The sequence below is a fragment of the Pseudomonas frederiksbergensis genome (assembly GCF_017114915.1).
Lineage (GTDB): Bacteria > Pseudomonadota > Gammaproteobacteria > Pseudomonadales > Pseudomonadaceae > Aquipseudomonas > Aquipseudomonas frederiksbergensis_I.
In genome coordinates, this window is the sequence record NZ_JAAUOE010000038.1 from 1 (window position 1) to 52311 (window position 52311).

Below are 52311 nucleotides of genomic sequence, written 5' to 3' on the forward strand. Positions count from 1 at the left end.
GTGCCGGTCAGGATTCACATTGATGAAGTGCCGGAGGGGGTGCTGTTGGCGGCGGGGATTACGTGTACGGTGGTGGTTAACTGACTGCAAGACCGAGTCGCACCCATAGCGACTCGGTATCACTCCTTGCAAAACGTCTCATGCAAATGCCGCCAGACCACCTTGCCGTCGAGCTGCTCAAATACAACCGTCGACCGCCGATCAGAATGCAGCCCCGTCGCATCGGTCTGCTGCTCGCGGTAACTCACCACTGCGCCACCGTCATACAGTGCGATACCTCGCAACTCGCTGAGCTCAATCCTGAATCCGAGTTTCTTGCCGCCCGCCAGCAGAAACAATTCATTCAACGCCTCGAAATCCAGCACCCGGCCCAACGGTGAGACCATGGAAAACTGCGGTGAAAAACGCGTCAGCAATTGTTCAAGCTCAGACAGGTCTCGCTCCTCGGCCAGCCATTGCTCGATGGCGACGTGGGCCTGGATCACTTCGTCAAAGTATTGGGTGTAGTCGGTCATGTTTGATTCCTGAAATTCTGAAGCGTCAACCCGGTCTCAAAGCTGCCCACGCAACCCGAACCGCTTCATCAACCCCGACTCCAACAATCCTTTTGGCAGCAACCCCGCCATCAACGGCAACGCCCGGCTGCCGTTACCCAAACGCACCAGGCGCGGCGGTTTGCTTTGCTGTACAGCCTTGAGCAAACCGGCGGCAAATTCACTGGCCGGCGTCGGTTTGTCCTGAGAGGCCTTGGCCCGTGCACGAATACCTTCACGCAACGGCCACCACGGCGATTGTTCGGTGATCAGTTGCTCGGCTTCGTGGCCGGCATTCTTGGCGAAGCTGGATTCGATCGCGCCGGGCTGGACTTCCATCACCCGCACACCGAACGGCGCCAGTTCCATGCGCAGCGCATCGCTCAAGGCATGCACCGCGGCTTTCGAGGCGCAGTAGGCGCCGGCAAACGGCGTGACCAAAACCCCGGACACGCTGCCGATGTTCACCACCAGCCCCCTGGCGCGACGCAGTACCGGGAACATCGCGCGGGTGACGCCGACGATGGCGAACACGTTGGTTTCGAACTGACGCTGCATGGCCGGCACGCCGCCGTCCAGCAGCGGACCCATGGCGCCATAACCGGCGTTGTTGATCAGCACATCGAGGCCGCCGTGTTGCTGGTTGATCCGCTCGCTCAGCTGTTCGAGCGCCGGGCTGTCGTTGACGTCCAGTTGCACGGCGGTGAACCCGGCGGCGGTCAGGGTTGCCACATCTTCAGCTTTGCGGGCGCTGGCCCAGACGTCATAACCGGCACGTTTGAAGGTGTCGGCGAGGGCGCGGCCAATGCCGCTGGAACAACCGGTAATCAACGCAACGGGCATGGCGCGGTCCTTGTGCAAAAGAAAAGGGGGATCAGTCGGAGAAACTACCCTGCAAACGCTCGGCGCGAAACTCCAGGGTTTGCGGGCGATAGCCGGGGCGCAGCGGCGGCAACGGCAAGCAGTCTTCCCAATTGCCGCCGGCCTGCAGTTCGCCGGGGCCGCGATAGCGTGGCGCGGTGTATTGATTGTCGGCCAGGTTCACCGTATCGCCCGGCGCATATGCGGCGACGCGCCAGCGCAGTTCGGTCAATGGCACGTCGTTACCGTTCTTCATCGTCAGCTTCAACGGGCGATCCGCCGGGCAGTGCTCCGGGGCATAGACGATACGCAGTTCAAGGCGCGCCAGTTGCTTGACCTCGCGGTTGTCCAGCCAGACTACCCACGTCGCCACCAGGCCCAACCCGACGGCGGCCGCCATGGACACCGGCACGGCCTTGGCCGGATAGCGCAGCAGCAGGATCAGCCAGGTAATGACCAGCAGGACGCCGATGAACATGTTTGAACGCTCCTTGAACTCATGAACACCATCCTACCGAAGGGGCGCAAGAATGGACATTCATGGCCCAAGGTCGATGACCGTTGGTCGCTACTGTAATTTCTGACAGTAGCCAGGCAGGTGATCGAAACGTTAGAAGACATTGACTGACAGGGTTGTCATTGGGTGGGCGATGACAATGGGATTGCATTCAAAAACGCCGAGGCTGAGCGTTGTCGATCCGCGCGGCTTGTCGATCCGTTCGGTGGATTATTGGCGTGCCATCGAAAACCAGCCCGCCGAGGCCCGCATCAACCGCACTGTTCACGATGGCGCAGGACGTGCGGTCAAGCAGTGGGATCCGCGATTATGGGCGCTGCAAGTGGGCGATCCCCTGGCGCCGGCCAATCTGACCACGGTGTATTCGCTGCCCGGGAACGTGTTGCGCACGGACAGCGTCGATGCCGGAACGCAGATCAACCTGCATGGTTTGGCTGACGAAGTGGTATTGGGGTGGGACAGTCGCGAAACCCGTCGCGAGGTCGAGTATGACGATTCGCTGCGCGCGGTCGCGGTGTTCGAACAAGGGGCGAGCGAGCCTCGGCACTGTGTCGAGCGTTTTACCTATGGTCGTCCCGGTCTGGGCGATCCGACGCGTAATCAGTACGGCCAGCTGATTCGTCATGATGACCCGGCGGGAACGATGCTGTTCCCGTCGTTTGCAATTACCGACAACTCTCTCGAACAAATCCGTCATTTCACTCTGGACCCGGTAACCCCCGACTGGCCGGAATCGATTGATGATCGCCAACGGCTGCTCGAGCCGGGTACGGGGGCGATATCCAGATGGCGTTTCGGTCCTTTGGGTGATGTGCTGGAGCAGATCGATGCCAAGGGCAATCGTCAGGCCTTCGGTCTGACCATCGATGGCCGATTGCGCGAAAGTCGACTGCAATTGAAGGATCAACCCACTGGGCAAACGTTGGTCAGCGAGATCCGCTACAACGCCCAAGGGCAAGTCGAAGGGGAGGTCGCGGGGAACGGGGTGCGGACGACGTTGGCCTATCGACCCGAAGATGGTCGCCTGATATGTCGCCGGGCCGAGGACGCCAGTGGCGGGGTGTTGCAGCATCTGATCTACGGCTATGACCGGATGGGCAATGTCCTGAGTATCGAGGATCAGGCCTTGCCGATCCGCTACTTCGCCAACCGGCGCATCGACCCGATCAGCCGCTTCCGCTACGACAGCCTTTACCAGTTGATCGAGGCCTTTGGTTGGGAGGCGGGCGGGGCCAATCAAGGGCCGGACTCGATCGGTCGCATTGATCCGTCAGCGGTCAGCAACTACCGGCAGGCCTATACCTATGACAAGGGCGGAAATTTGTTGAAGCTGACCCACGTCGGCGCGCAAAACCATGGACGCGATCTGACCGCCGCCCGCTACAGCAACCGCTGTCTGCCCTGGCGCAATGGCGTGCCGCCTGCCGAAGAGGACATCGGCGCTGCGTTCGACGCCAAAGGTAATTTGCTGGAGCTGGATCAGGGGCGTTTTCTGACGTGGGATCTGCGCAACCAGCTGCAATCGGTCAGCCCGGTGGAGCGAGTTTCCGGACTTAATGACCGGGAATCGTATGCCTATGATGGCGGTGGTCAGCGAGTGCGTAAAATTCGCTCGCTAAATACTAATGCCCGCACCGTGGTGGCCGAAACGCGTTACTTGCCTGGGCTGGAGCTGCGCACTCACAGTGGCACCGGGGAAAATCTGCAAGTCATCACCGCCCAGGGCGGACTCAACAACGTACGGTTACTGCGTTGGGAGAGCCCACCACCGGGAGGCATCAACGACCGATACCGGTACAACCACACCGATCATCTGGGTTCGATTGGGCTGGAGCTTACGGCTGACGCGCAGATCATCAGCCGGGAAGCCTTTTACCCGTTCGGCGAATCGGCCTGGCTGGACGGCGACCCCGTCGCGGTCAGCTATAAGACCGTTGGTTATTCGGGCAAGGAGCGGGACGTGACCGGGCTTTATTACTACGGGTTGCGCTACTACATCCCGTGGTTTCAACGTTGGTGCAGTGCGGATCCGTCCGGTTATGCAGATGGATCGAACCTCTATCGGATGGTTCATAACAACCCGGTCAACTTCATGGATGACGAAGGCGCGGTCACCCGTAAAAAACTGGCCAATGGTTTATGGGCTCCGGTTCTCGCGGTGGGCAAGGAACGCGATGTGCAGGGCGCCGTTCCCATCGACGCGGGAAAAGCTCACCAAATGGTGCCGTTCACGGCCAAACCGACCGACCTTCGCAAGGCATTGTCGGTGCCCCAATTCAGTCGCGAGATGGTCAATACCGATTTGTTCATGTCGACGAAGGTCCGTTACTCATCAAGCGTTGCCTCTCAAATGAATAACAGCGGCGGAGCCAGTTTTATATTTTCGATGCAGCACATAAGTTATTCCGGTTCCGCGAAAGGTGAATTCAATGCCCTCAAGATCGTCGATATCGCGGCGGGCGAAATACCCGATCAATCAAGTGCTGTGTCCGGTTACTGGGCGCCTCAGGGGGGGTACGTTGACATACCGCTGCATCCCAAGGGTACGGATCCCGAGTATGTTTTCACCCCGGGATTCAGTGGCTGTTCTTTGACGGTGGATCAGCTCAACGACAATGTATTGCGGGTAAGACACGTCGAGGGATCAAAGGAAGAGGCCCAGTACAACCAACTACCGGCGGCCGAGCACGGTATGGGAATGAGTGCGGCCATGGAGTTCATGGATTACGGCTTCGATAACGAAGGCACGCAAGTGGTGACGGAGCTGACCGGTTTCGCTTTCATGAAGTACGACCGCAAAACCAGGGTCTGGAATATTCACTACCAGAGCCTTCAAGGAGCGCCGACTATCGGTAAGTTTTCCACGGAGCGGAAACTGTTTGGAGGATCAAAATCCTTTACCAATGTGATGGAGAAGCCGAAGGTCAGAAAGACCATGAGCAAGCAAGTCGGCACTGCCGTCAAACCTTCAGTCAGATAAAAAAAGCCCCCGCCCAACCCACTGCGGATAGGGGACGCAGCGGGCTGGACGGGGGCTTTTTGTTTTACCGGTCAATCACTGGGCGATGGTTTTCACCGCTACGCCGCGTTCGATCGGAGTTGAACGACCGTAGATATCTTCAAACCGCTCGATATCGTCTTCGCCCAGGTAGCTGCCCGATTGCACTTCGATGATCTCGAGTGGAATCTTGCCCGGGTTGCGCAGACGGTGAACCGAGGCGATCGGGATGTAGGTCGACTGGTTTTCAGTGAGCAGGAACACGTTTTCGTCGCAGGTCACTTCCGCGGTGCCGCTGACCACGATCCAGTGTTCGGCGCGGTGGTGGTGCATTTGCAGCGACAGGCACGCGCCCGGTTTGACCGAGATGTGCTTGACCTGGAAGCGACCGCCCATGTCCACCGAGTCGTAGGAACCCCACGGACGATAGACTTCGCAGTGGTTCTGGGTTTCGCTGCGGCCCTGCTCGTTGAGGGTGTTGACCATCTGTTTGACGCCTTGGACCTTGTCCTTGTGGGCGATCATCATGGCGTCCTTGGTTTCGACCACCACGATGTTTTCCAGGCCGATCACCGACACCAGTTTGCCGTTGCCGTGGATCATGCAGTTTTTGCTGTCCTGAATGACCACGTCACCTTTGGTGACGTTGCCGTTGGCATCTTTTTCATTCACTTCCCACAACGACGACCAGCAACCGACATCGCTCCAGCCCGCGGTCAGCGGCACCACGCAGGCGCGCTGGGTTTTTTCCATCACCGAGTAGTCGATGGAATTGTCCGGGCAGCAGGCGAAGGTGGCTTCGTCGAGGGTGACGGTGTCGGCGTCCTGTTGGCTGCGTTCCAGGGTCAGCAGGCAGGTGTCGTAGATGTCCGGATCGTGCTTTTTCAGCTCTTCGAGGAAGCGGCTGGCGCGGAACAGGAACATGCCGCTGTTCCAGAAGTAACCACCGGACTGGACGAACTCGGTGGCGCGTTTCACGTCGGGTTTTTCGACGAAGTGCGAGACACGGCTGACGCCTTCCGGCAGCAGGGCATCGTTGGTGGATTTGATGTAGCCGTAACCGGTTTCCGGTTTGGTCGCCGGCACGCCGAACAGCACCATCTCGCCACGCTCGGCCGCCACGGTGGCCAGGGCCAGGGCGCGTTGCAGGGCTTTCTGGTCTTCCAGCACGTGGTCGGCCGGCAGCACCAGCATCAGTTCGTCGCGACCTTCATTGACCAGCATCATCGCGGTCAGGGCCACGGCCGGCGCGGTATTGCGGCCGAAGGGCTCCATCAGGATGCGCTGGGCTTCCAGCTTACGAGCGCTCAGCTGCTCGTTGACGATAAAGCGGTGATCCTTGTTGCAGACCACGATAGGGGAGTCCATGCCTTCGAACACCAGGCGTTCCAGGGTTTGTTGGAACAGCGTGTGTTCGCCGGTCAGGGCGAGGAATTGCTTGGGGAACTGCTTACGCGAAAGCGGCCAAAGACGTGAGCCGCTACCACCTGACAAGATCACCGGAATCATGTTGTTACTCCTTTAAAATCGATTGGTTAGAGCCACGAACGTTCTGTCGTTTCACTCTTGTTCTTGTTCCGTACCGGATTGCCTTCCGTAGGAGCCGGCTTGCTGGCGATGGCGCCCTTGAGGGCGCCTTCGCTGGCAAGCCAGCTCCTACGGGGGGCCGCGTTTTTTCAGCGGTCCTGTGGGAGAAATCCCGGCAATCCGACTATTGATTAGCGCGTCGACACCGGGCGCTTGACCCACACTGGCGACAGGCTGCTGCCATTGCCGGTGACGTACAGCACCGCGGCTTCACCGCGTTCCAGGGCAACCGGCTTCACGTCGCCGACTTTCTTGTCGCCTTCGTACAGCGCCAGGCTGACTTTCACCGGGTTGATTTCACGCTCGCCACGGCCCTTGGCGGCCACGCTTGGCACCACTTCGGTCTTGCCGTCGGCGGTTTTCAGGGTCAGCGCCTTGTCGCTGAGGTTCTGCACGCGTACCAGGGATTTCTGTTTGTTCTTGAACGGCGGTTCTTCGATCAGTTGCGGCGCGCCGCTGGCGTTGTTGACCAGGGTGTAATAGTGATCACCGGCCAGTTTCACCGGCAGGGTCTGGCTGCCGACCTTGGCGCTGTAGTCGCCGCCCGGCATGAAGCTGAAGTCAGTGCTGGACAGCGGCGCGACTTCGCTCAGGTTGGTGGTGCCAACGGTGGCGCTGACTTCAGCGTTGCCGGCGTTGTAGACCCGCACGAAGCTGGAGCCTTTTGGCGCGACAGGGCCGTAGAGGGCGGCGTCACCCGCGGCGAAGGCCTGTATGGACAGCACGCTCATGCCGGCAACGAGAGCAACTGCCTTGATGGAACGAGCAGCGAGACGACGAGGAGTAGTAGTGAAAGTCATGGGTATACCTCTCTTTCAGTTTTGCGCCCGGTCGGGCGTCTCGGATTTGGTGTTTACAGCTACGTTTTGTTGGCGCGCGCCGGCTTGTTTAAGCTCTGCGACCCACTGCGGGTCGGCGTCACCGATTTCGTTGTTCACGGGCAGATATCGTTCAGGGAACTCCCAGATCAGCACTTGTGGCGGGCTGTTCTTGAAAGCATCGCTTTTGAGGTAGCTGAGCATCGGCAGAACCGGGCCGTGGCCGTCTTCGGCGTAATTGACCACGTCGCTGTGCAGCGCTTCCTTCAGCGCACCGACGAAGTTCCAGCTCGGGTTGGCGCTGTAGCTGGTGCCGATCAGGGCCACCGGCACTTCAGTGTTGGCAAACAACGCGTCGTCACCGGCAGGCTGATCCTGGGCCGCCACGGTGTTGCGCTTTTGCAAAGGTTCTGGCGCCGGCATCAGGTTTTCGAACAGCGGGTCCAGTGGCAGGAACAAGCGCAGGTCGCCCTTGTGCGTCACTTTCTCAGCAGGTTCGGTGACGAAGTTTTGCGGTTCACCACTGAGCGGTGCCTTGTCGGCAATGGTTTTGGCCAGGGCCTGGGCAGCGATTTGCGCGCCTTCCGGGGTCCAGTGGGTGTCGGTGCGCAGGAACACTTGCTGACCGTTCTGTTTGGCTTGTTGCAGCGGGCCGAGCAGGTCGGGGGCGAGGATCTTGTCGGCCGCCACGCGAGCGTGGAAGTCCTTGTACAGATTGGCGTGGATACTCGCCGGCTTCTCTTCACCCAGGTGTTCCGGATACAGGCGGGCCTTGGCCGGCACGATCGCCATCACCAGTTGCACGCCTTTGGCTTTCAGTTCCTGGCGCACGCCTTCGACCAGCGCGTAGTTGCCTTGCAGGTTCAACTCTTCGTTGACGATCGGGTGGAACTCTTCATCGCTGTAGAGCCACTGATCGCGACCGAGCACCACGCCCGGACGCCCTTCGTTGAACAGTTTGAAATCCAGCGCGGCCCAAAGGTTGGTGCCCAGGCGCTTGATCGGAAACTCGTCGTCATAGTGCGTCTCGACGGCTTTGCTCCAGCGACCGTTGAGCACGGTGGCATCGGCGTTGGTGCTGAAGCCGAAGAAGCTGCGTACCGACCACAGACCCAGGACCAGCAAGGTCACCAGGAACAGGGCGATGTAGAAGATGCGTAATGAGCGGGTCATGGTCAGATCCCTCAGAACTGGAAGTAAAGGAACGGCGAGAAGCTTTGCGCCGAGAGTTTGAGAATCGAGGCGATGAACAGCATCAGTACCAGAGCGCGCATCACGTAACGGGACCAGTCAGCGGTCCAGTAGGCCGGTTGCACAGTCGCTTCAACGCCGACGGTGTAGCCCGGTTGATGGATGCTGGCCGGGTTGTCGCCCGGTACGGCTTTGATCGTTCCAGGCGTCGCCGCGGCCGGGCCGTCGGTTTCGCTGTTCACGGAAGGTTTGGTCTTGACCGGCGGCTGGTTGGTGTAGAAATCACGCAAACCGAAGAACGCCAGGGTCACGTAAGCCACCACCAGGGTTGCCACTTGCAGACCGGTGAGGCTGGCCTGGTTGAGTTCCGACAGCGACCATTGGCCGAAGCTGAACATCGCGCCGTACATGCGACCGGCAACGTGCAGGTTCTCGGCGCGGAAGATCACCCAGCCCATCACCACCAGCAGGAACGTCAGGGCCCAACGGATCGGGTTGAAGCTGCGCGGCGAGGTGTTCAGGCCGATGGCTTTTTCGATTGCCAGCCACATGCCGTGCCACGCACCCCAGACGATGTAGGTGATGTTCGCACCGTGCCACAGACCACCGAGCAGCATGGTCAGGAACAGGTTGCGATAGGTCATCAGCGTGCCTTTACGGTTACCGCCGAGGGTGATGTACAGGTAGTCACGCAGCCAGGTGGAGAGGCTGATGTGCCAGCGCCGCCAGAACTCGGTGATCGACTGGCTGATGTACGGCTGTTTGAAGTTTTCCATGAAGCGGAAACCCATCATCAAGCCCAGGCCAATCGCCATGTCGCTGTAGCCGGAGAAGTCGAAGTACAGCTGCGCGGTGTAGGCCAGGGCGCCGAGCCAGGCGTCGCCCGTGGTCGGGTTCTGCAAGGCGAAGCAATGGTCGGCCACCACCGCCAGGGTGTCTGCGATGAAGACTTTCTTGATGAAGCCCTGCATGAACCGCGTGGCACCTTCGGAGAACTTGTCGAGGGTGTGGGTGCGGTTGTTGAACTGGTCGGCCAGGTCACGGAAACGCAACACGGGGCCCGCGATCAAGTGCGGGAAGATCGCCACGAACGCAGCAAAGTCGATCAGGTTGCGGGTGGCCGGGGTATCGCCGCGGTAGACGTCGATGATGTAGCTGATGGACTCGAAGATGTAGAACGAGATCCCGATCGGCAACAGCACGTGGGTCAGGATGAACGGCTCAAGTCCCACCGAGGTCATCATCGCGTTGATGCTGTCCACGCCGAAGTTGGCGTACTTGAAGTAGCCCAGGATGCACAGATCCACCGCGACGCCGAGCAGCAGCCAGCGCTGGGCCGGTTTGGTCCGGACACCGGCGGCGCCAACCTTCAGGCCGATCCAGTAGTTCCACACCGTGACCGCTGCGAACAACGCAAGGAAGTCCACACGCCACCAGGCGTAGAACACGTAGCTGGCGATCAGCAGCAGCAAGTTGCGATAGCGTTGCCCGCTCAGGTAGTACAAGCCGAGAAAGATCGGCAAGAACAGAAACAGGAACACGTTGGATGAAAATACCATCCCGATCTCTCCATGTTTAATGTGTGTAGGAGCTGGCTTGCCAGCGAAAGCGTTGTGTTAGTTACACCGCGCTGGGTCATTCGCCGGCAAGCCGGCTCCTACAGGGTTTGCGGTGTGTGTCAGTTACACCGTGTCGTGCCATTCGCCGGCAAGCCGGCTCCTACAGGTCCTAAGAGCCTTTGTTGCCTTTTTCATTGGCCGGGTCGTAGACCCTGGTCAAATCCCCGCCGAGGCGGAAAGACTTGAACGGCTGCATCTTGTGTTTCTGTGCGAGCACATCCGGCGCGCAGGTGTAGAGCGAGCAGAACGGTTCGAGCCAGGCGAATTTCGAGTCGACCTTGAGGTCGGTCATGTCCTGGTCCTTGCCGTTCTTCTTCTCGAATTGATCCGGGTCTTTCACCCCGGCAAGTACACGATCGCCGAGGCGTTTCAAGGCAGCATTGTTTTCCTGGCGCAAATCCACACCGTTGACCTGGGCGAAACTGGCGATCATCGCCAGTGGCGGCAGGGCGTAGTTGTGGTAGGCGAGGGCGCGTTGCTGGCGCTTGAGTTCGTTGGGCAGGAAGCCTTGCGCATCGACCTGATTGACGCCGACCTTGTATTCCTTGACGGCCCAGTCGAACAGGTCGCGCCGGTTGGTGGCGATGGAGGTGGCCATCACCGACCAGGCGGCCCAGTACGAATGGTTGTTGGTTTGGTCGAGCGGCAGGTTGTCCCAATCGCTGACCACCTGATCGGCCATCTTGCTGAACCAGGCTTCGATCACCCGCGCCTCTTCCTGGTGGTTGGCCAGTGGGTGCGAGTCAGAGAATTTCAGGCGGATATAGGACGAAGCCATGCTGCCCAAGGCCCATTTGCGCATGGACTTGCCAGTGTGGTTGAAGTCCTTGGACATCAACGCGTCGGCCTTGGCCCAGGCGGTCAACCAGTCAAGGGTGCATTCCAGTTGTTCCGGGCGACCGTCACGCATGAACTGCATCACCCGCTTGCTGGTGCCGCGCTCGATCCTGGTGATGTCGGCGGTGCTCTCGCGGAAGGCTTTTTCCGATGCCTCGTTCAGGGTCGAACGGGCCTTGTCGGAGCCTTCGTATTTACTGCGAAACTGCAGGGCGCCGGTGTAGGGCGTCGGCATCGCGTCGCAGCCTTCACTCTTGTCGCCGGTTTTGACTTTTTCAATCGGCGCGAAGTAACCCTGGGGCGGGTGCAGCGGCGCGGCGGCCTGGGTGGCGCCGGCGAACATCGCCAACGCCAGCAGGGAGGGCGCGAGTCGCTTTTTCAAAGTGCAAGTTTGCATGCAGTTCATAAGAGGTCGCCTCATTGCCCGGCTTGAGCGATACGCTGCCCGGAGCCGGAGAACACGTTGCGTTTGCAGATTTTCGCTTCGACTTTCTGCGGCGCGGCACCTGCTTTTTCAGGCCCTTGGACTTCGACGGCCAGCAGATTCTGCGAGGCCCAGTCTTCGTCCGTGCGCAACTCGAAGGCGAAACGCCCGTCGGTGTCGGAGGTTTCCGGTTTGTCGATCTTGATGTCCTCGTGGCGCCCGTTCATGTACCAGAGGGTGGCTTGCAAGGTTTTCACCGAGGTGTCGGCGAAGCGGATGTCGACCTGGTGGTTGCTGTTGCGCAGGTCCAGGTTCTTGCTGTTGACCATCAATTCGTTTTTGCCCGGTTTCAGCGTGGCGCTGGCGCTCATCTGTGCGTCTTTGCCTTCGCAACCGTTGTCCAGCAGCGCCATCATCTGGCGGTAGATGGTTTCCTGGTCGAGGCGATACAGCGGCGAGAACTCCCAGATGAGAATCTTCGGTGGCTTGGTCTGGAACTCTTCGCTGCCCAGGTACTGCAGCATCGAACCTTCGAAGCCACCACCGGGGAACGCCACGTTGAGGATGTCGGCGCCGATGGCCTCTTCGAGGAAACCGGAGAAGTTGTAGTTCTTGCCACTGTGGCTGGTGCCGACCAGGGTGATCTCCGGGTTGCCGGAGTCACTGAACAGATCGCCGTCCGCCGCTTCGCCCTTGGGCTCGGTGGTGAACTGATCCATGTACTGGATCGCGTAGCTGGTGCCACAGAGTTGACCGGCCATGTTGTGTAACGTTCCGGTCTTGCCCATGCGACCCGACTTATGGGTCTCGAATTCACGCTTGGGAATGTCGGCGAAGGCCGGCAACTGCTTGACCTTCTCGGCGACGATCTTCGCCGTGCGCTGGGCGCCATACGGGGTCCAGTGCTGGTCGCCGCGGAAATAGAAATCGTGGGCCGGCAGGGTCTCGGGCAGCGATTCGTTGGTCAGCGGCGACAGGTCCGGCACTACGTAGCCCATCTGCGCGAAACGCCCGAGCATGGATTTGTAGTTCTTCAGCGCCTTGTCGAAATCGAAGCTCGCCTTTTCGGCCGGGTTCAGCTTGTTGCGGTTCACCAGGCCACGGGTCGGCTGGTAAACGATGACCAGTTCCACGCCTTTGCTCTTGAACGCATCGTGCAGCTGTTTCATGCGTTTGTAGCCGGCGGGCGTGGTGTCGAACTCGGTGCGCAAGTCTTCCTGGGTACGGAACAGCCAGTCGCCCTGGGCCTGCACCAGTGTGGTGAAGTTCTGCTGATAGCGCGTGGTGTAGTTCTTCGGGTCGTGGGCTTGCGGGCAGAGGTTGCAGCAGTCCTCGGCCTTGAATGTCGGTGCGCTTGCGTTGCCGGCGGCTGCTTCGGCGCGAACACCGCCGCTGGCCGCGAGGATGCCCGCGGTCAGGGCGGACAGGCTGAGTAATTTGATCAAGTGTGGGTGCATAAAATTATCCTCAGTCCTGCAGTTTGGTCTGGCGTTCGACGGGGTCGATCAGCACGGCTTTCTGCTGGCGCACCAGCAGGTCGAGAATTTCATCCTGGCGCTCGCCGAGAATCCCCGTGAAGCTGATGCCGCTGGTTTTGGTCGGCGCGAGCATCGACACGCGATACAGCTCCACGCTCAGCGGCGAGTCGATCGACAGCGGTCCGCTGCCATTGGCGGCCAGCTCACCGCCAACCACAATCAGCGAGACCTGGGCGTCGAACGGGTCGAGCTTAATGTCGCGGTCGGTGTCGGTCAGGTCTTTGATGTGCCCGTAGACACCGGTCAGGCCGTTGGCCATCGACACGTTTTCGTACAGGCGAATATTCACGCTGTTACGAATACGGATGCCGTGGCGCTGGTTGCTGATCACCTTGTTGCCCCATAACAGGTTGTCGGCACTCTCGTAGAGGGTGATGCCGTCGGTGTGGTTCTTGTAGATCTCGTTGTAGGCGATCAGGTTGTTCACACTGTTACGGTCGATCACCAGGCCCGACAGCTTGTTGTCGTAGCTGCGGTTGTTGAAGATGAAGCTGTCGTTGACCTCACGGGAAATAATGATCCCGTGCTTCTTCCTGGTCCCGTACACCGTGTTGTCGGCGATGATCAGGCCGTGGGAACGGTCGTGGGGGTCGATGCCGTAGACGATGTTGTCTTTGTAGGTGTTGCCCTTGACCACGAAGTCGCGGGTTTCGTAGCAGTAGAAGCCGTACCACATGTCCGAGAACTCGGAGCCGACGATCCAGCCGGTCGGTTCAGGGCGCTTGAGCACCTTGGCCATGTTCGGCGTGTATTGGGAAATACTCACGCCGTAGGACTTACTGTTGGCGTAACCGAAACTGGCGATCTTGCTGTCGGCGATGTAGGTCTCGGTGCCGCCCCAGGACAGCAGGAACGGCCGGAATTCCTTGGGCGACTTGAAGGCCGCCGGGCCGTTGGCCTTCTCGCTCCAACCGGTGATCTTGGTGTTACGCACAAACAGCTGGCCGTCGTTGACCAGGAACGAACCGGCCTCTTGGGACAGGCGCAATTCCTCGGTCTGCTTGTCGATTTCGAGGATGCCTTTTTGCCCGACCACGATTGGCAGCTTCGCCAGGAACACGCCCGGCGAAGTTTCACTGAAGTACTGCTTGGGCAGCTTGTTGGTCAGGTCCTTGAGGTTCATGTAGCCGTCGTCGATGAAGATCGCCTGCGGGATGCCGTGCTGACGCACCACCCACTCGGCCATCTTGTTGTCGCCGCCAATGAAGTCCTTCAGGGCGTTCTCCTGCATCATCCGGCGCACACTGACTTTGCCGGGTTTGGTGCGCACGATTTTTGCGGCGATGGCGTCGCTGGTGTAGCCAGAAGTGTCCGGCAGTTTCGGCGTGGCCAGGTCCAGCGGCGCGGTGGGCGCGCTGCTGACGGTGTAGGTCTTGGCCTGTTGCAGCCCTTTGGCCATGGTCGTCGATTTACCCTGTTGCACAGGCTTGGCCGGTTCGACGGTGGCGAAGGCGGCTGCGCTGGCCAGCAGCAGCGCGCCGGCCAGCAGGCTGATCGAGCCTTTCTTGGCACTGTTCATGTCGGGCACTCCCTTCGCGGTTTGCATCAGAAGCGCCAGACCACGTCGACAAACGCGCGGTGCATGTACGAGTCGACTTCCTTGCCATACGCATCGCCTGGCTTGAACACACCGCCACGCACACGCACCAGGGCCGAAGGCTCATCGATCGACTGGCTCAACGACGCCGGCAGCAGGCCTTGCTTGAAGTACTTGGTGACCACCACGTCCATTTCCTGACCGAGGTCCTTGTTGCCATCTTCCAGCGGCAGGGAAGTGCTGGAGAGGATCGCGCCGGTCACGTCATCGGTGTCGTTCTCGACAGCGTTGATGCCGTTGCTGCCCACTGGCTTGTTACCGTCCACACGCCAGAATTTGTGGTAGATCAGGCTGGCGTCGTATTCGTCGTTGAGCATCCAGGAGCCGAACAACGTGGCGGTCTGCATGTTGTTCATTTCGCCACGGAAGGCTTCGCCGAAACGGTGAACCCGCGAGCGCGTACCGGTGTAGTTCGAGCGGTTGCTTTCCAGGCCGGTCTGTTCGTACTCGGCGCTGGCGCGGGCATAGGCGGCACCGACTTGCCACTGCGGATCGAGGCGCAGGCGCACACCCACGTCGGCGGCCCAGCCGTTCAGGTCTTCGCCACGCTTGGCTTCTGCCGGGCGGGTGCCGTCGGCATTGAGCGGGTTGACCGTGTCGCGGTCACCGCTCATGCCGGTGATGCTGCCCCAGTAATTGACGGTGTTGGTGTTGCGCCAGTTATAGGCATCGCTGTCGGCGGTGAGGCCGAGCCAGCTGATGTCGCCGTTCTCTTTCTTGTCCAGCGAATCGCCGGCAACACCCGGCTCCGGGTAGTCGAGCTTGCCGTCATCGTGGGTGTGATGACCGCGAATGCCGACCCAGTTACCGGGTGACCACTGGCCGGCAACGTCGCCATAAACGTGCAGGCGATCCTTGTCCTTGGGCGCCAGTTCTTTCAGGTCGGTGCGGTATTCGCTGAAGCGTTCGGCAATACCGACGTTGGCGCGCAACAGCGTGGTGTCGAAGGTCCAGTTCAGGGCTTCGATGTTGGTGTCGCGCCATTGGCCGTCGTCGTTGCGCAGGCGTTGGCGACCGAGTTTGAGGATCTCGCCAGGGTAGGGCGTGAGTCCGCCGTAGCCGACCCAGAACTCGCGCATCGCCAGGTAGTTTTTCTTGGTTTTGCGATCACCGTTGTCGGTGGTCTGGGTACCGTCGCTGTCGGACTGTTGCAGGGTGTCGGTTTCGATGATGTCGGTGGACGTCACGGCCTGGCCCATGGCGTAGGCGCTCCACGCGCCGCTTTCGCCGTATACCCACGGACGCAGGTCGAGGCCGACGCCGGACACGTCGCCGCCGCTGGCGGTGCCCAGGTCACGGTCGTCTTCGGACTGGCCGGTAACTTTGACTTCAAGGCCGAAATTCTTGTCTTCGGTCATGGCTGCCAGGGTCGGGCACGACCACAGCAGGGCGAATGTCAGGCCAATACCGGCCTTCACGAAAGGATTGAGCTTCATAGGGATTCCTCGCCGTCTTCTTCTTGCAGAGCGTGCAGTTCCAGCGTGTCCGGACTCACGGCGCTACGAATGGCCTGCTCTTGTTTGAGCAGGCGTTGGGCCTCGGCCAGCCGATCAGGTGGCAGTTGCGCTTCGAGTGTTTGCGCAAGCTCAGTGGCTTGCGGGGTGCCTTGAGCCTTGGCCAATTGGCTGAAGACGTAAGCGTTGACCGGGTCAGGGCGGGTGCCCTTGCCTTGGGAAAACAGTTGGGCGATGGCGAAGTCGGCGCTGTTCTGGCCGTTGCGCGCAGCGGTCAACAGGTGGTCCAGGGCTTTTTGCGGATAGACCTTGCCCAGGAAGCCACGACGGTAAATCTGGCCGAGGTAGTAATCGGCGGCGACTTCCCTGCCGACGGCTTTCTTGAAGTGCTCTTCGGCGACCTTGGCGTCGGCCGGCACCATCTTGCCTTCGTAGTAGAGCTTGCCCAGCAACAGTTCGGCGCGCGGCTGGTCGGCGGCGCGACCGTTGTCCAGGTACTTCATCATCGTGTCGACGTCGCCCAGTTCAGGGAAGTCGTAGAGCAATTGCGCCAGGCTGACCCAGGACGCCGGGTAGCCGGGGGCGATGCCTTCGAGCAGCGACTGAGCGGTTTTTTCGTCGGTCTTGCCCAGGTTTGCATCGCCCAGCACGCGGGCCACGCTGTCGACCCGTTGCGCCGAGACGGTGCCACGGCTGTGGGCGGCCTGCATCTGCTTGATCAGCTCGGCCTGTTGTTCGGGCTGGCCGCGTTTCTGATAGACCGTGGCCAGTTCGACGTAGCAGATGTCGGTGGTGTTCAACGCCGCTTTGCAGACTTTCTCCACGTCATCCAGGTGCTGGTCGTACGTGCCCTGAGTGCGATAGAGCAGCACCTGGGCCAGACCCGCTTCCGGTTTGCCTTCGGCACGCCATTGGCTGATCTGCTGCTGTGCGTTGACGTTGGGGAAACTGTGCGGGAATTGCAGGTACAGCATCGCCAGCGGGATCAGGGTGTTGCCTTCGCCATTGGCCGAGGCTTTTTTCAACAGCGTTTCGGCTTCGTGGTGTTCGGCCTCGGTGGCGCCGGGTTTGGCCACCAGCAGGCGACCCAGGCGAGCCTGAGCCCGCGGCGAGACGCTGGCCGCGGCGCGGTAAGTCGCCTCGGCTTTTTTGATCTGCGCCGGGTCGCGGCTGTCGACCTGTAGATCAGCCAGCCCAACCTGGGCTTCGCTGTAACCCAAGTCGGCCAGTTGCTGGTAGTTCTGCGCCGCCAGCGCGGTGTCGCCGCGCTTGAGGGCTTCATTGGCCAGACGCTGGTCGGGCAGGCCGGCGCAACCGGCCAGGCTTACGGCCAGTGCAACTGCACACAGTGATCCTATGTGGGTGCGCGGTGTTCTGAGGATTTGTGGAGTCGTCACGGGCATGTCCTCTGTTTAAAGACCGGCGGCCATGGCTTTGTTGATCAGCCAGTTCAGATTCGGGCCACGGGTGCTGCTCACTTCCACCGGGCGGCCGGCGAAGGCGCTGTCCAGTGGCTCGTCAGGTTTGATCTGCACGCGGATGTCGGACGACAGGTCAGCGCTTTTCAGGCTGGTGCTGCTGACGATCTTGCCGGTACGGGTCTGGTCTTCGCCGGCGATCTGGAAGCTGACCGAGGTGCCTGGACGCACGTCGCCGAACTGGCGATAGGAGAAGCGTGCTTCAACGTTGGCTTCGGTGTTGCGCGGCACCAGTTGGAAAATCACGTCGCCTTTGCTGGCGTACTGACCGTTAGCCACCAGTTGCTGGGCCACGGTGCAATCGCACGGCGAGGTCAGGGTGCCGGTCATTTGCTTGCCGAACAGTTCTTCAACCTTGGACGGTTGCAGTTGACCTTCGTCCAGATGGCCCTTGAGCACGTCGAGCATGCTGGTGCTGAAGGTCGCCAGTGGCGCGCCTTTGGCCGCAACGCCGTCGGCTTTCACCAGGCTCTGCACGGTGCCGTCGCGCGGCATGGTGATGTTCATGCCCTGCACGCTGACCAGACCGGCCTGGGCGTGGCTGACGAAGTACATGCCGTACACCGATTTGAAGATGAAACCGAACGCCACCAGACCGACCGCGAAGATACCGGCGCTGAAGGTCACCGCTTTCAGACGGCCGAGCGGGGTCATGCCGTGGCCGCCGTCCTTGACCTTGCGCGCCTTGGTGAAGTTGTCGCGCTGCAGGGTGGCCAGCACTTCGCCGATGCTGACAATGTCGCCGGCCAGGTGCGAGGTGATCAGGTGGCGCAGGGTGGAAATGTCCCGGGGTTCCAGGTTCTGGAACTGGCAACCAACGCGGCCGGTCTGGCGGTCGGCGGAGCGGATCTGCAATTCCACGTCCATGGCCAGGCCAAGGTTGTCGATGACGAATTGCAGGCGGGCCTTATGCACGTCGCCGACCTTCAGCGGCAGCTGACCGGCGTTGAACGCCAGGCCGCCAGCGGAAAGATCGATGACCCGGGCTTCGACCGGGGTCCGGTCAGGGCCGAAGAAACGTAGCTTGGCCGGAATTTTCACGCGGGCGTGTTGGCGCTGGGCTTCGGATTCGTGCACTACGTTGCTGTTGACGGCGGTATTCATATGGGCGATTTCCTAGTTAATTCAGGCGAGTTCGGTCAGACCATCATCAGCAGCACGGCGACAAAAATGCTGCCGGCGGAGAAGGTCATGGTCCGAGACGACCAGGTGTTGAACCAACGTTGAAAGCTGGCGAGATCACGGGATAGAGAAGTGGGTTGGCGAGTCCAGGACTGTTGGTCGAGGCGGAAGAACACGTAGATCTTCACCAGTGCGCCGACGATCTGGTTGTAATAGAGAATCGCCGGGTAGGCCGGGCCGATCCGGTGACCGGAGCAGGACAGCAGCAGCGTCAGGATCAGGCGGGTGATGCCGATCCACAGCAGGTAAACCAGGATGAACGCGGTGCCATATTTGAAGGTGGCGATGAGCGCCACGGTCAGGCCCAGCAAGGACGTCCACATCGACACGCGCTGGTCGAACAGCACCACCGACGTGAACAGGCCGAGGCGTTTCATCCCCAGGCCCAGGGCGCGGGAGTTCTGTCGCAGGTTGTTGCCGTACCAGCGGAACATCAGTTTGCGGCTGGCCTTGATGAAGCTCTTTTCCGGCGGGTGTTCAACGGTGTTGATCGCCGCGTCGGGCACGTAGAACGTGTCGTAGCCCAGACGCATCAGGCTGAACCAGCTCGACTTGTCATCGCCGGTCAGGAACTTGAAGCGACCCAGGCGCCAATGTTGAAGCGAGTCGCTTTCCACGTCGGCGATGAAGTCCGGGTTGGTGACCACGGTGGCGCGGAACACCGACATCCGGCCGGTCATGGTCAGCACGCGCTTGGACAAGGCCATCGAGCACATGTTGATGTGGCGCTGGGCGAAACGCAGCTTGTGCCATTCGCTCATGATGTAGCCGCCGCGCACTTCGCAGAACTCGTTGGTGGTCAGGCCGCCGACATTGCCGAACAGCTGGAACCACGGCACGGTCTTGAGCACGACGCCTTCGGCCAGCACGGTGTCGCCATCGATCACCGCCACCACGGCGCGGTCGTCCGGCAGGTGGCGGGAGATGGCGCGGAAACCGTAGGCCAGGCCATCGCGCTTGCCGGTGCCGGGAATGCGCACGAAGTCGAGCTTGACGTTCGCCGGTGGGTTCATGCGTTTCCAGAGGCTCTTGACCAGCAGCTCATCGGACATTTCGACGATGGAGCACACCACGGTGGTCGGCAGGCCGCAGTCGATGGCCTCGCGGATCACCGAGCTGTAGACCTGGGCTGTGGTCAGCGCGTCGATACGGAAACTGGTGACCATCAGGTACACATGGGACGGGTCTGCCGCTTTGCCCAGCTTGCGCACTTTGCGCCGCAGGTACGGGTAGACCACGTACAGAAACAGCATGCCGCGCAGAAAGTGCGTGGCACCCATCGAGTAGCGCCAGATTCCGACGATACCGATCAGGAAGATGAAGTCCTTCGACTCGGAGTCGAACGTGGACGCAGGCAGCGCCATGGCGATGCCCATCAGTAAACTTAGGTAAAACAGCCAACCGGCGGCCTGAAGTAGGCCGTGCTTTAGCCTGTGCATAATCTGCATCCGTCTCGATCTCGGGCGGAGCCCGATTGGGTTAAGGCAGGCGTAAAAGCCAAGGCGATCTCATCGGACCTGTAGGAGCGAGGCTTGCCCGCGAAGGCTGCGTACCTGACACACCACGTTGTCTGGTTCGCCGGCAAGCCTGGCTCCTACAGGGAGCGGTGTGTTACCAGCAGATGCCTTCAGTCCGGCCACTCACGCTGGTGGCTTTGGACATGAAGCCGACCAGGTCGATCACTTGCTTGCCGTGTGGAACTTCCTGCGCCAGGGCGCGGAATTTCTCGTCACGGTTGCCGAGGATGATCACGTCAGAGTTGTTGATCACGTCGTCGAAGTCCGAGTTGAGCAAGGACGAGACGTGAGGGATCTTCGACTCGATGTAATCCTTGTTCGCGCCGTGCACACGGGCGTACTCGACGTTGCTGTCGTAGATGCTCAGGTCGTAGCCTTTGCCGATCAGCATTTCCGCCAGATCGACCAGCGGGCTTTCGCGCAGGTCGTCGGTGCCGGCCTTGAAGCTCAGACCCAGCAGGGCGACTTTGCGTTTTTCATGGCTGGAGACGATGTCGAACGCGTTCTGCACCTGGGACTCGTTACTGCGCATCAGCGAGTTGAGCAGCGGTGCTTCCACGTCCAGGGAGCCGGCGCGGTAGGTCAGGGCACGGACGTCTTTGGGCAGGCAGGAGCCGCCGAACGCGAAGCCAGGGCGCATGTAGTACTGGGACAGGTTCAGTGTCTTGTCCTGGCAGACCACTTCCATCACTTCACGACCATCGACGCCGACAGCCTTGGCGATGTTGCCGATCTCGTTGGCGAAGGTCACCTTGGTGGCGTGCCACACGTTGCAGGTGTACTTGATCATCTCGGCGACAGCGATGTCCTTGCGGATGATCGGCGCGTCGAGTTCTTCGTACAGCGATTGCAGAACGTCGCCCGAAGCCTTGTCGAACTCGCCGATGACGGTCATTGGCGGCTGGTCGTAGTCGGCGATCGCGGTGCTTTCACGCAGGAACTCAGGGTTCACGGCAACGCCGAAGTCGACGCCTGCTTTCTTGCCGGAGCAGTCTTCGAGAATCGGGATGACCACGTTGGCCACGGTGCCCGGCAACACGGTGCTGCGCACGACGATGGTGTGGCGGGTGGTTTTGTCACGCAGAACAAAACCGATTTCGCGGCATACTGCCTCGATGTAGTTCAGTTCCAGGTCGCCGTTCTTTTTGCTCGGCGTACCGACGCAGATCATCGACAGGTCGGTGTCGCGAATCGCCTCGGCGAAGTTGGTCGTACCGCGCAGACGGCCAGTCTCGATACCCTGTGCCAGAAGTTCGCCCAGACCGGGTTCAACGATTGGCGAACGACCGGCGTTGATCATATCGATCTTGTCTTTGGCAACATCGACGCCAACGACGTCATGGCCCCGTGCAGACAGGCAACCGGCACAGACTGCACCGACGTAACCCAAACCAAATATGCTGATGCGCATCGCATTTACCTCTCAGTTAATCAAGACTGTGTTCAACAAGCCATTACATGGCCGGAGTTAAGGGTGTTCAGCGGTCATAGTGCACTCACAAGTGCGGCCTTAAAGGCGTCACAATGCCGTGTGCAGGCATACTAAGTTCCGAGTGTCTAAATAAGTGCACTCAAGGTGTGCGCAACCAGGCCTTATTGTTATGACTTGCCCTGTTATGCAGCCGATCCTCCGTTCAGAAGACGTTCGTGCAAAGGTCTTACGCGCTCAAAGCCAGGCCAAAGGCCCGTGAATCAAGCGGTTGGGTGCTCGGGTGAGCACGTTTATAGGGGCGCAGCCGTGGCCTTGTAGGGGATACTAATGGGGCGTTATCTCCTGTCCTTCATGTATTGCCCAAACAAGTGGTCCATAAGTTCAAGTTAATGTGACAACTTCGCTATCGGGACCTCTTCTCTGCGTAAGTTATCTCGCACAATCGCCGAGAGAATCGTTACCGGTGGTATGAGCGGCGCATTTGGACATAGTTCCTGTCCATCCATCGCGATTTCTGAAATTTCTTGAAATATTGAAAAAGATGGCACTGCTTTCATATTGATAGCACTTGCCGTTTCGCCCTTTATATATAGGGTGATTATTGCCTTGGATATTTTTTTGCCACTATCCATAAAAATTTTCAGTGCCACTACTGAAAAAAATCAGCAAAGTCGAGTGAAACAAAAGTTAGAAAATCGAGTGCTTGTTTTTTGGCGCCAATAAGCTGGCGAAATGGCGGGGGATTGTTTGAGGATCGGAGGGATGGCGCACGACGAAATGATTGATGTCGTGCGCTGACTTGGTGCGGGTCTGGTTACTCCGGTGCGTGGTCGCGCAGGAACACCAGATTGTCCGGTTTAGACTGTTCGCTGCTGTAGCGATAACCCTGAACATCGAACTGCTTGAGGGCCGCCGGATCATTGATGCGTTCTTCGATGACGAAGCGGCTCATCATCCCGCGGGCCTTTTTCGCGTAGAAACTGATGATTTTGTACTGGCCGTTCTTCAGGTCCTTGAACTCGGTATTGATGATGCGCGCGTTCAAGGCACTGCGTTTGACCGCCGAGAAGTACTCATTGGAGGCCAGGTTCAGCAGCACGTCGTCGCCCTGATCGGCCAGCGCTTCATTCAGCCATTCGCTGATCCGCGTGCCCCAGAAGGCGTACAAGTCCTTGCCCCGGGCATTGACCAGTTTGGTGCCCATCTCCAGCCGATAGGGCTGCATCAGGTCCAGCGGGCGCAGCAGGCCATACAGGCCTGAGAGCATGCGCAAGTGCTGCTGGGCGTAATCGAAGTCGGCTTCGCTGAAGGTTTGTGCATTGAGGCCGGTGTACACGTCGCCCTTGAACGCCAGCAAGGCCTGCTTGGCGTTGGCGGGGGTGAAGGCCGGGGTCCAGCTGCCGAAACGCGCGGCATTGAGGCCGCCAATTTTGTCGGAGACGTGCATCAGCTCGCTGATCTGCGCCGGCGTCAGCTCGCGCAGTTGCAGGATCAGTTCCTGGGAGTGGTCGAGGTATTGCGGCAGAGTGAAGCGCTGGGTCGCCGGCGGTGTTTCGTAATCGAGGGTCTTGGCGGGGGAAATCACCATCAGCATGAAGTCGGCTCCTTTAATCGTGGGGGCGATTCTAGGGGGTTGTCTGTGTTGACTCCAGCTGTAGGAGCTGGCTTGCCAGCGAAAGCGGTTTATCATCCGACATCTCCATTGACTGACCCACCGCCTTCGCTGGCAAACCAGCTCCTACAGGAGGCTGGTGTAGCTGCGGGAATTTGAGCGGGATCGGATATAGTGCCGCGCGGGTTTTGTTATGGAGACATCCCATTGCGTATCGTTTTTCTGTTCTTCGCCGGGCTGTTGAGCTTTGGCGCCGTGGCGGCGCCGGGCGATGTGGCGACGCTGGATCGCAGTACCTGGCCTGAGCAGCTCGGCAACCCGACCCTGTTCGACGTTGCCTCCCGGGCCGAGATTCTCATGTTCGCCCGCGTCCTGCTGGCCAGTGAATCGCTGGATGAAGCGAGCCTGGCTCAACGCCTGGGCCTGCGCACCGTCAATCTGGAGTCGGTCAACCACCTGCGCCAGCGCATGTGGCAGCGCTTGCTGAACAACTACAACTTTGCCCAGCAGAGTTGCGATCAGGATGCGTCCTTCTGTTTCCTGGTCGAGGACATGGACACCCTGCGTGAGCAAGCGGCCAAGTTTCAGGTCAGCGACGACAGCTACTACATCAAGTGGGCCGAGCCGAGCCGGTTGTTCCACGCCCGGTACCTGGACGAGCAGTTGCGCAAGGCCGCGCTGTTCCCGCAGACCAGCAGCGAAGTCGATCGTTTTGGCGACTATGAGCGCAATGGCGATGCGATGAATGATCGTCTGTTCCTGCTGACTTTCGACAGCGCTGCCAATGCTGCGCCGGATAACACGGACTGGATTGCCGAGTACCTGCGCAAGTCGAACATGAGCGCGACGTTCTTCGTCCTCGGCAAGGACATCCAGGCCCGTCTGGCCGAACATTCGGTGGCCAGTCTGCAATCAACGTATTCGCAGCAATGCGTTGGCGTGCAAGGCTGGGAGTTCCGCTCCCACAGTCACTGGCAAGACTGGCAGGACTCGGTTCGGCGCAGCGTCGAACTGGTCAAAGGCAAACTGCCGGAGAATTATGTGCCGCTGTTCCGTCCGCCCGATGGCCAGCGTCGGTCCGACGCCGAAGGCTTCTTCAAGTCTCAGGGTTTGCAGGTGGCGTTGTGGGACATCGATGCCCAGGACGGCGCCGGCAAGCTCAAGGGCTACCAGAGCGCACAACGGGTGTTGACCCTGATGCTGCTGTGGCGCCATGGGGTGATCAATTTCAACGTGAAGCAGGATGCGCTGAAAACCGCGATGCCCTGGCTGATCACGCAAACGGCGCCAAGCGGCATCGGTTGGGAAAACTGTCAGGAGGCGTTTCGCTGAAACGGGGGAAAGCCCGTAAACATTGGGGGAGGGGCGTTTTTGGACAAAATTTCGATGCAGGCGGACTTCCGACTTTAGCGGGGTGCTGGCAGTCCGCCAAGTGCTATTGGTCATTCTGCAAAATAAACTTCAAAAAAGCGTCAAAGTGCTTTTTTCTGTCACAGGTTTTGGAGTATTACGAAGACAGACCGCCGAAACCTGCAACACAGGTGGCGTCTTCCAAGACCCAGCGTGTGCAGTTCACCCACAGGTGAATTCGGCAGTCAATTCGAGGCGCAGCACTGTCATGGTATTGCGTCGACTGGCTCCCACAAAGGTGACCGAGTATGGATGATCACGGACGTAGCCCTTCTTCCAACCAGCCAATCCTGTATGTACTCGATACCAACGTATTGATTCACGATCCAAACGCCCTGCTTAATTTCGAAGAACACCACGTCGCGATCCCGATGACCGTGCTTGAAGAGCTGGACAAGCTCAAGAGCGGGCCTCACAGCGTTGCCGCGGAATGCCGCCAGGCCATTCGGCTGATCGACAAGACCCTGGGCGATGCCTCGCCGGAGGACGTTGAACAGGGCGTGCCGATCCAGCGCGGCAAAAGTGGGCCCAAGGGCTTGCTGTCAATTCTGATGAGCAAGCGCGCCGAGCCGAACATTATTCTGCCCGAGCACCTGAACGACAACATCATCATTAACCAGCTGATCGACCTGCGCGCGCGTGATGCAAAACTGCCCGTGGTGCTGGTCACAAAAGATATCAACATGCGCCTCAAGGCCCGGGCTTGCGGGATTGCGGCCGAGGACTACAGCACCGACCAGTTGGTCGACGACGTTTCGTTGCTACCCAACGGCTATCACACCATGACCGGCTCGTTCTGGGACCGGGTGAGCAAGGTCGAAACCCGGCAGGATCATGGCCGCACCTGGCACCAGGTGCAGCTGATCGACAACCTGCCCGCCGTGCACGTCAACGAATTCATCATCGACGAACAGGGCTTTGTCGGCTGGATCAAGGAAATCCAGGTCGACAAGTTGCTGATCCTTGATCTGCACCAGGAACCCCTGTTGCACCAGGAAGCCTGGGGCCTGAAACCCCGTGACATCTATCAAAGCCTGGCGCTGTACGCCTTGCTCGATCCGGATATTCACCTGGTCAACCTGTCGGGCGCGGCTGGTTCCGGTAAAACCATCCTGGCCCTGGCGGCGGCCATCGAACAGACCATGGTCAGCAAACGCTACCGGCGCATCATCGCCACCCGCAGCGTACAGGGGCTGGATCAGGAAATCGGCTTCCTGCCCGGCACCGAAGCGGAAAAAATGGAGCCTTGGCTGGGCGCCATCACCGACAACCTCGAAGCCTTGCACATGGATGACGAGAGCACCCACGGCAGCGTCGAGTACATCCTCGAGCGGGTACCGTTGCAGTTCAAATCCCTCAACTACATTCGAGGCCGCAGCTTCCAGCAGAGTCTGATCTTGATCGATGAATGCCAGAACCTCACGCCGCACCAGATGAAAACCATCATCACCCGTGCCGGCGCCGGTTCCAAAGTGGTGTGCCTGGGTAACCTGGCGCAGATCGACACCCCATACCTGTCCGCGACCAGCTCCGGGCTGACGTACCTGACCGAGCGCTTCAAGGACTTCCCCAACGGTGTGCACATCACCCTGCAAGGGGTGCCACGTTCGATTCTGGCCGAATACGCCGAATCGCATCTGTAACCCTCACCCAAACCGGGCGGCCTGAACCGCCCGGTTTTTTTATGCTGGGCACATTTCCCCCTGCAGGCGTTGCCGAAGGCTGCGATCTTTTGATTTTTGGCATCATCGAAAATTGTCGAAGATCAAAAGATCGCAGCCTTTGCGTGCGGATATTTGACCCACAGGTTTACAATCGATGCTCCTGATCAGGAGTAACCCTGTGCTGACTCATCTCGATTCCCAAGGTCGCGCCAATATGGTCGACGTTACCGAAAAAGCCGTGACGTTCCGCGAGGCGACGGCCCAAGCGCTGGTGCGGATGCTGCCCGAAACCCTGCAGATGATCGTCAGCGGCGGCCATCCCAAGGGAGATGTGTTTGCCGTGGCGCGGATCGCCGGCATCCAGGCGGCGAAGAAAACCAGTGATCTGATTCCTCTGTGCCACCCGCTGATGCTCACCGGCGTCAAGGTCGAACTCAGTGCCGAAGGCGACGACACCGTGCGCATCGTGGCGTGCTGCAAGTTGTCCGGGCAGACCGGTGTCGAAATGGAAGCACTGACCGCTGCCAGCGTCGCCGCGCTGACGATCTATGACATGTGCAAGGCCGTGGATCGCGGCATGACCATCGAGAGTGTACGGCTGCTGGAGAAACTCGGTGGCAAGAGCGGCCATTACCAGGCGGATCAGTCATGAACGTTACCGTGAAGTTTTTTGCCCGTTACCGTGAGGCGCTCGGCGTGGACTCGGTGAGGGTTCAAGGTGATTTCGCCACGGTCGACGATGTGCGCGCACTGCTCGCTCAACGTGACGGCGCCGAAGTACTGAGTGAGCAGAACCTGATGTGCGCCCGCAACGAAGACCTCTGCCAGCTCGACGAACCGGTGAACGATGGCGATGAAGTCGCGTTCTTTCCGACCGTGACCGGAGGCTGAGCCATGGCGATTCGCGTGCAGCCCACGCCGTTCGACCCAGGCGCTGAAGTCAACGCCATGCACGCGGCCAATGTGGGCGTCGGTGCGGTGGTGAGTTTTGTCGGCTATGTGCGCGACTTCAATGACGGCCTCGACGTCGCCGGGATGTTTCTGGAGCACTACCCGGGCATGACCGAAAAAGCCCTGGGCAAGATTGCCGCGGAGGCCGAGCAGCGCTGGCCATTGTTGAAGCTGGAAGTGCTGCACCGCATCGGCGCGCTGGAGCCGGGCGAGCCGATCGTCTTCGTCGGCGCCGCCAGCGCCCACCGTCAGGCGGCGTTCGATGCCTGTGCCTTTGTCATGGACTACCTGAAAACCCGCGCGCCATTCTGGAAGAAAGAAAACACCGGCGATGGTCCGCGTTGGGTGGAAGGGCGCGACAGCGATCATGCGGCGGCGGATCGCTGGAAACAGTAGTCCTGCAGCGCTCTCAAATACGTCTTCGCGGGCAAGCCTCGCTCCTACAGGGTCACACGCAACCGTAGGAGCGAGGCTTGCCCGCGAAGAGGCCTTCTGCATCACCCAAAACCCCACTGATTCCCCTCCCGACCAGAGGCTGGAAGATCTGTATGCGCCCGATTGACGGCTAATACATAAAAGTCCAGTATGGAATTCCAAGTACAAAAAAGTTGTTCCCCTGTTTCAGTTTTTTCTTCTGTCTTGCCAAACCAACAACAACCCGCGAGAGAACGAACATGAAGAAATTCCCCCTCATTACCGGTCTGGCCCTGAGCCTGTTGGCGTGCAGTAGCGTGTTCGCTGCCGAGAAAAGCCTGCGTATCGGTATTGAAGCGGCTTATCCGCCGTTCGCGTCCAAAACCGACAAAGGTGAAATCGTCGGTTTCGACTACGACATCGGCAACGCCCTGTGCGCGCAGATGAAAGTCAAGTGTGTGTGGGTCGAAGGCGAATTCGACGGTTTGATTCCTTCCCTGAAAGTGAAGAAAATCGACATGGCGCTGTCGTCCATGACCATCAATGAAGACCGCAAGAAGTCGGTGGATTTCACCCACAAGTATTACTTCACCTCATCGCGACTGGTAATGAAAGAAGGCGCGGTGGTGGATGACCAGTACGCAAGCCTCAAGGGCAAGAATGTCGGCGTGCAGCGCGCAACCACCACCGATCGTTATGCCACCGAGGTGTTCGAACCCAAGGGTATCAACGTCAAGCGCTACAGCAACAACGAAGAAATCTACATGGACCTGGCTGCCGGTCGCCTCGATGCCATTTTTGCCGACACCATTCCATTGAATGACTTCCTGTCGATGCCCCGTGGCAAGGGTTATGCCTTTGCCGGGCCGGAGCTCAAGGATCCGAAATACGTGGGCGAGGGCGCCGGGATTGCCGTGCGCAAGGGCAATGCCGAGTTGGTCAGCCAACTGAACGCGGCCATCGACGGCATTCGCGCCAGTGGTGAATACCAGAAGATTTCCGAGAAGTACTTCAAGTCTGACATCTACGGCGATTGATGTTGAAATTGTACGTATGGTGAGGAGTGCTGCGAGTGAATCGCGATAGGGGTCTGGGGTTGAGTGCATTGATATAAGGCAGTACATTCGCACTGCCCATGATTGGGGGACGAAGTGTCCCCCTTTTCCTTTTTCAGGTAAGGGTTTTTTCCTCGACTCACTCGTCAGTCGAGGTTTGGCAATTGTTTCGGAGCACGACGGAACATTTGCGTCGCTTCATTTTCTCGATGATTCAAGCTTCTGTTTTTTTCCTGGGTCTAAAAGATTCAGCTTCAGGCGCCATGACGCGGGATATGGATAAAAGGAGAAAGACGTAGTCATGAAAATTCGAGCTATCCATACGCTGCAAGCCGGACCGCTAGGAACGCAGGCATTCAACCTGGTTGACGCATGGTCTGGTGAAACTTCGTCAAGGGTTTTATTAAGCGGGCCGAACGGCTGCGGTAAAACATCGTTACTGCGGGCAGTGGCGACTCTCTGGTCGGCCTTCGGATACTGGCTGCATACTCGTAAAACCCTCCTAAAGAGCAATCAGGATCGTGAATGGCTGCAACGCTGGGGTGGTGTAGCGGTGGTTCTCGAAGAATTACCATTCCAGGCTCCACCTGTACTGCTGGTTTTCGGTGACCGTGGGTGGATCGAACAACTGGCGCTCCAGTATCCAGGTGTTTGTGTAGTGGGTGAGTGGGTGGACCGGACGGGGAAGCGTGGAGCACCAGCCCGCAAGTTGATTTGGCCATTGGAAGGTTCATGGCTGGATGAATGGAGCCGTGTGCAGCAGTTGATGGTTGCATCGCCTGATCCGAGCAAATCCCCCAATATGATCTTCCTGGATGCTGAAGAGCGTCGCTGGGTTACGCCAAGACGGCGTATCGGAGAGATGCGTTCCGAGAATCTGCAGCAACGATGGTTGTCTCGTTATGCGGTTACGGATGATTGGGAGGGGCAGCTTGAGGCTTCATTGCTGACGATGAAAGTAGCTTCACTTCGACGTTTCCATGATTTGATTCGTGACATGAACGCCTTTCTGGGCGGTAAGGAAGTCCTTACTGATGTGAAACTTGGTGAAAATCGACTGCGGGTTAAGCTAAAAGATGGATCTGCTGTCACTCACGGTTTGGATGAGCTCAGTGCGGGTGAGCATCAGGTTCTGATTCTGCTTTATCAAATCAATCGATGGTTGGAGGTTGGCGGGATTGCGTTGATCGACGAGCCTGATCTCTATATGCACCCTTCTTTGGTAGCAGGAATGTTGTCCCGTTTGGAACAAATGGTTGCCGATCGGGGAGGGCAATTACTGATTACCTCTCATGTCCCGGAAGTATGGGAACGATATGAGGCAATTGGTCAACGACTCATGCTTGGGCAGACTTCTGTAGGTACTCAAGAATGAGCGCCGCAGGGGATAAACGGGCACAGATTCGAGATCGGGCGATAGGCAATCAACCTAAGCGAGTACTGCTAGTGGAGGGTAATGATGACAAATTGACCCTTCAGATTTTGTTGGATCGTTTTCACTCTGGCTGGGAACGCGGGTGGGCGGTAGAAGTCGCTGGCAAGAAATCGATGGTCTTGGAGATTTTGAGGCTTGAGCCCGGTTGGTTAGGCTTGGTCGACAAAGATGAGTGGGATGTTGCTGAACAGCAGCGGCAACGTAATGCATTACCTAATTTGTTGGTATTACCCCGCTTTTGCATGGAGAGTTATTTGGTGATTCCCGCTGAGCTTTGGCAGGCAATCCCGCTTGTGCGTCAAGGTGGGGTACAAGGTGGTTTTGATCAATTCCAGACTCGGATGACCAGAGATGTGCAGCGATATGTTCGGCATGGAGTTCTTTGGCATGTCGTAACGCCTCTCTGGTCCGGGCTTCGTGCACGGGGATTTAAAGAGGTATTGGCCTCGGACTCACTCCAATGCGTTGAAGCGGTTCAGGATGATGGTGAAATTCAAAGAGTGCTGAGAGAGTGGGATGAGTATTTGAATCCAGATGTACTGTTCGCCGCGTTTCAAAATTCGCTGCGACAAGTAAACACCATGCCCATCTTGGATCAGATGACTGGATGGGTCCACGGTAAAACATTCTGGCGGGAGGTCATCAACCCAGGAATGAATGAGTTTTTCGGTCAAATGCCAGAAAAGAATCGACGTAGAAAAATCCTTGAGCATTTGCCCCAGTGGCCTGCCGACTTGCTGCCACTTAAAGCCTTACTGACATAACGCCCCATGCGCTACTGAGTTGGGCGGGCTTAAAACACAAGCTCAGCCCTTCAATTCCTTCAAATGCTTGTACACCGTCGCCCGCCCCATGTTCAGCACATTGGCCACATAGTTGGAGGCGCTTTTGCCTTTGAAGGCGCCTTCGGCGTGCAGCGCCAGCACCAGTTCGCGCTTGTGGTCGCGGGTCAGCACATTCAGGCTCAACTGACGCTCACGCAGCCAGGCATGCAGAAAAGTGTTAATCCGTTCCTGCCAGTCATCGCGAAACAGTGAGTCCGGTTGCGGGATCAGTTTGGTCGGCGACAGGAACAGATCCAGCGCCGCTTTCGCGTTTTCGAACAACGAGATATTCAGGTTGATGCACAGCACCGCCAGCGGGTGACCTTCGCTGTCGCGCAACACGCTGCTGAGGCTGCGAATTTTCTGGCCGTCCCAGTTGAGCTTTTCGTACGGCCCGATGTTTCGTTCGCTGACCTCTTCGCTGAGCATGTCTTCCAGTGAAGAGTCGTCACCGATTTCCCGTTTGGACAGGTTGTTGGCGATGTAATCGACCTTTTGCGTGCGCAGGTCGTGCAGCACCACCTCGGCGTGAGGGAAGAACAACGTGGCGATGGCATCGGCAATCGCACGGAAGTTGTCCATGGACACATCGTCCAGGGCCGAGTTTTTTTCAGGTGCGTTCATACAGTGGAGCTCCAGGCAGCGTCAGCGCCCCGTTAAAAAAGGGACGCTGGAAGTTTGCCGCAATCGTGTGGGCACGTCACCTGAGGATCAGGATCAGGATCAGGATCAGCCCAGGCGGGCGGGGGAGAGCATCGCGGTGTCCAGGCCGAAACGGGTGAGCGGCTCGGGCAAGGCCTCACCGCGTACCAGGGCAGCGCTGGCCTGGCCCATGGCAGGCGAGGTCTGGATGCCGTAGCCGCCTTGCGCCGCGACCCAGAACAACCCCGGCACCTGTTGATCGAAGCCGGACAGCAAATCCCCATCGCGCACAAAACTGCGCAGACCGGCCCAGGTGCGGGTCGGGCGGCGGATGGTCAGGGTGGTGGCTTCTTCGATCTGGTAGATGCCCATGGCGATGTCCAGCTCTTCGGGCTGCACGTCGTGCGGTTCCACCGGGTCGGCGTTGGCCGGCGAGCCGAGGAACATGCCGGCGTCGGGCTTCATGTAGAAGGATTCATCGAGGCTGACCAGCATTGGCCAGTCATGGCTATCCAGGCCCTCGGGACCGGCGAAGATAAAGGCTGCCCGGCGCTTGGGTTGCAGGCCCAGAGGTCGGGCGCCGGCCAGCTCGCCAATCTTGTCGGCCCAGGCGCCGGCGGCGTTGATGATGATCGGGGCGCTGAAGGTTTGAGTGTTGGTTTGAACCTGCCATACCCCTTCGGCATCCCGGGTCAGGCTCAGCACTTCGTTGTCAGTATGAACCTCGCCTTTATTGCGTCGGATACCGCGCAGATAACCCTGATGCAGGGCGTCGGTATCGATGTCGCTGGCGGTCGGGTCGTAGATGGCGCCATGGACTTTTTCCCGACGCAGGATCGGCAGGCGTGCGCAGGCCTCGTCGGCGCTGAGCAGTTGCATTTGCGGCACCGTGGCTTTGGCGCTCAGGTATTGATTGTTCAGCTCGGCTGGATCGCCCGTGAAGTCGACGGTCATCTCGCCGCGCGGGGTCAGCAGCGGGTGTTCGCAGAAACCGGGCGGCGGTGCGTCGAAGAAGTCACGGCTGGCCTGGGTCAATGCCCGAACCTGTGGTGTGCCGTAGGCGGCGGTGAACAGCGCCGCCGAGCGTCCGGTGGAGTGATAGGCCGGATGGGATTCGCGCTCGAGCACAATCACCCGCCCGTGCTGCGACAGCCAGAAACCGGTGGAAGCGCCGGCAATCCCGCCGCCGATGATGATGAAATCTGCCAGGCTCATGAACGTCTCCTGATGGGGCGTAAATGCTGAAATTGTCGATATCCCCTGTAGGAGCGAGGCTTGCCCGCGAAGGCGGTGTATCAGTAAACATAGATTGAGACTGACACACCGCCATCGCGGGCAAGCCTCGCTCCTACAGGTTTGTGGTGTTAGCGCTGTAATTGGTAAAGGGCATTGGCCAGTGCGATGTCTTCCAGGCCCAGGCCGATGGAGCGGAAGAACACATGTCGGTCGTAGTCGGGGCGCTGCACTTTTTCGCTGAGCAAATCGGGCAGGTCGCCGATAATCGCGCTTTTGTCCCAGCCATGCTGTTCACCGGCGATCAGCATTTCACCGGCCGAGCCCGGGGTGGTCTGACGATAGTCGCAGAACACCTGCATGTCTTTGAGGCTCTGTGGCGGCACTTCATGGGCGCGCGGGGCGTTGGTGCTGATGGAGGTGATCAGCGCCGGTTTGCTCAAGATGGACGGGTCGATCACCGGGCCGGCGGACGAGGTGCAGAGCATGATCACGTCGGCGTCTTGAATCGCGGCGTCGCGACTGTCGACGAGCGTCAGGCGCGGATCGAGGTTTTTGAGTTGCGCCAACGCTTCGGCGTTCTTGCCGCGCAGGCTCGGCGAATACAGGTTGATGCTTTGCCAGTCCCGCAGGTCCTTGACGTAGTGCAGGTGCGCCTGGGCCACCTTGCCGCTGCCGATGATCGCCAGACGCCGGGCCTTGAGCGGGGCGAGGGCATCGACCGCCACTGCCGTCGTCGCTGCGGTGCGGGCCGTGGTCAGTTCACCGGCATCACAGAGCAGCAGCGGCTGGCCGGTCTGCATCGACATCAGCAGCGTCCAGGCAGTTACCAGCGGGCCTTGCTCGCGCACGATGTAGGGCGACGTCTTGACGCCATACACGCCGTCTTCGGCCAACACACCCAGATAATTGATGAAGTCCCCGGCGCCTTTCGGGAACTCCACTAACTGCTGCGCCGGTTGCACGGCTTGCCCGGCAGCCAGGTCGCGGAACAGCTTGCGCAGGATCTGCGGCACATCGACTTGCGCCAGCCGTTCGCGGGCCTGGGGTTGGGTGATCACGTAAGGCGTGCTGGGCATGGGCGGCTCCGGGCATTGAAAGTAAACTAATTTGTCCATTATGGACTTTTAGTTGTCTCGAGCAAGCCCTTGTTGAAAAAGCCGGACGAAAAAAAAGCGCAGTCCGTTTCCGGCTGCGCCTTTTATCCGGCGACCCGCGTTACGGGCGCTTGCGCTCAACCGCCCGCAGCAGATGCGTCGGTGGCATTTCACAACTGATCTTGCGACCCAGCAGCGCCTCGATGGACGGTAGCTGGTAGGAGTCGTCTTCACCGGCAAAGCTGATGGACACGCCATCGGCGCCAGCACGGCCGGTACGACCGATACGGTGCACGTAGTCGTCCGGGACTTCCGGCAAGGTGAAGTTGATGACGTGGCTGATGCCGTCGATGTGAATGCCGCGACCGGCAACATCGGTGGCCACCAGCACGCGGATCTTGCCTTCGCGGAAACCTTCCAGGGTCTTGATGCGCTTGTGCTGCGGCACATCGCCAGACAGTTGCGCCGCGTTGACACCGTCGCGCACCAGGCGTTCTTCGATGCGCCGCACTTCGTCCTTGCGGTTGGCGAAGACCATCACCCGCTCCCAGCCATTATCGTTGACCAGGTTATAGAGCAACTTGTATTTATCGGCGCCGGCTACCGCGTAGATGTGCTGCTCGACGTTTTCGCTGGCCACGTTCGTGACTTCGATTTCGACGATGGCAGGATCAGTGGTCCATTGCTTGGCCAGGTTCATCACGTCGTCGGTGAAGGTGGCGGAGAACAGCAGCGTCTGACGTTCGCTCTTGGGTGGCGTCTGGCGAATGATCTGACGCACTTGCGGGATGAATCCCATGTCGAGCATCCGGTCGGCTTCGTCCAGCACCATCACTTCGACCATGTCCAGGTGCACGTCGCCGCGCTGGTTGAAGTCGAGCAAGCGGCCCGGAGTGGCCACCAGGATGTCGCAGTGACGGGCTTCGAGGTGCTTGAGTTGCTTGTCGAAGTCCATGCCGCCGACAAACGTCATGACGTTGAGGCCCGTGTACTTGGTCAGGTCGGCCGCGTCCTTGGCGATCTGCACCACCAGTTCCCGGGTCGGGGCGATGATCAGCGCCCGCGGTTCACCCATGTAGCGTTCTTTGGGCGGCGGGGTTTGCAGCAGCTGAGTGATGATCGAAATCAGGAACGCGGCGGTTTTGCCGGTGCCGGTCTGGGCGCGACCGATGGCGTCTTTGCCCGCGAGGGTGAAACCAAGCACCTGTGCCTGGATCGGCGTGCAATACGGAAAGCCCAGGTCCTGAATGGCGTGCATCAGTTCGGGGGCGAGTTTGAAATCGTGGAAGCGGGTTTTGCCTTCCTGGGGTTCGACGACGAAGTCTTCGAGTTTCCAGGGAATAACCGGCGCTTTTGGCTTGGGTTCGCGACGCGGTTTGGCTGGTTTCGGCGCTTCGCTGCGCGGCTGCTCAGAGGCGATGGCCGGGGCAGAGGGAGCGGTCGGTGCGTTCACTGGCTCGTGTTTCGGTGCCGCTATGGTGGCGGTCCGGCCAGGCTGATTACCGTCGGTGCGGTGGCTGGGGGTATGAGAAGGAGCGCTGGAGCCTGGCGCGAGCTGCTCAGCCTCGCTTTTACCGAACATTTTCTTGAGTGCTTTGAGCACGGTCATCTCATCAATTGGTTAAGGAATGTACGCCGGCCAGTGTAATGCAAGAATCGGGCGCGGCGTAGTGGGATGGATCAATGGGTGACTTTTAGCGCAAACGCTCGGCGAGCCAGACGCCGATGTCACGAATTTCTTCGGGTAACACTTCATGGCCCATTGGGTATTCCTGCCATGTCGCGGTGACACCATGCAGCTTTAAATACTCGTAGGCGGTCCGCCCCATCGAATTTTGCACGACGTCATCATACTGGCCATGCAACGACAGCACGGGAATGCGCTGCTGGCTGGCGGAAAGCTCCAGTTCATCGCTGAAGGTCGGGGCATAAGCAGAGAGCGCAAGTACGCCGCCCAACGGTCCCTGCCATTTCAGAAAAACGGTGTGCAACACCACGGCGCCGCCTTGGGAAAAACCGGCGAGAAAGATCCGCGAGGCGTCTATTGCGCTGGCTTTCTGCTCTTCGATCAATTCAATCACCCGTTGCGCGGACTGCTCCAACTGTTCGCGGTTGATCGCGCGTGCCGGGCTCATGGCCAATATGTCGTACCAGCTTGGCATCTCGTAGCCACCGTTGATGGTGACCGCGCGAGTCGGAGCCTGGGGTAAAACGAAACGGGTGGTGAGCAGACTTTCCTGTAGCGCTTCGGCCACCGGCAAAAAGTCGTAGCGGTCGGCGCCCAGCCCGTGCAGCCAGATGACGCAGGCGTCTGCGGGCTTGACGGGTTGAAGAATCAAGGGCTCGGTCATGGGTGCTCCATATTTGTGCGTGCGCGCGCATGAAGTGCGAGATCCGAGTGCGCGCCTGGTTGATCAGTTAATAAAATGTCGCAAGGCTGAATGTTTTGCTATTGACCTGTCCCTGAACCGATTTAGCAAGCGGTCTGGTACGGGCTTTGCTATGGGAAAACCTGTGCAACTAATCTCATGCCTGGCGGTAACACTATCAGTGTACGGCTGGTCGTGGGATAGCAAAGAATCCGGTGATGGATGTTCGCCAGTGGCCGCTACGGGCTTCGCGAACGTGAAAGGGCTACAGCCCGTTCGGCCGATTGGTGAGAAGGGAGTTGTCCATAATGTGGATTTTCTCCTACTAGACTCATAGCGACGGTCCTTACGTCGGTTGACCCTAAAAAAAGCCAACACGGGTCAACAACGCCTCAAAAGGGTGCGACAGGGCTCAAGCTCCGACACAACAAGAGCAAAACTGGAGGTTTGAATGAAGATGTTGAAATCCACCCTGGCCGTCGTGACTGCCGCCGCGGTGCTCGGTGTCAGTGGGTTCGCTCAGGCGGGTGCAACCCTGGATGCAGTGCAGAAGAAAGGTTTCGTACAGTGCGGCGTCAGTGACGGTCTGCCGGGCTTCTCGGTTCCGGACTCCACTGGCAAGATCGTTGGTATCGATGCTGACTTCTGCCGTGCTGTGGCCGCTGCCGTATTCGGCGACGCGACCAAGGTCAAGTTCAGCCAGCTGAACGCCAAGGAGCGCTTCACCGCGCTGCAATCGGGCGAAATTGACATCCTGTCGCGCAACACCACCATGACCAGCTCCCGTGACGCAGGCATGGGTCTGAAATTCCCAGGCTTCATCACTTACTACGACGGCATCGGCTTCCTGGTGAACAACAAGCTGGGCGTCAAGAGCGCCAAAGAGCTTGATGGCGCGACCATCTGCATCCAGGCCGGTACCACCACCGAGCTGAACGTTTCCGACTACTTCCGCGGCAACGGCCTGAAATACACCCCGATCACCTTCGACACCTCCGACGAAAGCGCCAAGTCGCTGGAATCCGGTCGTTGCGACGTACTGACCTCCGACAAGTCCCAGCTGTTCGCCCAGCGCAGCAAGCTGGCCTCGCCGAAGGACTACGTGGTTCTGCCAGAAACCATCTCCAAAGAGCCGCTGGGCCCGGTCGTGCGTAATGGCGACGACGAGTGGCTGGCCATCGTGCGCTGGACTGGCTACGCCATGCTCAACGCTGAAGAAGCTGGCATCACTTCGAAGAACGTCGAAGCCGAAGCCAAAGCCACCAAGAACCCGGATGTGGCTCGTATGCTGGGCACTGACGGTGAATACGGCAAAGACCTGAAAGTGAAGAAAGACTGGGTCGTGCAGATCGTCAAGCAAGTCGGTAACTACGGCGAAGTGTTCGAGAGGAACCTTGGCAAGAGCACTGCGCTGGAAATCGACCGCGGGCTGAACGCTCTGTGGAACAACGGCGGCATTCAATACGCACCACCAGTGCGCTGATGGTTCTATCCCCCGGCGGGCCAACCGCCGGGTGATGTTCTGTTCCATTATTTCCGGGGCACTTCATGCAAAATTCAATCGGCGCACCAAAGCAGAGGCTCAGCCTCAGCGATCCACGAGTGCGTGCGTGGGTATTCCAGATCATCACCATTGTGGCGGTGGTCTCGTTGGGCTGGTTTCTGTTCGACAACACGCAAACCAACCTCCAGCACCGGGGCATCACCTCGGGTTTCGACTTTCTTGAGCGCAGCGCCGGTTTCGGCATCGCTCAGCACCTGATCGACTACACCGAATCGGACAGCTATGCCCGAGTGTTTGTCATCGGTTTGCTCAACACCCTGTTGGTCACCTTTATAGGCGTGATCCTGGCGACGCTCCTGGGTTTCATCGTCGGTGTGGCACGGCTGTCGAAGAACTGGATCATTGCCAAGCTGGCGACGGTGTATGTAGAGGTCTTTCGTAACATTCCGCCGCTGCTGCAAATCCTGTTCTGGTACTTCGCGGTATTCCTGACCATGCCAGGGCCGCGCAACAGCCATAACTTCGGTGACACCTTCTTTGTTAGCAGCCGCGGCCTGAACATGCCGGCAGCGTTGACGGCGGATGGTTTCTGGCCGTTTGTGGCAAGCATCGTCGTGGCCATCGTCGCCATCGTGCTGATGACCCGTTGGGCCAACAAGCGTTTCGAAGAAACCGGCGAGCCGTTCCACAAGTTCTGGGTAGGCCTGGCGATGTTCCTGGTGGTCCCTGCGTTGTGCGCATTGATCTTCGGCGCGCCGCTGCATTGGGAAATGCCACAGCTGCAAGGTTTCAACTTTGTCGGCGGCTGGGTGCTGATCCCTGAACTGCTGGCACTGACCCTGGCGCTGACCGTGTACACCGCGGCGTTCATTGCCGAGATCGTGCGTTCGGGCATCAAGTCGGTCAGCCACGGCCAGACCGAAGCGGCCCACTCGCTGGGGCTGCGCAACGGTCCGACCCTGCGCAAGGTGATCATCCCGCAAGCCCTGCGCGTGATCATTCCGCCGCTGACCAGCCAATACCTGAACCTGGCGAAAAACTCCTCGCTGGCGGCCGGTATCGGTTATCCGGAAATGGTCTCGCTGTTTGCCGGTACGGTGCTGAACCAGACCGGGCAGGCCATCGAGGTGATTGCCATCACCATGAGCGTGTACCTGGCGATCAGTATCAGCATTTCCCTGCTGATGAATTGGTACAACAAGCGCATTGCGCTGATCGAGCGGTAAGGAAGAGCGCATGACGACTCATACTTTCAAACCCGACATGCCCCCGCCGAGCAGCAGCATCGGTGTCGTGGCGTGGATGCGGGCGCACATGTTTTCCAGCTGGCTCAACACCCTGCTGACGCTGTTCGCGTTCTATCTGATTTACCTGATCGTTCCGCCGATCGTGAGCTGGGCGATCCTTGACGCCAATTGGGTCGGCACCACCCGCGCCGACTGCACCAAGGATGGCGCCTGCTGGGTGTTCATCCAGCAGCGCTTTGGCCAGTTCATGTATGGCTACTACCCGGTGGACTTGCGCTGGCGCGTGGACCTGACCGTGTGGCTGGCGGTGATCGGCGTGGCGCCGTTGTTCGTCGCGAGGGTTGCGCACAAGGCAATTTACGGCCTGAGCTTTCTGGTGCTCTATCCGATCATTGCCTACTTCCTGCTGCACGGCGGCCTGTTCGGTCTGAGCACCGTGGCGACCAGTCAGTGGGGCGGCCTGATGCTGACCCTGGTGATCGCTACCGTCGGTATCGTCGGTGCATTGCCGCTGGGTATCGTGCTGGCCCTGGGCCGTCGTTCGAACATGCCGGCGATTCGCGTGGTCTGCGTGACCTTCATCGAGTTCTGGCGCGGTGTGCCGTTGATCACGGTGCTGTTCATGTCTTCGGTGATGTTGCCGTTGTTCCTGCCCGAAGGCATGAACTTCGACAAACTGCTGCGGGCGCTGATCGGCGTGATCCTGTTCCAGTCGGCCTACATTGCCGAAGTGGTGCGTGGCGGTCTGCAAGCGATCCCCAAAGGTCAGTACGAAGCCGCTGCCGCGATGGGCCTCGGTTACTGGCGCAGCATGGGCCTGGTGATTCTGCCGCAAGCCCTGAAGCTGGTGATCCCTGGCATCGTTAACACCTTCATTGCGCTGTTCAAGGACACGAGCCTGGTGATCATCATCGGCCTGTTCGACCTGCTCAACAGCGTCAAGCAAGCCGCCGCCGACCCGAAGTGGCTGGGCATGGCCACTGAAGGCTATGTGTTCGCGGCCCTGGTGTTCTGGATTTTCTGTTTTGGTATGTCCCGCTATTCCATGCATTTGGAACGCAAGCTGGACACTGGCCACAAGCGCTAAAGCAGTACCTAATTTAGGAAGTTTGTGATGAGCGAAGCAATCAAAAAGACAGTGAGCCCCGAAGGCATTATTCAGATGCAGGGCGTGAACAAGTGGTACGGCCAGTTCCACGTGTTGAAAGACATCAACCTGAACGTCAAACAGGGCGAGCGTATCGTTTTGTGCGGCCCGTCGGGTTCCGGCAAATCCACCACCATCCGCTGCCTCAATCGTCTGGAAGAACACCAGCAGGGCCGCATCGTGGTTGATGGCGTGGAACTGACCAACGACCTCAAGCAGATCGAAGCGATCCGCCGTGAAGTCGGCATGGTGTTCCAGCACTTCAACCTGTTCCCGCACCTGACCATCCTGCAGAACTGCACCCTGGCGCCGATGTGGGTGCGCAAGATGCCCAAGCGCAAGGCCGAGGAAATCGCCATGCATTACCTGGAGCGCGTACGCATTCCGGAGCAGGCGCATAAATACCCGGGGCAGCTGTCCGGCGGTCAGCAACAGCGTGTGGCAATTGCCCGTGCCCTGTGCATGAAACCGAAAATCATGCTGTTCGACGAACCGACATCGGCACTCGACCCAGAGATGGTGAAAGAGGTTCTGGACACCATGATCGGCCTGGCCGAAGACGGCATGACCATGCTCTGCGTGACCCACGAAATGGGCTTCGCCCGCACCGTGGCCAACCGCGTGATCTTCATGGACAAGGGTGAAATCGTCGAACAGGCCGCGCCGAACGACTTCTTCGACAACCCGCAGAACGAGCGCACCAAGCTGTTCCTGAGCCAGATCCTGCATTGATAGACGCTTGGCAGTGAAATAAACCCGGACTCTGTTCCGGGTTTTTTTTGCTCCAATGAAACGCTCCACATACTGACCGCGAACCCTGTAGGAGCCGGCTTGCTGGCGATGGCGGCATACCAGACGCCACCGAGTACCCCGGCTATAGCCATTTGGCATCCCACAATGGGTAATCGTGCACACGTGTGACAAGCCCCGCACGCAATGGATTGGCAACGATGTATCGGGCGACCGCTTGCAGATCCGCTTCACGGCGAATCGCGCGATCATGGAAACCTCTCTGCCATACCGTCCCTCTGCGCTCCAGTCGCGCGTTTACCGCCGAAACAGAAGGCTAGTACGCAATAGTGAGGGGTCAGTTCTGAATGTGTCGGTACGATCGCCATCGCCAGCAAGCCGGCTCCTACAGGGTTTACGTGAGCCCGTTGCCTTGTCGGATGAAGCTGACTAACATGTCAGAAAATTCATCCTATGATTGGATGAAAAGGCGAATCCTATGTCAGATATTTCTCCATTAATTAAACGATCCTTGGTCGATCAGGCCCTGGACCAGTTGCGCCTGCGCATTAATCAAGGTGCCTGGACGGTCGGCCAGCGCTTGCCCACCGAGCCGGAATTGGCGACTGAGCTGGGCATCAGCCGCAACACTGTGCGCGAAGCCATGCGCGTGTTGGCGTTTTCCGGGTTGATCGAGATCCGCCAGGGCGATGGCAGCTACCTGCGGGCGGTGGTCGATCCGCTGGACACCCTGAAAGCGTTGTCCCGTTGTACCCAGGAGCAGGCCCGGGAAACCCGGCACATCCTGGAAGTCGAAGCCATCGGTCTGGCTGCGTTACGCCGTACCGATGAAGACCTGGTGGCGTTGCGCGAAGCACTACACGTCAGCGGCAGTCACTACCACGGCGATCTCGACACCTACATTGCCTGCGACTTGATGTTTCACCGTCGTCTGGTGGACGCGGCGCACAACCCGACCCTCAGCGAGCTGTATCGCTACTTCTCCAGCATCGTGGGCGCGCAGTTGCGTCAGACCCTGAATATTTCGCCCCGACGCCAAGCGGTGTTCGACCTTCATGTCGAACTGCTCGATGCCGTCGAACAACGCGACCCGGAACGGGCCAAGGCCCTCACGAGGCAGTTGATCAATGAACCTTGATACCGAGAACCCGATGTCCAGCCAACAGGCCAGCAATAGCCGCATCACTGAACTCAAGCGTACGGCGGAGCTCGAAGAGCTGTTGATCGACGCCGAGGCCGATGACGAAGAGGTGCAGCACAGTCATCCACTCCTGCGGCGGCCGTGGCTGTTGCTGCTGGGCCTGATTCTGGTGGCGCTGAACCTGCGTCCGGCGCTGTCGAGCATGGCGCCGTTGCTCAGCGAGGTCTCGAAAACGCTGGGGTTATCGGCCGCCCAGGCCGGATTGCTGACAACCTTGCCGGTACTTTGCCTCGGTCTGTTCGCCCCGTTGGCACCGGTGCTGGCGCGACGTTTCGGTGCCGAGCGGGTGGTGCTGGGGATTCTCCTGATGCTGGCCGGCGGGATCATGTTGCGCAGTTCGTTCGGCCAGGTCGGCCTGTTCGCCGGCAGCGTGCTGGCCGGCGCCAGCATCGGGGTGATCGGCGTGCTGTTGCCTGGCATCGTCAAGCGCGACTTCCCGAAACAGGCCGGCACCATGACCGGCGTCTACACCATGGCGCTATGCCTGGGCGCGGCCATGGCGGCTGGCGCGACCGTGCCGTTGAGCGAACATTTCGACAAGAGCTGGGCCCTGGGCCTCGGCTTCTGGATGGTTCCGGCGTTGGTCGCGGCGATGTTCTGGCTGCCGCAAGTGGGTCAGAAACACGGCGCGCACCACGTTGCCTATCGGGTCCGAGGTTTGTTGCGCGACCCGTTGGCCTGGCAAGTGACCTTGTACATGGGCCTGCAATCGTCTTTGGCCTACATCGTGTTCGGTTGGTTACCGTCGATTCTGATCGGTCGCGGTCTGACGCCAACCCAAGCGGGTCTGGTGCTGTCGGGTTCGGTAATTGTCCAGTTGGTCAGTTCGCTGGCAGCGCCATGGCTGGCGACCCGTGGCAAGGATCAGCGACCGGCGATCGTGATCGTCATGGCCATGACCCTTGGCGGCTTGTTCGGTTGCCTCTATGCACCACTCGATGGTCTGTGGGGTTGGGCGATTCTGCTGGGATTGGGGCAGGGCGCTACGTTCAGCCTGGCATTGACCCTGATCGTACTGCGCTCACGGGACGCCCATGTCGCGGCCAACCTGTCGAGCATGGCCCAGGGCTTCGGTTACACCCTGGCGTCGATGGGGCCGTTCGCGGTCGGCGTGGTGCATGACTGGACCGGCGGCTGGAGCGCCCTGGGCTGGATCTTCGGCGTGATCGGTTTCGGCGCGATCATCGCCGGCCTCGGTGCCGGGCGTTCGTTGTACGTGCAGGTCGAAAGCGAAAGGATCTGATTCGGGCACACTGTCGGTATTCGGAGTGCGAATGCTGATGGTGTTTCGTCCGTTTGCAGATTATCGTGCTGGCAATCTGCCTATTCTCCGGAGTCTGTCTATGAGTGATGCCCACAACGCCTTGATCACCCGGTTCTACCAAGCCTTCCAGCGGCTGGATGCCGAGGCCATGAGCGCCTGCTACACCGACGACGTGGTGTTCAGCGATCCGGCGTTCGGCGAGCTGCGCGGGCGCGATGCCGGCGATATGTGGCGCATGCTCACGACCCGCGCCAAGGACTTCTCCCTGACCTTCGATAACGTGCGCAGCGATGAGCGCACTGGCGGCGCCCATTGGGTGGCGACGTACCTGTTCAGCCAGACCGGCAATATCGTGGTCAATGACATTCAGGCGCGTTTCGTGTTTCGCGACGGCAAGATCTGCGAGCACCACGACAACTTTGATCTGTGGCGCTGGTCGCGTCAGGCACTGGGTTTCAAAGGGCTGTTGTTGGGCTGGACCCCGCTGGTGGGTAACGCCGTGCGTGCTCAGGCCTTGAAGGGGTTGAAGGCATTCCAGGCCAGTCGCTGATAAGATCGCGGCTTGTTTCCTATCAAGCCTTGATCGTCACGTGAGCACTTCGAGCGAATCTTCCGTCATTGCCGCCGAACCGTCGCTGCCCGTCAGCAAACCCTGGTTCGTCTACCTCGTTCGCGCGGCCAATGGTTCGCTCTACTGCGGGATCAGCGACGATCCCGTGCGCCGCTTCGCCAAGCATCAAAGTGGCAAGGGCGCGCGCTTCTTCCTCTCAAGCCCCGCCATGGCGCTGGTCTACACCGAACTTTGTCGTGACAAGAGCGATGCATTGCGCCAGGAGCGGCTGATCAAAAAACTCAAGAAAAGCGCGAAGGAATGTCTGGTGGCGAGTGCAGCGGCGGGCTTATCAAACTGACTGATAAGTGCCCATCAGGCAGATGGGTAGGCTGCCTGCCGATTGCGCGCTAAGCTGCTGGCTCCTTATCCGAGCGGCGGAGCCGAGCATGTCCGAGTTGATTCTGCATCATTACCCGACGTCCCCTTTCGCCGAAAAGGCCCGCTTGCTGCTGGGCTTCAAGGGGTTGTCCTGGCGTTCTGTGATAATTCCCCGGATGATGCCCAAACCCGACCTGACGGCCCTGACCGGTGGCTACCGCAAGACGCCGGTGTTGCAGATCGGTGCTGATGTCTATTGCGACACCGCGTTGATCGCTCGTCGTCTGGAGCAGGAAAAAGCTTCGCCGGCGTTTTTCCCGGAAGGCCAGGAAATGGTCGCGGCGACCTTCGCGGCGTGGGCCGATTCGGTGGTGTTCCAGCATGCGGTCAGCCTGGTGTTCCAGCCAGCCTCGGTGGCGGTGCGCTTCGGCAAATTGTCGCCCGAAGCGATCAAGGCATTCCTGGCCGATCGCGCCGGCTTGTTCAGCGGTGGCAGCGCCACACGGTTGTCGGCCGAGCAGGCCCGGCATCAGTGGCCAACGATCATGGCGCGTCTGGAGCAGCAGCTTCAGCGCGAGCAGGGGGACTTCCTGTTCGGCGAACCGTCGATTGCCGACTTTGCCCTGGCTCACTCATTGTGGTTCCTCAAGGCGACGCACGTGACGTCACCGTTGGTGGACGCTTATCCGGCCGTTTCAGCATGGTTTGGTCGGGTGATGGGCTTTGGTCATGGCGCGTTCAGCGAGATGACCGCCGAGGAGGCGCTGAGCATTGCCCGCCATGCCACACCGGCCGCATTGCCGGATGAGTCGTTCGATGAACCGAACGGGTTCGAGGTTGGTCAGCAGGTGGTGATCGCAGCGACCGACTACGGGGTTGATCCGGTGGCGGGTGAGTTGTTGTTTGCCGGTAGCGAAGAGTTGATTCTGCGTCGCGAAGACGAGCGAGCTGGCGTGGTGCATGTGCACTTTCCGCGGTTCGGGTTTCGTATAGAGGCTTGCTGACGCACTTGTGGCGAGGGGGCTTGCCCCCTCGCCACAAGGATGGTCTGACGCTGATGGTTACTTCAGGGCGGCAAGCACCTGGTCCGGGTCATACCCGCGAATCAACGTTCCGTTCACATCGATGATCGGAATCCCGCGTCCACCGAGTGCCTCATAGGCTTTGCGCGCCACGGCATCCTTCTCGATATCGAATTCCTTGTATGGAATGCCTTTCTGATCGAGAAAGCGTCGGGTCAGCTTGCAGTAGCCGCACCAGTCAGTGGCGTAGAGCACGACGTTGGCCTTGGCCTGGGTCTGCTCGGACACCACCTGCGAGGGGTGAAGTACCCGCTCGATCTTGCCCCAGTTCTGGTAAACCACAATCACCAGCAGGATCAGCAGGCATTTTTTCAACACGCCGCCGAGCATCAGTTGCGTCGCTTGAGCTGGTCGGTCAGTTGGGTCGGCAGGCCCTTGATGATCAGCGTGCCGGCCTCTTCGTCGTATTCGATCTTCGAGCCCAGCAGGTGCGCTTCGAAGCTGATCGACAGGCCTTCGGCACGGCCGGTGAAGCGGCGGAACTGGTTCAGGGTGCGCTTATCCGCCGGGATCTCCGGGGACAGACCGTAGTCCTTGTTGCGGATGTGATCGTAGAAGGCTTTCGGACGATCCTCGTCGATAAGCTCCGAGAGTTCTTCAAGACCCATCGGTTCGCCGAGCTTGGCCTGGCTGCTGGCGTAATCCACCAGGGTCTTGGTCTTCTCGCGCGCGGACTCTTCCGGCAGGTCTTCGCTTTCGACGAAGTCACTGAAGGCCTTGAGCAAGGTGCGGGTTTCGCCCGGGCCGTCGACGCCTTCCTGGCAGCCGATGAAGTCGCGGAAATACTCCGAGACCTTCTTGCCGTTCTTGCCCTTGATGAAGGAGATGTACTGTTTGGACTGCTTGTTGTTCTGCCACTCGGAGATGTTGATCCGCGCGGCCAGGTGCAACTGGCCAAGGTCCAGATGTCGCGACGGGGTCACGTCCAACTGATCGGTCACCGCCACGCCTTCGCTGTGGTGCAGCAGGGCGATGGCCAGGTAATCGGTCATGCCTTGCTGGTAATGGGCGAACAGTACGTGGCCACCGACCGAGAGGTTGGACTCTTCCATCAGCTTTTGCAGATGCTCCACCGCCACCCGGCTGAAGGCCGTGAAGTCCTGGCCGCCGTCGAGGTATTCCTTCAGCCAGCCGCTGAATGGAAACGCGCCGGACTCCGGATGGAACAGCCCCCAGGCTTTGCCCTGTTTGGCGTTATAGCTTTCGTTCAGGTCGGCGAGCATGTTCTCGATGGCCGCGGACTCAGCCAGTTCAGAGTCGCGGGCGTGAAGAACTGCGGGTGTGCCGTCGGGTTTTTTGTCGATCAGGTGGACGATGCAATGACGGATCGGCATGGGCTTCTCGGCTGGTTGAAGAGGGAAGGGCGCGCTCCCCCGAAAAAGCGCCCAGTGTACCGCAACCATTGGTTTTGGCGCGGTACGAAGGGCAATTCGCAGCGGTCCGGCGACCCTTATGCAGTTTTTTCCTGTTTTAGAGCAATAAAGCTGACCAAATGGGTAGCTAGAGGCGGATATTTCCCCGTCTCTGTGCTAGTTTTGCCCGGTCTTACGCGAAGTCACTGCGTTAAGCGTGCATTCAGCATTTGTCAGGTCGAACCAAACCCTGATTTCGGTATCTATTACCCCGACTCGTCGTGGTTATGGCCGAGGGTGCCAGATCCAGAAGATCGGGCTCGATGGCTGACACTGCACTCTGCAATCCATATGAATTTGATAGGGAAGGAACACTACAATGGCTCTTACTAAAGACCAACTGATCGCCGACATCGCTGAAGCTATCGACGCGCCAAAAACCACCGCGCGTAACGCTCTGGACCAACTGGGCCAAATCGTTGCCGATCAGCTGGAAAACGGCGGCGAAATCACCCTGCCAGGCATCGGCAAGCTGAAAGTGACTGAGCGTCCTGCCCGTACTGGCCGCAACCCTTCGACTGGCGCTGCCATCGAAATCGCTGCCAAGAAAGTGATCAAGCTGGTTGTGGCCAAAGGCCTGACCGACGCTGTCAACAAGTAAGACTTGTTAAAAAAACCGTGCGCCGGAGCAATCCGGGCACGGTTTTTTTGTGTCCGCTACAACGATTTACATCGGGTAAATCGCCGCAACACGCTTGTTTATTCCCCTGATGCCTTGACCCAGCGCGCCTGACGCCAGGCTTGTTGCTGTGCCTTGGTCTGGAAGGTCCAGGCCACGAAGCGGCTTTGTTTCTGGCCTTGGGACATTTCCACCACCTGGCTTTCCAGGGCGCCGGCCTTCTTCAGGGCGGTCTGGATCGCGGGCAGGTTGGACGCTTTCGAGACCAGTGTGCTGAACCACAACACTTGCTGCGACACCTGCGCGCTTTCGCTGATCAACTGCGTGACAAACCGCGCCTCACCGCCCTCACACCACAATTCTGCCGCCTGCCCGCCGAAGTTCAGCACCGGCAGCTTGCGTTTCGGATCGGCTTTGCCCAAGGCGCGCCATTTGCGCGTGCTGCCACGTGTGGCTTCGTCCAGGGACGCATGGAACGGCGGGTTGCACATCGTCAGGTCAAACCGCTCAGTCCCCTCCAGCAGGCCTAGCAGGATCTGCTTGGGGTTGGTCTGCTGACGCAACTGGATGGCTTTGTTCAGACCGTTGGACTGAACGATGGCTTTGGCGGCGGCGATGGCGGTCGAGTCGATTTCCGAGCCGAGGAACTGCCAGCGGTAATCACTGTAGCCGATCAGCGGATACACGCAGTTGGCGCCCATGCCGATGTCCAGCACCTTCACGGCAGCGCCACGGGGGATCACGCCGTCATTTGCGCTGGCCAGCAGGTCGGCGAGAAAGTGCACGTAGTCGGCACGGCCCGGAACCGGCGGGCACAGGTAATCAGCCGGGATGTCCCAATGGGCGATGCCGTAGAACGACTTGAGCAGGGCCCGGTTGAACACCCGCACCGCGTCCGGGCTGGCGAAGTCGATGCTTTCCTTGCCGTACGGGTTGATGATCACGAACTTCGCCAGTTCCGGCGTGCTCTTGATCAGCGCCGGGAAGTCGTAACGACCCTGATGGCGATTGCGCGGATGCAGGCTGGCCTTCTCGCGCGGTTCCACGGTTTTGGCCGGGGTCGCGGGTTTGGGCTTTTTACGCGCAGGTTTGGGGGGGCTGGGGGCGGTCATGGGCGAGGTCGATTCGGGTATGGCTTAAAGTGGTGGGCATTGTCCCACAGACAATAGCCGCGCGGGGATCCTGTAAGAGCGAGGCTTGCCCGCGAAGACGTCGGTACAGTCAACATNCGCTTTCGCGGGCAAGCCCGCTCCTACAGGTTTTTTGGTGTCTGGACGAAAAGTGAAAGGCATAAAAAAGGGAGACCACGCGGGCCTCCCTGTTTCATTGCGACTTGCCGTTACAAGCTGGCAATCCGCGCATGCTGCTCCGCCAGCTTGCCCAAAGCCTGTTCGGCTTCGGCCAGTTTGGCGCGTTCCTTCTCGATGACTTCGGCCGGAGCCTTGTCGACGAAACCGGCGTTGGACAGCTTGCCGCCGACGCGCTGAACTTCGCCCTGCAGGCGCAGGATTTCCTTGTCCAGACGGGCCAGTTCGGCGTCCTTGTCGATCAGGCCGGCCATCGGCACCAGCACTTCCATCTCGCCAACCAGCGCGGTGGCGGACAGCGGTGCTTCTTCGCCAGCCGCCAGAACGGTGATCGATTCGAGGCGAGCCAGCTTCTTCAGCAAGGCTTCGTTCTCGGTGAGGCGGCGCTGATCTTCGGCGCTGACGTTTTTCAGGAACAGGTTCAGCGGTTTGCCCGGGCCGATGTTCATCTCGCCACGGATGTTGCGCGTGCCGAGCATCAAACCCTTGAGCCATTCGATATCGTCTTCGGCGGCTTGATCGATGCGTGCCTCAACGGCCACTGGCCACGGTTGCAGCATGATCGTCTTGCCTTCGATACCGGCCAGCGGCGCGATGCGCTGCCAGATTTCTTCGGTGATGAACGGCATGAACGGGTGAGCCAGGCGCAGCGCCACTTCCAGCACGCGAACCAGGGTGCGACGGGTGCCGCGCTGACGTTCGACCGGCGCGTTTTCGTCCCACAGCACAGGCTTGGACAGTTCCAGGTACCAGTCGCAATACTGGTTCCAGATGAACTCGTACAAGGCTTGTGCCGCCAGGTCGAAACGGAACTGATCGAGTTGACGGGTCACTTCGGCTTCGGTGCGTTGCAACTGCGAGATGATCCAGCGATCCGCCAGCGAGAGCTCGTAGGCTTCGCCGTTCTGGCCGCAGTCTTCGCCTTTATCCAGCACGTAGCGCGCGGCGTTCCAGATCTTGTTGCAGAAGTTGCGGTAGCCTTCGACGCGACCCATGTCGAACTTGATGTCACGACCGGTCGACGCCAGCGAGCAGAAGGTAAAGCGCAGGGCGTCGGTGCCGTAGCTGGCGATACCGTCGGCGAACTCGTCGCGGGTCTGCTTCTCGATCTTCTTCGCCAGTTTCGGCTGCATCAGGCCGGAGGTGCGTTTCTGCACCAGCTCTTCCAGCTCGATACCGTCGATGATGTCCAGCGGGTCCAGGACGTTGCCCTTGGACTTGGACATCTTCTGGCCCTGGCCATCACGTACCAGGCCGTGCACATAAACAGTCTTGAACGGAACCTGCGGCGTGCCGTCTTCGTTTTTCACCAGGTGCATGGTGAGCATGATCATCCGGGCAACCCAGAAGAAAATGATGTCGAAACCGGTTACCAGCACGTCGGTGGAGTGGAATTTCTTCAGGAACTCGGTCTGCTCCGGCCAGCCGAGCGTGGAGAAGGTCCACAGACCCGAACTGAACCAGGTGTCCAGAACGTCGTTGTCCTGTTGCAACGAAACGTCGGCGCCCAGGTTGTGCTTGGCACGTACTTCGGCTTCGTCGCGGCCGACATAGACTTTGCCCGACTCGTCGTACCAGGCCGGAATCCGGTGGCCCCACCACAGCTGCCGGCTGATGCACCAGTCCTGGATGTCGCGCATCCACGAGAAGTACATGTTTTCGTATTGCTTGGGCACGAACTGAATGCGGCCGTCTTCAACCGCAGCAATGGCCGGCTCGGCCAATGGCTTGGTCGACACGTACCACTGGTCGGTCAGCCACGGCTCGATGATGGTGCCGGAGCGGTCGCCTTTCGGCACTTTCAGGGCGTGATCGTCGACGCTGACCAGCAGGCCGGCCGCTTCGAACGCAGCGACGATTTCCTTGCGGGCCTGGAAGCGGTTGAGGCCGACGAACCCGGCGGGCAGCGTGCCGTCGATCTGCTCGTTGACGCTGCCGTCGAGGTTGAACACCTGGGCAGCCGGCAGTACGTCAGCGTTCTTGTCGAAGATGTTCAGCAGCGGCAGGTTGTGGCGCTTGCCGACTTCGTAGTCGTTGAAGTCGTGGGCCGGGGTGATTTTCACGCAGCCGGTGCCGAATTCAGGGTCGCAGTAATCGTCGGCGATGATCGGGATGCGGCGGCCGACCAGCGGCAGCTCGACAAATTTGCCGATCAGGGCTTTGTAGCGTTCATCGTTCGGGTTAACGGCTACGGCGGCGTCGCCGAGCATGGTTTCCGGACGCGTGGTCGCGACGATCAGGTAGTCGTTGCCTTCAGCGGTTTTGGCGCCATCGGCCAGCGGGTACTTCAGGTTCCACAGGAAACCTTTCTCGTCGTGGTTTTCCACTTCGAGGTCGGAAATCGCCGTGTGCAGCTTGGTGTCCCAGTTGACCAGGCGCTTGCCGCGATAGATCAGGCCGTCTTCGTGCAGACGCACGAAGGCTTCTTTCACCGCTTCCGAGAGGCCGTCGTCCATGGTGAAGCGCTCGCGACTCCAGTCCACGGACGAACCGAGGCGGCGGATCTGACGGCTGATGTTGCCGCCGGACTGATCCTTCCATTCCCAGACCTTCTCGAGGAATTTCTCGCGGCCCAGATCATGGCGGTTCTGGCCCTGGGCTTCGAGTTGACGCTCCACCAGCATTTGCGTGGCGATACCGGCGTGGTCGGTGCCCGGCTGCCACAGGGTGTTGCGACCCTGCATGCGGCGGAAACGAATCAGGGCGTCCATGATCGCGTTGTTGAAGCCGTGACCCATGTGCAGGCTGCCGGTGACGTTCGGCGGCGGGATCATGATGGTGTAGGACTCGCCCGCGCCTTGCGGGGCGAAGTAATTCTCGGACTCCCAGGTGTTGTACCAGGAAGTTTCAATGGCGTGCGGCTGGTAGGTCTTATCCATGCGCGGCGGGACCCTATTGGCATTTAATCAGGAAAAGCCGGCAAGTATAGCGGGGCACGGGGCATAGGGCGAGCAGGTGCGGACTGTGGCGAGGGGGTTTACCCCCGTTGGGTCGCGAAGCGGCCCCAAAACCTGCTGTCGTGGTGTATCTGACGCACCGCATACGTTGGTTTTACGACTGCTTCGCAGCCGAACGGGGGTAAACCCCCTCGCCACAAAAGCCCGCTCGTCGCAGGATTACTCGTATTGGCTGAGAAGCCGTTCCATCCGCGCATCGAGGCGACGTTTGATTTCGGTTTCGATGTGCGGGGCGAAGTCGTCGATCACGTCTTGCATGATCAATTGCGCGGCGGCGCGCAACTCGGTGTCCAGGTGCAGCAGGGCGTCGGGGCCTTTGTCGGCGGCAGGTAACGGCTGGGCGGCTGGGGCAGGTGGCGGTGGCTCGACCTTCGGCGGATTGCCGACAGTGTCGAACAGCATGGGGATCTGTTCCTGATCGCCTTCGATGACCGTGTCGGTCAGCAAGGGCGGTTGCAGGTTGTCATCGCCGAGCAGTTGGCGGATCGACTCGAGGTCATCCAGCAGATGCGCGGACTTTTGCGTTGGTTTCGGGGTGTCCATCGGAATGCTCAGAGTCGCTGTAAACGGTGATCTTGCAGAGGATAGCCCTGTTCGCGGT

Annotated in this window: 46 protein-coding genes and 1 pseudogene; 20 read left to right on the forward strand and 27 right to left on the reverse strand. The window is 59.5% G+C overall.

The window, feature by feature from the left end; genetic code table 11:
- Positions 1–84: hypothetical protein (locus HCU66_RS27200; RefSeq protein WP_241015621.1), on the forward strand; the 84-nt coding region annotated here is incomplete at its 5' end.
- A gap of 35 nt (positions 85–119) precedes the next feature.
- Here the strand turns inward: HCU66_RS27200 and HCU66_RS21995 are convergent.
- The 3 genes from HCU66_RS21995 to HCU66_RS22005 are packed head-to-tail and all read right to left on the reverse strand — an operon-like array spanning position 120 to position 1872.
- Positions 120–515 (reverse strand): DUF4440 domain-containing protein, encoded by a 396-nt coding sequence (locus tag HCU66_RS21995; RefSeq protein ID WP_205890557.1) that lies wholly within the window; start codon positions 513–515, stop codon positions 120–122.
- Between the two features lie 36 nt (positions 516–551).
- Complete coding sequence (locus tag HCU66_RS22000) at positions 552–1376, reverse strand: SDR family oxidoreductase (RefSeq protein ID WP_205890558.1); 825 nt, start codon at positions 1374–1376, stop codon at positions 552–554.
- 31 nt (positions 1377–1407) lie between these two features.
- Complete coding sequence (locus HCU66_RS22005) at positions 1408–1872, reverse strand: multidrug transporter (RefSeq protein WP_205890559.1); 465 nt, start codon at positions 1870–1872, stop codon at positions 1408–1410.
- A 178-nt stretch (positions 1873–2050) separates the two neighbouring features.
- Here HCU66_RS22005 and HCU66_RS22010 point away from each other — a divergent pair, with 178 nt between their 5' ends.
- Positions 2051–4891 carry an RHS repeat domain-containing protein gene (locus HCU66_RS22010; protein WP_205890560.1) on the forward strand — a complete coding sequence of 947 codons (2841 nt, stop codon included), beginning with the start codon at positions 2051–2053 and terminating at the stop codon, positions 4889–4891.
- A 75-nt stretch (positions 4892–4966) separates the two neighbouring features.
- On the opposite strand, the gene HCU66_RS22015 is transcribed toward HCU66_RS22010, so the two are convergent.
- The 13 genes from HCU66_RS22015 to yaaA all read right to left on the reverse strand — a co-directional run bounded on the left by HCU66_RS22015 (position 4967) and on the right by yaaA (position 23177).
- Positions 4967–6418 (reverse strand): mannose-1-phosphate guanylyltransferase/mannose-6-phosphate isomerase, encoded by a 1452-nt coding sequence (locus HCU66_RS22015; protein WP_205890561.1) that lies wholly within the window; start codon positions 6416–6418, stop codon positions 4967–4969.
- 209 nt (positions 6419–6627) lie between these two features.
- On the reverse strand, positions 6628–7296 hold the full coding sequence (locus tag HCU66_RS22020) for an alginate O-acetyltransferase AlgF (protein ID WP_205890562.1): 669 nt from the start codon (positions 7294–7296) through the stop codon (positions 6628–6630).
- Positions 7297–7311: 15 nt separating this feature from the next.
- On the reverse strand, positions 7312–8487 hold the full coding sequence (locus tag HCU66_RS22025) for an alginate O-acetyltransferase (RefSeq protein ID WP_205890563.1): 1176 nt from the start codon (positions 8485–8487) through the stop codon (positions 7312–7314).
- An 11-nt stretch (positions 8488–8498) separates the two neighbouring features.
- The gene (locus HCU66_RS22030) at positions 8499–10064 is read right to left on the reverse strand and encodes an MBOAT family O-acyltransferase (RefSeq protein WP_205890564.1); all 1566 of its coding nucleotides are present in this window, start codon (positions 10062–10064) and stop codon (positions 8499–8501) included.
- Positions 10065–10233: 169 nt separating this feature from the next.
- On the reverse strand, positions 10234–11367 hold the full coding sequence (locus HCU66_RS22035; protein WP_205890565.1) for a mannuronate-specific alginate lyase: 1134 nt from the start codon (positions 11365–11367) through the stop codon (positions 10234–10236).
- Between the two features lie 11 nt (positions 11368–11378).
- Positions 11379–12842 carry an alginate O-acetyltransferase gene (locus tag HCU66_RS22040; RefSeq protein WP_205890566.1) on the reverse strand — a complete coding sequence of 488 codons (1464 nt, stop codon included), beginning with the start codon at positions 12840–12842 and terminating at the stop codon, positions 11379–11381.
- 10 nt (positions 12843–12852) lie between these two features.
- Positions 12853–14442, reverse strand: a complete 1590-nt coding sequence (gene algG / locus HCU66_RS22045) for a mannuronan 5-epimerase AlgG (protein ID WP_205890567.1) — start codon at positions 14440–14442, stop codon at positions 12853–12855.
- Between the two features lie 26 nt (positions 14443–14468).
- A complete protein-coding gene (locus tag HCU66_RS22050) occupies positions 14469–15956 on the reverse strand; it encodes an alginate export family protein (protein ID WP_205890568.1) in 1488 nt (495 codons plus the stop codon).
- A complete protein-coding gene (gene algK / locus HCU66_RS22055) occupies positions 15953–17377 on the reverse strand; it encodes an alginate biosynthesis TPR repeat lipoprotein AlgK (protein WP_205890569.1) in 1425 nt (474 codons plus the stop codon). The genes HCU66_RS22050 and algK overlap by 4 nt, the downstream gene beginning before the upstream one ends.
- 9 nt (positions 17378–17386) lie before the next feature.
- Positions 17387–18556: an alginate biosynthesis protein Alg44 gene (locus tag HCU66_RS22060; RefSeq protein WP_205890570.1), complete on the reverse strand. Its 1170-nt coding sequence runs from the start codon at positions 18554–18556 to the stop codon at positions 17387–17389.
- A 35-nt stretch (positions 18557–18591) separates the two neighbouring features.
- Positions 18592–20073 (reverse strand): mannuronan synthase, encoded by a 1482-nt coding sequence (gene alg8 / locus HCU66_RS22065; protein ID WP_420908070.1) that lies wholly within the window; start codon positions 20071–20073, stop codon positions 18592–18594.
- Positions 20074–20245: 172 nt separating this feature from the next.
- On the reverse strand, positions 20246–21562 hold the full coding sequence (locus HCU66_RS22070; protein WP_205890571.1) for a nucleotide sugar dehydrogenase: 1317 nt from the start codon (positions 21560–21562) through the stop codon (positions 20246–20248).
- 835 nt (positions 21563–22397) lie between these two features.
- A complete protein-coding gene (yaaA, locus tag HCU66_RS22075) occupies positions 22398–23177 on the reverse strand; it encodes a peroxide stress protein YaaA (protein ID WP_205890572.1) in 780 nt (259 codons plus the stop codon).
- Between the two features lie 225 nt (positions 23178–23402).
- Between yaaA and HCU66_RS22080 the strand changes: the two genes are divergently transcribed.
- From HCU66_RS22080 to HCU66_RS22115, 8 genes are all read left to right on the forward strand, one after another.
- Positions 23403–24527, forward strand: coding sequence for a polysaccharide deacetylase family protein (locus tag HCU66_RS22080; protein WP_205890573.1), 1125 nt, complete (start codon positions 23403–23405; stop codon positions 24525–24527).
- Positions 24528–24853: 326 nt separating this feature from the next.
- Complete coding sequence (locus tag HCU66_RS22085; protein ID WP_205890574.1) at positions 24854–26248, forward strand: PhoH family protein; 1395 nt, start codon at positions 24854–24856, stop codon at positions 26246–26248.
- Between the two features lie 199 nt (positions 26249–26447).
- Complete coding sequence (moaC, locus tag HCU66_RS22090) at positions 26448–26921, forward strand: cyclic pyranopterin monophosphate synthase MoaC (protein WP_205890575.1); 474 nt, start codon at positions 26448–26450, stop codon at positions 26919–26921.
- On the forward strand, positions 26918–27160 hold the full coding sequence (moaD, locus tag HCU66_RS22095; protein ID WP_205890576.1) for a molybdopterin converting factor subunit 1: 243 nt from the start codon (positions 26918–26920) through the stop codon (positions 27158–27160). Before moaC ends, moaD begins: the two co-directional genes overlap by 4 nt.
- A gap of 3 nt (positions 27161–27163) precedes the next feature.
- Complete coding sequence (gene moaE, locus HCU66_RS22100) at positions 27164–27616, forward strand: molybdopterin synthase catalytic subunit MoaE (RefSeq protein WP_052966646.1); 453 nt, start codon at positions 27164–27166, stop codon at positions 27614–27616.
- Between the two features lie 278 nt (positions 27617–27894).
- Positions 27895–28671, forward strand: coding sequence for an ABC transporter substrate-binding protein (locus tag HCU66_RS22105; protein WP_205890577.1), 777 nt, complete (start codon positions 27895–27897; stop codon positions 28669–28671).
- Between the two features lie 319 nt (positions 28672–28990).
- The gene (locus tag HCU66_RS22110; RefSeq protein ID WP_205890578.1) at positions 28991–30064 is read left to right on the forward strand and encodes an ATP-binding protein; all 1074 of its coding nucleotides are present in this window, start codon (positions 28991–28993) and stop codon (positions 30062–30064) included.
- Between the two features lie 92 nt (positions 30065–30156).
- Positions 30157–30888 carry a DUF4435 domain-containing protein gene (locus tag HCU66_RS22115; protein WP_205890579.1) on the forward strand — a complete coding sequence of 244 codons (732 nt, stop codon included), beginning with the start codon at positions 30157–30159 and terminating at the stop codon, positions 30886–30888.
- Between the two features lie 42 nt (positions 30889–30930).
- Here the strand turns inward: HCU66_RS22115 and HCU66_RS22120 are convergent, their stop codons facing one another.
- From HCU66_RS22120 to HCU66_RS22140, 5 genes are all read right to left on the reverse strand, one after another.
- Positions 30931–31572, reverse strand: coding sequence for a helix-turn-helix transcriptional regulator (locus tag HCU66_RS22120; protein ID WP_205890580.1), 642 nt, complete (start codon positions 31570–31572; stop codon positions 30931–30933).
- Between the two features lie 105 nt (positions 31573–31677).
- On the reverse strand, positions 31678–32805 hold the full coding sequence (locus HCU66_RS22125) for an NAD(P)/FAD-dependent oxidoreductase (RefSeq protein ID WP_205890581.1): 1128 nt from the start codon (positions 32803–32805) through the stop codon (positions 31678–31680).
- Positions 32806–32954: 149 nt separating this feature from the next.
- Positions 32955–33902 (reverse strand): ornithine cyclodeaminase family protein, encoded by a 948-nt coding sequence (locus HCU66_RS22130; protein ID WP_205890582.1) that lies wholly within the window; start codon positions 33900–33902, stop codon positions 32955–32957.
- Positions 33903–34041: 139 nt separating this feature from the next.
- The gene (rhlB, locus tag HCU66_RS22135) at positions 34042–35529 is read right to left on the reverse strand and encodes an ATP-dependent RNA helicase RhlB (RefSeq protein ID WP_205890583.1); all 1488 of its coding nucleotides are present in this window, start codon (positions 35527–35529) and stop codon (positions 34042–34044) included.
- 85 nt (positions 35530–35614) lie between these two features.
- Positions 35615–36271 carry an alpha/beta hydrolase gene (locus HCU66_RS22140; protein ID WP_205890584.1) on the reverse strand — a complete coding sequence of 219 codons (657 nt, stop codon included), beginning with the start codon at positions 36269–36271 and terminating at the stop codon, positions 35615–35617.
- A 469-nt stretch (positions 36272–36740) separates the two neighbouring features.
- Here HCU66_RS22140 and HCU66_RS22145 point away from each other — a divergent pair, with 469 nt between their 5' ends.
- The 4 genes from HCU66_RS22145 (at position 36741) to HCU66_RS22160 (ending at position 40919) form a co-directional block, all read left to right on the forward strand.
- A complete protein-coding gene (locus tag HCU66_RS22145) occupies positions 36741–37772 on the forward strand; it encodes an amino acid ABC transporter substrate-binding protein (protein ID WP_205890585.1) in 1032 nt (343 codons plus the stop codon).
- Positions 37773–37837: 65 nt separating this feature from the next.
- The gene (locus HCU66_RS22150) at positions 37838–39019 is read left to right on the forward strand and encodes an amino acid ABC transporter permease (RefSeq protein WP_205890586.1); all 1182 of its coding nucleotides are present in this window, start codon (positions 37838–37840) and stop codon (positions 39017–39019) included.
- Positions 39020–39029: 10 nt separating this feature from the next.
- Positions 39030–40127, forward strand: coding sequence for an amino acid ABC transporter permease (locus HCU66_RS22155; protein WP_205890587.1), 1098 nt, complete (start codon positions 39030–39032; stop codon positions 40125–40127).
- Between the two features lie 27 nt (positions 40128–40154).
- Positions 40155–40919, forward strand: coding sequence for an amino acid ABC transporter ATP-binding protein (locus tag HCU66_RS22160; protein ID WP_123719451.1), 765 nt, complete (start codon positions 40155–40157; stop codon positions 40917–40919).
- Between the two features lie 142 nt (positions 40920–41061).
- Here HCU66_RS22160 and HCU66_RS27205 read toward each other — a convergent pair.
- A pseudogene (locus tag HCU66_RS27205) lies at positions 41062–41241 on the reverse strand (transposase); the annotation flags it as partial.
- 174 nt (positions 41242–41415) lie between these two features.
- Between HCU66_RS27205 and HCU66_RS22165 the strand changes: the two are divergent.
- From HCU66_RS22165 to HCU66_RS22185, 5 genes are all read left to right on the forward strand, one after another.
- Complete coding sequence (locus tag HCU66_RS22165; protein WP_205890588.1) at positions 41416–42075, forward strand: FadR/GntR family transcriptional regulator; 660 nt, start codon at positions 41416–41418, stop codon at positions 42073–42075.
- Positions 42065–43381, forward strand: a complete 1317-nt coding sequence (locus tag HCU66_RS22170; RefSeq protein ID WP_205890589.1) for a CynX/NimT family MFS transporter — start codon at positions 42065–42067, stop codon at positions 43379–43381. Before HCU66_RS22165 ends, HCU66_RS22170 begins: the two co-directional genes overlap by 11 nt.
- 100 nt (positions 43382–43481) lie before the next feature.
- Positions 43482–43952 (forward strand): nuclear transport factor 2 family protein, encoded by a 471-nt coding sequence (locus HCU66_RS22175; protein ID WP_205890590.1) that lies wholly within the window; start codon positions 43482–43484, stop codon positions 43950–43952.
- 40 nt (positions 43953–43992) lie between these two features.
- Entirely contained in the window at positions 43993–44313 is a 321-nt protein-coding gene (locus tag HCU66_RS22180; protein ID WP_205890591.1) for a GIY-YIG nuclease family protein, read from the forward strand.
- Positions 44314–44401: 88 nt separating this feature from the next.
- Positions 44402–45337: a glutathione S-transferase family protein gene (locus tag HCU66_RS22185; protein WP_205890592.1), complete on the forward strand. Its 936-nt coding sequence runs from the start codon at positions 44402–44404 to the stop codon at positions 45335–45337.
- A gap of 57 nt (positions 45338–45394) precedes the next feature.
- Here the strand turns inward: HCU66_RS22185 and HCU66_RS22190 are convergent, their stop codons facing one another.
- Positions 45395–45745: a glutaredoxin family protein gene (locus tag HCU66_RS22190; protein ID WP_205890593.1), complete on the reverse strand. Its 351-nt coding sequence runs from the start codon at positions 45743–45745 to the stop codon at positions 45395–45397.
- On the reverse strand, positions 45745–46749 hold the full coding sequence (yejK, locus tag HCU66_RS22195) for a nucleoid-associated protein YejK (protein WP_205890594.1): 1005 nt from the start codon (positions 46747–46749) through the stop codon (positions 45745–45747). Before yejK ends, HCU66_RS22190 begins: the two co-directional genes overlap by 1 nt.
- Before the next feature lie 397 nt (positions 46750–47146).
- On the opposite strand from yejK, the gene HCU66_RS22200 reads away from it, so the two are divergent.
- Positions 47147–47428 (forward strand): HU family DNA-binding protein, encoded by a 282-nt coding sequence (locus HCU66_RS22200; protein ID WP_007905514.1) that lies wholly within the window; start codon positions 47147–47149, stop codon positions 47426–47428.
- A gap of 98 nt (positions 47429–47526) precedes the next feature.
- Here HCU66_RS22200 and rlmF read toward each other — a convergent pair whose 3' ends face one another.
- The 3 genes from rlmF to HCU66_RS22215 form a co-directional block, all read right to left on the reverse strand.
- Positions 47527–48558: a 23S rRNA (adenine(1618)-N(6))-methyltransferase RlmF gene (rlmF, locus tag HCU66_RS22205; RefSeq protein WP_205890595.1), complete on the reverse strand. Its 1032-nt coding sequence runs from the start codon at positions 48556–48558 to the stop codon at positions 47527–47529.
- Positions 48559–48785: 227 nt separating this feature from the next.
- A complete protein-coding gene (locus HCU66_RS22210; protein WP_205890596.1) occupies positions 48786–51632 on the reverse strand; it encodes a valine--tRNA ligase in 2847 nt (948 codons plus the stop codon).
- Positions 51633–51869: 237 nt separating this feature from the next.
- Entirely contained in the window at positions 51870–52253 is a 384-nt protein-coding gene (locus HCU66_RS22215; RefSeq protein WP_205889971.1) for a DNA polymerase III subunit chi, read from the reverse strand.
- Positions 52254–52311 lie beyond the last annotated feature (58 nt).

Coding starts and splice junctions, on each gene's coding strand:
- HCU66_RS22070 (WP_205890571.1), bottom strand. CDS start 21,562: ATGCGCATCAGCATATTTGGTTTGGGTTACGTCGGTGCAGTCTGTGCC.
- HCU66_RS22185 (WP_205890592.1), top strand. CDS start 44,402: ATGTCCGAGTTGATTCTGCATCATTACCCGACGTCCCCTTTCGCCGAA.
- HCU66_RS22025 (WP_205890563.1), bottom strand. CDS start 8,487: ATGACCCGCTCATTACGCATCTTCTACATCGCCCTGTTCCTGGTGACC.
- HCU66_RS22020 (WP_205890562.1), bottom strand. CDS start 7,296: ATGACTTTCACTACTACTCCTCGTCGTCTCGCTGCTCGTTCCATCAAG.
- algG (WP_205890567.1), bottom strand. CDS start 14,442: ATGAACAGTGCCAAGAAAGGCTCGATCAGCCTGCTGGCCGGCGCGCTG.
- HCU66_RS22165 (WP_205890588.1), top strand. CDS start 41,416: ATGTCAGATATTTCTCCATTAATTAAACGATCCTTGGTCGATCAGGCC.
- alg8 (WP_420908070.1), bottom strand. CDS start 20,073: ATGCACAGGCTAAAGCACGGCCTACTTCAGGCCGCCGGTTGGCTGTTT.
- moaD (WP_205890576.1), top strand. CDS start 26,918: ATGAACGTTACCGTGAAGTTTTTTGCCCGTTACCGTGAGGCGCTCGGC.
- HCU66_RS22175 (WP_205890590.1), top strand. CDS start 43,482: ATGAGTGATGCCCACAACGCCTTGATCACCCGGTTCTACCAAGCCTTC.
- HCU66_RS21995 (WP_205890557.1), bottom strand. CDS start 515: ATGACCGACTACACCCAATACTTTGACGAAGTGATCCAGGCCCACGTC.
- HCU66_RS22215 (WP_205889971.1), bottom strand. CDS start 52,253: ATGGACACCCCGAAACCAACGCAAAAGTCCGCGCATCTGCTGGATGAC.
- HCU66_RS22190 (WP_205890593.1), bottom strand. CDS start 45,745: ATGCTCGGCGGCGTGTTGAAAAAATGCCTGCTGATCCTGCTGGTGATT.
- HCU66_RS22130 (WP_205890582.1), bottom strand. CDS start 33,902: ATGCCCAGCACGCCTTACGTGATCACCCAACCCCAGGCCCGCGAACGG.
- HCU66_RS22105 (WP_205890577.1), top strand. CDS start 27,895: ATGAAGAAATTCCCCCTCATTACCGGTCTGGCCCTGAGCCTGTTGGCG.
- HCU66_RS22155 (WP_205890587.1), top strand. CDS start 39,030: ATGACGACTCATACTTTCAAACCCGACATGCCCCCGCCGAGCAGCAGC.
- HCU66_RS22000 (WP_205890558.1), bottom strand. CDS start 1,376: ATGCCCGTTGCGTTGATTACCGGTTGTTCCAGCGGCATTGGCCGCGCC.
- HCU66_RS22200 (WP_007905514.1), top strand. CDS start 47,147: ATGGCTCTTACTAAAGACCAACTGATCGCCGACATCGCTGAAGCTATC.
- HCU66_RS22060 (WP_205890570.1), bottom strand. CDS start 18,556: ATGAATACCGCCGTCAACAGCAACGTAGTGCACGAATCCGAAGCCCAG.
- HCU66_RS22015 (WP_205890561.1), bottom strand. CDS start 6,418: ATGATTCCGGTGATCTTGTCAGGTGGTAGCGGCTCACGTCTTTGGCCG.
- HCU66_RS22120 (WP_205890580.1), bottom strand. CDS start 31,572: ATGAACGCACCTGAAAAAAACTCGGCCCTGGACGATGTGTCCATGGAC.
- HCU66_RS22035 (WP_205890565.1), bottom strand. CDS start 11,367: ATGAACTGCATGCAAACTTGCACTTTGAAAAAGCGACTCGCGCCCTCC.
- HCU66_RS22005 (WP_205890559.1), bottom strand. CDS start 1,872: ATGTTCATCGGCGTCCTGCTGGTCATTACCTGGCTGATCCTGCTGCTG.
- rlmF (WP_205890595.1), bottom strand. CDS start 48,558: ATGACCGCCCCCAGCCCCCCCAAACCTGCGCGTAAAAAGCCCAAACCC.
- HCU66_RS22040 (WP_205890566.1), bottom strand. CDS start 12,842: ATGCACCCACACTTGATCAAATTACTCAGCCTGTCCGCCCTGACCGCG.
- yaaA (WP_205890572.1), bottom strand. CDS start 23,177: ATGCTGATGGTGATTTCCCCCGCCAAGACCCTCGATTACGAAACACCG.
- HCU66_RS22150 (WP_205890586.1), top strand. CDS start 37,838: ATGCAAAATTCAATCGGCGCACCAAAGCAGAGGCTCAGCCTCAGCGAT.
- HCU66_RS22110 (WP_205890578.1), top strand. CDS start 28,991: ATGAAAATTCGAGCTATCCATACGCTGCAAGCCGGACCGCTAGGAACG.
- HCU66_RS22030 (WP_205890564.1), bottom strand. CDS start 10,064: ATGGTATTTTCATCCAACGTGTTCCTGTTTCTGTTCTTGCCGATCTTT.
- HCU66_RS22050 (WP_205890568.1), bottom strand. CDS start 15,956: ATGAAGCTCAATCCTTTCGTGAAGGCCGGTATTGGCCTGACATTCGCC.
- algK (WP_205890569.1), bottom strand. CDS start 17,377: ATGCCCGTGACGACTCCACAAATCCTCAGAACACCGCGCACCCACATA.
- HCU66_RS22125 (WP_205890581.1), bottom strand. CDS start 32,805: ATGAGCCTGGCAGATTTCATCATCATCGGCGGCGGGATTGCCGGCGCT.
- HCU66_RS22085 (WP_205890574.1), top strand. CDS start 24,854: ATGGATGATCACGGACGTAGCCCTTCTTCCAACCAGCCAATCCTGTAT.
- yejK (WP_205890594.1), bottom strand. CDS start 46,749: ATGCCGATCCGTCATTGCATCGTCCACCTGATCGACAAAAAACCCGAC.
- HCU66_RS22145 (WP_205890585.1), top strand. CDS start 36,741: ATGAAGATGTTGAAATCCACCCTGGCCGTCGTGACTGCCGCCGCGGTG.
- HCU66_RS22160 (WP_123719451.1), top strand. CDS start 40,155: ATGAGCGAAGCAATCAAAAAGACAGTGAGCCCCGAAGGCATTATTCAG.
- HCU66_RS22140 (WP_205890584.1), bottom strand. CDS start 36,271: ATGACCGAGCCCTTGATTCTTCAACCCGTCAAGCCCGCAGACGCCTGC.
- HCU66_RS22010 (WP_205890560.1), top strand. CDS start 2,051: ATGGGATTGCATTCAAAAACGCCGAGGCTGAGCGTTGTCGATCCGCGC.
- HCU66_RS22170 (WP_205890589.1), top strand. CDS start 42,065: ATGAACCTTGATACCGAGAACCCGATGTCCAGCCAACAGGCCAGCAAT.
- moaE (WP_052966646.1), top strand. CDS start 27,164: ATGGCGATTCGCGTGCAGCCCACGCCGTTCGACCCAGGCGCTGAAGTC.
- rhlB (WP_205890583.1), bottom strand. CDS start 35,529: ATGACCGTGCTCAAAGCACTCAAGAAAATGTTCGGTAAAAGCGAGGCT.
- HCU66_RS22210 (WP_205890596.1), bottom strand. CDS start 51,632: ATGGATAAGACCTACCAGCCGCACGCCATTGAAACTTCCTGGTACAAC.